The organism is Micromonospora profundi, assembly GCF_011927785.1.
In the GTDB taxonomy this organism is placed as follows: Bacteria; Actinomycetota; Actinomycetes; order Mycobacteriales; family Micromonosporaceae; genus Micromonospora; species Micromonospora profundi.
Genome location: NZ_JAATJK010000001.1, coordinates 3,562,033 through 3,619,703, shown reverse-complemented (window position 1 = coordinate 3,619,703; position 57,671 = coordinate 3,562,033). Strand labels below are relative to the sequence as shown.

Here is a 57,671-nt window from a genome sequence, read left to right as displayed (position 1 = left end):
GGGTTGCTCATTGTGAGGTCCTTGATGACGATCTCCTTCTTCGGGTGACCGCCACCGGCCTGCTGGGCGAACGCCCCGTCGTCGCCGGCCTTTGCCACGTCCTTGACGATGTCCATGCCGCCGGTGATGGTGCCCAGCACGGTGTACGCCGGGTCCAGCGGCGAGTCGCCGTAGACGATGAAGAACTGGCTGCCGGTGCTGCCCGGCTGGCCGGAGTTGGCCATCGCGATGACACCCTCCGGGTACGGCGGGCGCTTGTCGGTGGGCAGGTTCTCCTCGGCCTGGCGGTAGCTCGGGCCGCCGGTGCCGTCGGTGTCCCGCCAGCCCTTGCCGGTGGCGCTCGGGTCACCGCACTGAAGCACCTTGATGCCCTCGGTCACCAGGCGGTGGCACTTGCTGTTGTCGAAGAAGTTCTTCTCCGCCAGGTAGGTGAAGCTGCCCGCCGTGCACGGCGACAGCGACCTGTCGACCTTGGCGGTGATCGGACCCAGGTTGGTGTCGATCGTCATGGTCTGCACGCCGGTGGCGGACTGCTGGTTGCTGGGCAACCCGACGTCCTTGATCTGCGGGGACCGCTGGTCGGCGGGCAGCTCGGTGAACGCGCACTCGGCAGTGCCGGGCGCCGAGGCGGCCGTGTCGGTCTTGTCGTCGTCGCCGCCGAGGGTCATGGCCAGCCAGGCGGTGCCGGCGACCACGAGGACCAGGGCAGCCCCCGCACCGATGATCGCCTGGGTCTGCCGGCGCTTACGGGCCTTGCCCGCGCGCTCGGCCATCTCCTTCTCGAGCCGGGCGCGTGCCGCCGCGCGCTGCCGCTCTCTGGTGGACGTCACGCCTGGATCCTCCTGGCTGTCTGCTGCTTGGTGCCGCTCGGGTGGGTGGTGCTACCTGTCAACCCGCGCTCGGGCTGCTGGCCGGGGCGCTGGCGGGCGGTGCCGCGCCGGTGACCGGCTCACCGACGGTGAGGCTCTGGATCACCACGTCGGACTTGGGCCTGACCTTCGCCCCGGTCCCATTCTCCACGGTCGGCAGGGCACCGATCTTCTCCACCACGTCCAGCCCGCCGGTGACCTTGCCGATCACCGGGTACTTCGGGTCCGCTGTGGTGAAGTCCTTGAAGAAGATCAGGAACTGGCTGCCGTTGCTGCCCGGCGGGTTGGAGATCATCGCGACGGTCCCCTTGGGGTACGTCGGCGGCTGACCGGGCGCCGGGCTGGCCGACGGTGACGCCGACGGCACAGTCGGCAGGTCCTCGTCGTAGAAGGAGTAGCTCGGGCCGCCGAGACCGCTGCCGCTGGGGTCGCCGCAGCGAAGCGCGCCGTCGGCGGTGATCTCGTGGCACTGGGTGTTGTCGTAGAACGACCGGCTCGCCAAGTGGGCGATGCTCGCGGCGGCACACGGGGAAGTGGCCAGGTTGAGCTCGGCGGTGATCGGCCCGCCCTGGTTGGTGGTGACCGTCATCGCCCGGGTGCCCTCGGTGGGCAGACCCTTGGTCTCCGGTGTGCCGACGTCCTTGAGGTTGGTGTTGACCGCCGCGTCCTGCGGCGTCCAGACGCAGGTCTCCTCGACCGCGGCGTTCTGCTTCGGCTCCGAGTCGAACGCCCCGAGCGCCCAGGCCGAACCGGCCACGACCAGCGCGAGGACCAGGAAGACACCGACACCGGCCTGGATCTGTCGGCGGCGCCGCGTGGCGGCTGCCCGCCGGGCCAACTGCCGGTCGAGCTTGGCCCGCGCCAGTTTGCGCTGCCGGTCCCTGCTGGAAGCCACCAGTGCTCCCCTTTCCTCTGCCTGGTCGTCGCCGACGGCCGGGTGTCCCGGACCATCCGGCGTTTCGTGTGCCGCGCCACACGCCCGCCAGAGTGTACGGCTAGCGACTGGGAATGTGGTGTACGAGGTCCACCCCGTCCCGAGCAGCGCTTATCGGAGGCTGTCACTGTGCCCGCCGAGGCGCGAGGGGACGGACGCGGCGAACCCGCTCGCCGGGCCGGTTAGGCTGCTGGGCAGGACGACAGCTCGACGGAAGGACAGCGCCCGTGCTCGTGGCCGGCTTTCCCGCGGACGCCTTCGGCACCAACTGCTACGTGGTGGCGACCGCGCCGGGGGAGCAGTGTGTCGTGGTCGACCCCGGCATCGGGGTGCTCGACCAGCTCGACGCCCTCCTCGCCGAGCACCGCCTGCACCCGGCAGCAGTCCTGCTGACCCACGGGCACCTGGACCACACCTTCTCGGTCGCCCCGGTCTGCGGCGCCCGTGGCATCACCGCGTACGTGCACCCCGGCGACCGGGAGATGCTTGCCGACCCGGCCAAGGGTCTGTCGGCCGACCTGACCTCCCTCTTCGGCGGCCGGCTGAGCTACAGCGAGCCCGACGACGTGGCGGAGCTGACCGACGGCGCCACCCTCACCCTCGCCGGCCTGGAGATCGCCGTCGACCACGCACCGGGCCATACCGGCGGGTCGGTGCTGTTCCGGCTGCCCGGCGCGGGCTCGGGCTGGGAGGCTGACGAGATCTGCCTCTCCGGCGACGTGCTCTTCGCCGGGTCGATCGGCCGCACCGACCTGCCGGGCGGCAGCATGCCAGCCATGCTCGACAGCCTGCGCGACAAGATCCTCCCCTTGGCCGACGACACAGTCGTCCTGCCCGGGCACGGTCCCAGCACCACGATCGGCCGCGAGCGCGCCAGCAACCCGTACCTCATCGAGGTTGCGGGGTCGGTGCCCGCCGCGCCCACCCGGGGTCTTTGAGAAACGTCCGCGCCGGTCGCGGACCCACGACACCACCGCGCCGCGGGCGCGGAACCGCAAGGAGTACGCCCATGAGCAAGCCCACGCCCATCTCCGGCTTCCCGGAGTGGACCCCCGGCCAGCGGATGATCGAGCAGTTCGTGCTCGACAAGATCCGGGGCACGTTCGAGTTGTACGGGTTCGCGCCGCTGGAGACCCGCGCGGTGGAGCCGCTCGACCAGCTGCTGCGCAAGGGCGAGACCTCCAAAGAGGTGTACGTGATCCGGCGGTTGCACGCCGACGCCGAGGGCGGCGGCGGTGACGACCAGCTCGGCCTGCACTTCGACCTGACCGTGCCGTTCGCCAGGTACGTGCTGGAGAACGCCGGCAAGCTCGCCTTCCCGTTCCGCCGCTACCAGATCCAGAAGGTGTGGCGGGGGGAGCGCCCGCAGGAGGGGCGCTACCGGGAGTTCGTGCAGGCCGACATCGACATCGTGGACCGGGACTCACTCGCCCCGCACCACGAGGCGGAGATCCCGCTGGTGATCGGGGACGCGCTACGCTCGTTGCCGATCCCGCCGGTGACCATCCAGGTCAACAACCGCAAGGTCTGCGAGGGCTTCTACCGGGGGATCGGGCTGACCGACCCGGAGGCGGCGCTCCGTGCCGTCGACAAGCTCGACAAGATCGGCCCGGCGAAGGTGGCCGAACTGCTGGCCCAGAGCGCCGGTGCGAGCGAGGCGCAGGCCAAGGCGTGCCTGGCGCTTGCCGAGATCTCCGCGCCGGACGCGTCGTTCGCCGACGCCGTACGCGCCCTGGGCGTTACCGACCCGCTGCTCGACGAGGGCATCGAGGAGCTGGTGCGGGTCGTCGAGACCGCCGCCGAGCACTCGCCCGGCCTGTGCGTCGCCGACCTGCGCATCGCCCGGGGGCTCGACTATTACACCGGCACCGTCTACGAGACCCAACTGCGCGGCTACGAGCGGTTCGGCTCGATCTGCTCCGGCGGTCGGTACGACAGCCTGGCCACTCTCGGCGCCACCTCGTTCCCTGGCGTGGGGATCTCGATCGGGGTGACCCGGCTGCTCGGGCTGCTCTTCGGCGCGGGCGAGCTGTCGATCTCCCGTTCGGTGCCCACCTGTGTCCTGGTGGCGGTGACCGGCGAGGAGCAGCGTGCGGCAAGCAACCGGGTGGCCGAGGCGCTGCGGCGACGCGGGGTGCCGACCGAGGTGTCGCCCAGCGCGGCGAAGTTCGGCAAGCAGATCCGCTACGCCGAGCGGCGCGGCATCCCGTACGTCTGGTTCCCGGGCGTCGACGACGCGCCCGACGAGGTCAAGGACATTCGCTCAGGTGAGCAGGTAGCTGCCGACGCGGGGGAGTGGATGCCGCCCGTCGAGGACCGTACGGCGAGAGTCAACTGAGTCTCACCACTGGCGCGCAGAGCCGCGGGGACCTACGGTAGCGTAAGTTACGCCACCGTAGGGAGTTTCTCGTGACCATGAGCACCACGCTGAGCCAGACCGCACTCCTCGTCGAGCTGGAGCCGGTTGTCGCACGCAACCTGGACCGCCACCTCTCGCTGGCCAAGGAGTGGTTCCCGCACGAGTACGTGCCGTGGAGCGAGGGGCGCACCTTCGACGGGCCGCTCAATGGTGAGGCGTGGTCGCCGACCGACTCGACAATCCCGGACGTCGCCCGCACGGCGCTCATCGTCAACCTGCTGACCGAGGACAACCTGCCCTCGTACCACCACGAGATCGCCACCCTGTTCGGTCGCGACGGCGCGTGGGGCACCTGGGTGCACCGGTGGACCGCCGAGGAGGGCCGCCACGGCACCGCCATCCGCGACTACCTGACCGTCACCCGGGCCGTCGACCCGGTGGCGCTGGAGCGGGCCCGGATGACCCACATGGCCGCCGGCTACGTCAACGTGCACGACGACGAGGTGCTGCACTCCCTGGCGTACGTCTCGTTCCAGGAGCTGGCCACCCGCATCTCGCACCGCAACACGGGCAAGGCCACCGGCGACCCCGCCTGCGAGGCGCTGCTGGCCCGGGTGGCAGCCGACGAGAACCTGCACATGGTCTTCTACCGCAACCTGCTCGCCGCCGCGTTCGAGCTGGCCCCGAGCCAGGCCATGCGGGCCGTCGCGGACGTGGTGGCCGACTTCCAGATGCCCGGCAACGGCATCGACGGCTTCGCCCGCAAGTCGGTGGCGATCGCCCTGGCCGGCATCTACGACCTGCGCCAGCACCGCGACGAGGTGCTCCAGCCGGTGCTGCGGCAGTGGGACGTGTTCAACGTGACCGGCCTGAACGCCGACGGCGAAGCCGCCCGCGAGCAGCTCGCCGCCCAGCTCGACGAACTGGACCGCGCTGCGAGCCGCTTCGAAGAGAAGCGAGCAGCCCGAGCAGCCCGCCTAGCCCTCCGCTAAGCCCAACCCCCACCCCCACCCCCGCGATCTTGCACTTTGTGTCGCCGCGAATCGGTGCAATGCGCCTGTTTCGACGACCGAAAGTGCAAGATCGCGGGGGTGGGGGTGCGGGGCGCGGTGGGTTCAGGGGAGGGGGTAGATGAGGCAGCTGCTTGTGGCGTGGGCTATCAGGCGGGCGTCGGCGTCGGTGAGGCGCGCTTCGGCCAGGGCCGTGCGGCGGCCACGCTGGAGCACCGTGCCCTCGCAGCGCAGCGTGCCGCTGTCGACGGTGACCGGGCGGAGGAACTTGACGTTCAGGTCCAGCGACGTGTAGCCGACGCCGGCCGGCAGCGTGGTGTGCACGGCGCAGGCGGCGGCGGTGTCGAGCATTGTCGAGATGACGCCACCGTGGACGGTGCCCAGCGGGTTGTAGTGGAACTCCTGCGGGATCAACTCGATGGCGACCCGGCCCTCGTCGGCCTCCATCCGCCCCATGTCGATCAGGTCCATCACCGGCGGCCCGGCCAGCTCTCCGGCGATCATCGCGCGGAGCAGTTCGATGCCACTGCGCCGTCCGACCTGCGCGGCGTTGGCCGCCGGATCCGACCAGGTGAAGGTACGGCTGCGCGCCGGCTCCTGGGTCTGTGTCATGGACGCAGCCTCGCAGTCGATTGCTGAGTCTGTCAACAAGACCTAGCCTGGGCGGATGACGCCCGCGGCACTGGACTGGTCGGTGGAGAACTGCACCATCGCCCGCGCGATGGAGATCCTCGGTGAGCGGTGGACGCTCGTGGTGCTCCGGGAGGTGTTCAACGGCATCCGCCGCTTCGACGACATGCGGGTACGCACCGGGATCCCGCGTCAGGTGTTGACCAACCGGCTGGCCGTGCTCGTGGAGCGGGGCGTCCTGCGCCGCGAGCCGTACCAGGAGCCGGGCAGCCGGGTGCGCCACGAATACCGGCTGACCGAGATGGGTCTGGCTCTGTGGCCGGTGCTGGTCGCCGTGCTCGGGTGGGGCGACCGGTACCTCGCCGACCCGGAGGGCTCGCCCCTGCGGGTGGCACACCGCGACTGCGATGCCGAGGTTCGCGTCGAGCTGCGCTGTGCCGAGGGGCACGAGGTGACCGAACCCCGCGACGTGCTGCCCCGCCCTGGCCCGGGAGCGCGTCGCCGTACCCCCTGACGCCGGACCGCCGAGGCCGCGTTGCGGACGGCGTTGCCCGTGGGGGAGCGGTTGTGGCGGCAAACGCGCCCGGCGGCCGAGGGTGTCCGAAACGGATCCGGGGGACTTTCGGTGTGACGGTGCCTGCTCGCCAGAGTGTCAGTGGTGTTGCGGCGATGTGACCGGTGAGGGTCGACGAATTCGGGCGAAACCAAGTCTTGTCAATGATCTTAAGTATGTGAATACTTCAGTTCACTCGGCCGGTTTTCCCAGATCGGCTGGGTTGCCCTCGGGTCAGCCGCGCCCGGCGAGACCCGTACTCCCCCGCCCAGGAGGTTTGTTACATGCGACCCACGAGGTCCTCATTCCGTGTTGCGGCGACAGTCGCCGTGAGCGGAACCCTGGTCGTCGGCTCGCTCATCGGCGCCCCCGCCCAGGCCGCCCCCGCCGCCTCTGCCGACACCGCCGCCGCGCTCTCCGCCGAGCTTGGTGACCGCTCCGCCGGCTCGTACATCGACGCCAGCGGCAAGACCGTCGTCACCGTCACCGACGCCGCCGCGGCGCGCAAGGTGAGCAACGCCGGGGCGAGCGTCAAGTACGTGACCCGCGGGTCCGCCGAGCTCAACCGCGCCACGGCCGACCTGGAGCGTTCGGCGAAGATCCCGGGCACCGCCTGGTGGAGCGACCCGGTCACCAACCAGGTCGTCGTCTCGGTGGACAGCACGGTCACCGGCGCCAAGCTGGAGCGGGTCAAGGCCGCCGCGGCGCGCGCCAACGGCGCCGTGCGGGTCGAGGCCGAGGCCGGCGTGCTGAGCACCCGGATCTCCGGTGGTCAGGCCATCTACGCCGGTGGCGGCGGGCGCTGCTCGCTCGGCTTCAACGTGCGCAGCGGCAGCACCTACTACTTCCTGACCGCTGGGCACTGCACCAACATCTCGGCGAGCTGGTACTCCAACTCCGCCCAGACCTCGCTGCTCGGCAGCCGTACCGGCACCAGCTTCCCGGGCAACGACTACGGCATCGTGCGGCACAACAACTCCGCCAACGCCGCCGGCAACGTCTCGCTCTACAACGGCAGCTTCCGCGACATCACCGGCTCCGGCAACGCGTCGGTCGGCCAGTCGGTGCAGCGCTCCGGCAGCACCACCGGCCTGCGCAGTGGTTCGGTGACCGCGACCAACGCCACTGTGAACTACGCCGAGGGCTCGGTCTCCGGCCTGATCCGCACCAACGTCTGCGCCGAGCCGGGCGACAGCGGCGGCTCGCTGTTCGCCGGTGGCACCGCCCTGGGTCTGACCTCCGGTGGTAGCGGCAACTGCCGCACCGGCGGCACGACCTTCTTCCAGCCCGTCACCGAGGCCCTGAGCCGCTACGGCGTCAGCGTCTTCTGATCCTCGCACCGCAAGCGGGCCGCCGGAGCACTCCGGCGGCCCGCTCGCTCTCCCGGTCCGTGGCAGGTCAGGGCAGGTGGCAGGTCAGGGCAGCGGCCGGCGGCGGGTCAGCGCGGCGAGCACTGCGGCCAGCGGTACGACCGCCTCGGCGGCCGCCACGAGCCGTTCCGTCAGTCCGATCCAGGCGCCGTCGGTGAAGAACTCGACGGCGAACCAACCGAGCAGCCCCAGCAGGAGCGCCGTCACCGCGAACGCCGGCCAGCGGGCCGGTCCGCTCGGAGTCGCCATGTCCGGTTGATCCCCGGCTGTGGGTCGCGCCGTCCGCCAGGGCACGGCCAGGGCGGGCCACACGGCCAACGCCCCGAACGCCACACCGGCGGCGACGACGTGGGTGATCGACCCGTCCGGGCGCTGTGGAAAGACGACGAGCACCACTGTGGCAAGCCCGCCGAGCGCGAGCAGCCCACGGCCCGCCGGTGCGGCGGTGACCAGACCGAGCGCCGTCACCAGGTGGCAGAGCCCCAGGCCGGCCAGCCCGAGCGTCATGATCCAACGATGGTCCGCGCCGGTGGCGGCGAGCGCGCTGATGGTCTGCCGGACCGGGTCGAACCCGTCCGGTTGGGCGGCCTGCGCCACCGTCCAGCCTCCGACGAGGAACAGTGGCGCGCCACCGGCCGACAGCAGGACCCAGCGGGGCACGACAGACATCGCGTGATCGTAGCGGTGTGGCCGGCGGCGGAAACGTGCGCGCGGACGGCCGGATCTGCCAGCCCGAGCAGCACCCGACACCACCGCCGTGACGCCGCTGGCGGTCGGGGCCGGGCCGGCGGCTGGCCGGCTCGACAGAGGTCAGGCGCGGCTCACGGCAGCGGATCGGACCGCCGCGCGGTGGGGCCGGGCGGCGGGCGAAGCGGATCCGGGGTCACGACACCGGTCAGTGGCAGGGCCGGGCCGACGGTGGTGGTGCCAGCGGCGGCCCAGGTGAGATGCGCCCGCCGGGCCGACAGCACCGCAAGCAGTGGCCAGAGCGACACGGCCACGGCCGTGACCCGCTCGGCAAGCCCGGTCCGGGACCCGCTCGTCACCTCGAACGCGGACCAGCCGAAGAGCGCCAGCAGCACGACCGTCGCGCCGAGACCCACAGCTCGACGGAACGCCCACGGCGGCTGCGGCGCCGCCGGATGCGCGTTGTCCCGACCCCGTGGCAGCCGCAACGCCGACCCGGCCGGCCAGAGCGCCAGGGCCAGGACGGCAACTGTCGCCGCGATGCCATGGCTCAGAGAGCCACCGACCGTCGGTCGGGGAAAGGCGACAAGCGCGAGAGTGGCCACACCGCCGACGGCGAGCAGGAAGCGGCTGGGCAGGCCTGCCGCGTGCAGCACGGCGGCCACCGCCAGATAGCAGCAGCCGAGCAGCACCAGGGCGGTGACCATGATCCAGGCGTCGGTGGCGTCCTGCCCCGCCAACTCGCTGATGGTGTCCCGGACCGGGTCGTACCCGGCGGGCTGCCTGCTCTCCGCGACCGTCCAACCGGCCACCAGCAGCACGGGCGCGGCAGCCGCCGTGACGACGGCCCAGTTCGGTACGGCGCGCATTTCGCCACGTTAACCAATACGCCGGGCCGCCGAGCACGGTTCGCCCGTCCGCCCACCAGCGAATCCCCACGGGCTGCCGGGTGCCCCCGAAGGAGACCGGCCGCCCCTGACAGAATGCCGGTGAGGACTGTTCCACGATGAGGAGTTGCCAGCCGTGATCCGTACCCACAATGCCGGAAGCCTGCGCGCGACGGACGCCGGCTCGACGGTGACGCTGGCCGGGTGGGTGGCCCGCCGGCGCGACCACGGCGGCGTCATCTTCGTCGACCTGCGCGACGGCTCCGGCGTGGTCCAGGTGGTGTTCCGGGAAGAGGACGCGCACGCGCTGCGCAACGAGTTCTGCGTGAAGGTCACCGGCGAGGTGACCCGCCGCCCCGAGGGCAACGAGAACCCGGATCTGCCCACCGGCGAGATCGAGGTCACCGCCACCGAGCTGGAGGTGCTCTCCGAGGCCGCGCCGCTGCCGCTGCCCGTGGACGACCAGGTCGAGGCCGGCGACGACATCCGCCTCAAGTACCGCTACCTGGACCTGCGCCGCAGTGGCCCGGCGAACGCGCTGCGGCTGCGCTCGCGCGCCAGCCACCTCGCCCGGGGAGTGCTGCACGAGCGGGACTTCCTGGAGATCGAGACGCCGACGCTTACCCGCTCGACGCCCGAGGGCGCCCGTGACTTCCTGGTGCCGGTGCGGCTCCAGCCCGGCAGCTGGTACGCGCTGCCGCAGTCGCCGCAGCTGTTCAAGCAGCTGCTGATGGTCGGCGGCATGGAGCGGTACTACCAGATCGCCCGCTGCTACCGCGACGAGGACTTCCGCGCCGACCGGCAGCCGGAGTTCACCCAGCTCGACATCGAGATGTCCTTCGTGACCGAGGACGACGTCATCGACCTCGGCGAGGCGATCGTCTCGGCGCTCTGGAAGGACCTGGCCGGGCACGAGATCACCCGGCCGATTCCGCGGATCACCTGGCACGACGCGATGGCCCGGTACGGCTCCGACAAGCCGGACCTGCGCTACGGCGTCGAGCTGACCGAACTGACCGACTACCTGCGCGGCACGCAGTTCCGGGTGTTCGCCGGTGCGATCGACGCGGGCGGCTACGTCGGTGCGGTGGTCATGCCGGGCGGCGCGTCGCAGACCCGCAAGGAGCTTGACGGCTGGCAGGACTGGGCCAAGGCGCGCGGCGCCCGTGGCCTGGCGTACGTGGTGCTGGACGCCGAGACCGGCGAGGCGCGCGGGCCGGTGGCCAAGAACCTCTCCGCCGAGCACCTGGGCGGGCTCGCCGACGCCGTCGGTGCCAAGCCGGGCGACGCGGTGTTCTTCGCGGCCAGCGGCACCGCCCGCGAGGCGCAGGAGCTGCTGGGCGCCGCCCGCGTCGAGATCGCCAAGCGGGCCGGCCTGATCGACGAGAGCGCCTGGGCGTTCTGCTGGGTGGTCGACGCGCCGATGTTCGAGCGCACTGACGAGGGCGGTTGGACGGCCGTGCACCACCCGTTCACCTCGCCGAACGCCGAGTGGGTGGACCGGTTCGAGTCCGCGCCGGACCGCGCGTTGGCGTACGCGTACGACATCGTCTGCAACGGCAATGAGATCGGCGGCGGCTCGATCCGTATCCACCGGGGTGACGTGCAGAAGCGGGTCTTCGACCTGCTCGGCATCACGCCTGAGGAGGCGCAGGACAAGTTCGGCTTCCTGCTGGAGGCGTTCAAGTACGGCGCCCCGCCGCACGGCGGCATCGCCTTCGGCTGGGACCGGGTCTGCATGCTGCTGGCCGGCGCGGACTCCATCCGCGAGGTGATCGCGTTCCCGAAGACCCGGGGCGGCTTCGACCCGCTGACCGGCGCGCCGACGCCCATCACCGCCCAGCAGCGCACCGAGGCCGGCATCGACGCCAAGCCCAAGCCGGCCGCCACCGCCCACACCGGCACAGCCGGCCCCGCAGCCCCGGTAGCCGACCCGGTCTAGCCCTCACCGCCCCTCCCACCCTGCCCTGGTGATCTTGAGGTTGACGGGGGCGTGCTCCGGCGCGTCTTCCCGCTAACCTCATGATCACCAGGGCGGGCGGGGGAGGGGCTGGGATCGTGCGAGTGCTTGTTGTCGGGGGTAGTGGGTTTTTGGGGCGGGAGGTTTGTCGGCGGGCTGTTGCGGCCGGGCGGCAGGTCGTGGGGACCTTCCACTCTCAGGACATCGCGGTGCCGGGTGTCGCGGCGCACCGCCTGGACGTGACAGACCGGGCCGCCGTGCGCGCGCTTGTCGCGCAGGTGCGCCCCGACGCCGTGGTGAGCACCCCCTACCGGTACGACGACTGGACGGTCACCGCCGACGGGGCCGCCAACGTGGCCGTCGCCGCCGCCGAAGCCGGAGTTCGCCTGGTGCACATGTCCAGCGACGCACTGCACGCCGGCCGTCCGTCGCCGTACCTCGACGACGACGTGCCCACCCCGATCCACGCGTACGGTGCCGCGAAGGCCGCCGCCGAGACCGCCGTACGGGCTGTCGACCCCGGCGCGGCGCTCGTGCGTACCTCGCTGATCGTGGGGGAGGGCAGCAAGCAGATCCAGCTCTGCCGGGACGCCCTCGCCGGCCGGGCCACCCTGTTCACCGACGAGACCCGCTGCCCGGTCGACGTCACCGACCTGGCCGACGCCGTGCTGGAACTGGCCTGCTCGTCGTACGCCGGTCTGTTGAACGTGGCTGGCCCCGACGCGGTGAGCCGGGCCGAGCTGGGCCTGCTGGTGGCCGGGCGGTTCGGTCTGGACGCCGCCGCGCTGAAGACCACCACCGGCGCGGCGGCCGGCGTGGTCCGCCCCACCGAGGTACGCCTGGACTGCTCCCGCGCAACGGATCTGCTGCGTACGCGGCTGCGGGGAGTGCGCGAACTCCTGGCCCGCTGAGGCCCACCGTCAGTCATCCCGAGCCTCTGCACACTTCCTATGCATAAACGTTGTGCATAGGAAGTGTGCAGAGTTATTGTGCAAGCATGGAGACGCCTTCACCCGACCGTCCGGCTGAGCCGCGCCGCGTCCATCTGGACAGCCGGCAGGTCCGCACCCTGGCTCACCCGCTGCGGATGCGGCTGCTCGGCTCACTTCGCGTGGACGGTCCGGCGACCGCCACCGCCCTGGCCGAGAAGTTGGGCACCAACACCGGCGCCACGAGCTATCACCTGCGGCAGCTCGCCGAGGTGGGGTTGGTGACCGAGGACCCCGATCGGGGCACCAGCCGGCAGCGCTGGTGGCAGGCCGCGCACGACATCAGCAACTTCGAGCCCACCGACTTCGACGACGACCCGGACGCCCGCGCCGCCGTGCAGTGGATCCAGGCCGACCAGGTGCGGGTGATGGCCGAGCTGTACGAGAGGTGGACGGCCGTCGAGCACCACCAATCCCGGCCCTGGCGTGACGCCGCCGGCATGAGTGACCTGGTGCTGCCGCTCGACCCGGCCCGGTTGCGGGCCCTCAACGACGAGCTGTGGGAGGTGCTGATGCGCTACCGCGACGAGCCCGTGGCTGACGGCGGCGACGTCAAGCCCGTGCACGTGTTCCTGGCCGGCATCCCACGGCTGGACCAGCGCTGGTGAGCGCGCGGCCCGCACCGGTTCCGCGAGCCCCGCACCCGCCGACAGAGGAGGGCATCCGATGAGCGCGCTGACCGTACGTCAGGTCCGGCAGAGGTTCCTGCTCCTGCACGGGCTGCGGTGGCTGCCCAGCGGCCTGATCATCCCGGTGATGATCCTGTTGATGCAGGAGCGGGGCCTGTCGCTGTCCCAGATCGGGCTGGTCACCGTCGCCCAAGGGCTGGTCGTGTTGGCACTGGAGCTGCCCACCGGCGGCCTCGCCGACGCGCTCGGCCGTCGGCCGGTACTCCTGGTGGCCTGGACACTTGCTCTGGCCTCCCTGCTGATCTTCGCGGTCGCCGACACGTTCGCGGTCTTCGTGCTGGTCTGGGCCCTGCAGGGGGTCTTCCGTGCCCTCGACAGCGGCCCACTGGAGTCCTGGTACGTCGACGCCACCCTCGCCGCCGACCCGGAGGCGAAGTACGAGCCGGGCCTCGGCTACGCCGGCACCGTCATCGGCGTGACCATCTCCGCCGGCGCGCTGCTGGCAGGCGGCCTGATCGCGCTCGGCCCGATCGGGCCGGTCAGCGCGCTCACCGTCCCGGTGCTCGTCGCCGCGGCTTTCCAGGTGGTGGCCCTGGCCGCCCTTGTGACACTGCTGCGGGAGGTCCGCCCGGCCAAGGGCGCTGGGGCGTTGCGGGCCTCGATCGTCGAGGCGCCCCGGATGATCGGTCAGTCGTTCGGGCTGCTGCGCCGCTCCCGGGTGCTGCTGGCCCTCGTCGCGGTGGAACTGTTCTGGGGCTTCGGCATGGTCACCTTCGAGTCGCTGCTGCCGGTCCGGCTCGCCGAGGTGGTAGGGGATCCGGACCGGGCGGCGGCGCTGCTCGGACCGGCGAACTCGGCGGCCTGGCTGGCCAGTGCGGCTGGTGCCGCCCTCACCCCGCTGCTGCTGCGCTGGCTGGGCGCCGCGCCCAGTGCCGCCCTGCTGCGCATCCTGCAGGGTGCGACGGTGGTCGGGATGGGTCTGTTCGCAGGCCCGGTCGGGGTGCTCGTGGCCTACCTCGCCTGCTACAGCATCCACGGGGCGTCCAACCCGGTGCACATGGGGCTGCTGCACCGCCAGGTCGACGGGCCGTACCGGACCAGCGTGATCTCGCTGAACTCGATGATGGGCCAGCCCGGCTTCGCGGTCGGCGCGGTCGTGCTCACCGCGCTCGCCGACAGGGTCAGCGTCACCGCCGCGATGCTCGTCGGCGCGGTCGTGCTCGCCGTGGCCGCCCCGCTCTACCTGCCGGCCTGGCGGGCCGGTCGCCAGCCCGCCGACCCGCCGTCCGATCAAAGCGCGGTCTCGGCCGATCAGGGCGCGGTCCCCGTGCCCGCCGAGCCCTCACGCCGTCAGTGACAGCCGAACGCCTGCCGCTCCGGCCGTCCGGGAAGGATTCCCTCTCCGACGGCCGGAGCTACGCGCCCCGCCTCAGGCGAGGCGTACCGAGGTGAGGCCGACGGCATCCGTTGCCTCGGGTCATGCTCCGTCATGCGTCAGATGCTGCTCGCCCCACTTCGACAGGGGCTGAAGTGCGGCGATCAACTCTTCGCCCGCGGCGGTCAGGCTGTAGGTGATCTGCACCGGCGTGCTGGGGATTACCGTGCGCTCGATGAGGCCGCGGGCCTGGAGGTCTTTGAGTCGGACGGTGAGTTGAGGGTCGGAGATGCCGCTGACCAGGGCGCGGTACTCCTTGAATCGGCGAGCGCCGCGGACCGCTGCGATCAAGATCGGTCCGGTCCAGCGGGCCCCGATGACATCGATCGCGCGCAGGACGAGGTGGCACCTTTCCTCGTCGATCCGACCGTTGAGAGACTTGGTCACTTTCTCAGGGTAAGTAACTTGGGTCGGGTCGACAAACCTGTTGCGCGAACGGGCCGGCGTTGGTCACCGCACCGTCGCTGCCCAGGGTGGCGACTCCGGGTGCGACGGGGCGGTGCCTGCCTGGCCGACCGAACTACCTTCCGGTGTCAGGCATCCAACGGCCGGAGCCACTCGATTTCCACGTCCAGGTTCTTGAAGAACTGACCGTGGTAGGTCCGCAGGGAGGGATTCTGCATGTGGCGGAGCAGGTCCGCACCGCTTGACCACCGCTCGTAGAACGCATAGACGCCCGGCTGGCCGAGAGTGGCGTGAATCGCGTACTGCTCGCAACCTTCTTCCTCGCGTGCAGCGGACATCATCGCCGTGAACGCCTTCTGCATCTCGTCGTCGCTCTTGCCCGGCTTGAGTCGAGCCAGCGAGGAAATCGCGATCGGGCTGGTCGAGGCCAGTACCTCGGCCGGCACCAGGTCGTCGGGAAGAACATGCTCGTTGCTGGTCATTCCGGTGGTCCTTTCGTGTCTTCAGATCCTTCGGCCCGGGACCGAGGCGATCACCGAATCCGAGATGGTTCGGCAACGGGGCGAGTTGCCCCAGGCGCCAGAAAGCGGCTGCGTCGGCCGGCCAACTCCTCGGCCCTCAACGAGTTTCGAGCGGCCGCTTGATCCTCACAACATGACCCCAAGTTACTTACTTGACCCAAGTAACTTGGTATCTCCTACCGGGGAACCCTCGAACGCGGAACACCACACGAATCGGTGGAGATTGGCGACTCGACCGATTGGGTACATCACGCGCCGACCTACTGGGAACCCCCACCGGAGGACCGACATGCTCGCCATTCTCGCGGCCATCGTCTTTGGCTTCGCCCTGCTGCTCGACCTGCTCAACACCGACTTCGGCGCACCGGACCTGTTCAACTGGAACACCCTCGTGCTCATCGGTCTGCTCCTGCTCTCGCTCTACCTGGCCGGTGTGGGTAGCGGCCCGCGCGGCGGTGGCGGCGGTGGCGGCGGTCGCTGGTACCGGGGGCGTCGCCCCGGTCGCGGCTGACCGGAACCGACCATCGATGGCCCGGCCCGCGGCGCGATTCCGGCGTCGCGGGCACGGCCCGGTACTGTCTTCGTGATGGAGTCCGACGCCCTCTTCTCCCTCGGTGCGCCCACCGGGTCGCGCAGCGCGCCCGAGGGTCCCGCCGGTGTCGACGGCTTCACTCCGGTAGCAGACGATTCGCCCCTGCCCGTCCGGATGCGCCCGGCAACGCTCGACGAGCTGGTCGGCCAGGACCACCTGCTCGCCCCCGGCGCGCCGCTGCGGCAGCTCGTCTCCGGCGGCGCCCCGCTGTCGGTCATCCTCTGGGGACCGCCCGGCAGCGGCAAGACCACAATCGCGCACCTGGTCGCGGCGGCCACCGACCGCCGGTTCGTCGCCATGTCGGCGCTGTCCGCCGGGGTCAAGGACGTCCGCGCGGTCATCGAGGCGGCCCGCCGCCAGCGCCGCTCCGGCGGCCCGCAGACCGTCCTCTTCATCGACGAGGTGCACCGGTTCAGCAAGACCCAACAGGACTCGCTGCTTGCCGCCGTCGAGGACCGCACTGTCACGCTGCTCGCCGCCACCACCGAGAACCCGTACTTCTCGGTCATCTCCCCGCTGCTGTCCCGGTGCGTGCTGCTCACCCTGCAACCGCTCGACGACGACGCGGTACGCGGCCTGCTGCGCCGGGCGGTCACCGACGAGCGCGGCCTCGGTGGCACGCTCACCCTTGAGCCCGAGGCCGAGGATCACCTGGTCCGGCTCGCCTCCGGTGACGTCCGCAAGGCGCTGACCGCGCTGGAGGCGGCGGCGGCCTCCGCCGCGGCTCTCGGGACCGGGCGCATCGACCTCGCCACCGCCGAGCAGGCCGTCGACGTGGCGGCGGTGCGCTACGACCGCGACGGCGACGCCCACTACGACGTGGTAAGCGCGTTCATCAAGAGCATGCGCGGCTCGGATGTGGACGCCGCCGTGCACTGGTTGGCCCGCATGCTTGTCGCCGGTGAGGACGCCCGGTTCATCGCCCGCCGGCTTGTCATCTTCGCCAGCGAGGACGTCGGCATGGCCGATCCCACAGCGTTGAGCGTGGCCACCGCCGCCGCGCACGCCGTCGAGTACGTCGGGCTGCCCGAAGTGCAACTCAACCTGGCCCAGGCGGTGATCCACCTGGCCACCGCGCCCAAGTCGAACTCGGCCACCACGGCCATCGGTGCCGCCATCGCCGACGTACGGGCCGGCAAGGGTGGCCCGGTGCCGCGCGGACTGCGCGACGCCCACTACGCCGGCGCCCGAGGGCTCGGCCACGGCACCGGCTACCGCTACCCGCACGACGACCAGCGCGGCGTGGTCACCCAGCAGTACGTCCCGGACGACCTGGTGGGCACCGACTACTACCAGCCCAGCCCGCACGGGGCGGAGCGGTCGGTGGCGACCCGGTTGCCGCTGCTGCGCCGGATCGTGCGCGGCCTGCCGACGCCACCCGCCCGACCGGAGGCACCGGCAGCCGGGGCACCCGTAACGGCGAACGCCCCATCGGCGCTTGCCGGTGAGAACGGTCGCCCGACCATGGGTACGGGCGGTCCCAGCACGACGCAGGACAGCGGCACTGACGCCGCAGGAGAGGGTCAACAGTGAGATCGCGTGGTGCGGATCGCCCGGACGAGGGCCCGGACGAGCGGCGTGATCCCCGCGCCAAGGGCCGCCGCTGGGGTCGTGGCCGAGCCGAGGCCGAGCCGGAGGAGCCGGTAGCCGGCGAGGAGTTCGGCTGGATCGACGACCTGCGCTCGGCCAAGCAGCAACGCACCGAGTTGGGCCCGGACGGCGCGCCGGCCGAACATGTTCCGCCACGCGCGGGCGCGCCCGCGCCGCCGGACGCGCCGCCCGCTCCACGCCGCGGTGACCCGGACGGCCCCGGGGCACGCCGCCCGACTGACGGCCCCTGGCCGGGTGAGCCGCCGCAGGCTCGTCGCCCGGACGAGCGGCCACCCGCCGACCGCCCTCGCGCCGCAGGTCCCGGTGCCCCGGCCGAGCGTCCCCGTGTCGCGGGTCCAGGCGCCCCGGCGCAGGGCCAGCCGATGCCGCGTGGCGCACAGCCGGTTCCCGGTGCCGGTCCCCGAGTTGGCGGACCTCCACCATCCGCAGCCCGCCCGACCGGCGGCGACCCGGCCGGTCCACCCGGGCCGCTGCCGCCGGCAGGGGCTCCCACCGGCACGGCCCGGCCGCGTCCGGCGTCGGCGCCGCCCGGCCCGCCTGTCGGCCCATCGAGCGCCGGTGCCCCAACCGGTCGCCGTCCGGACGCTGCCGTGCCGGCTGGCCGGGCGGAGACGATGCCGCCACCGCGCCGACCCGACGCCGTACCACCGAGCCGTCGGCCGGGCCCCGAACCCGCCGCGCCCGGCCGTCCACTGACCACCGACGGTCCGCCCTCCGGCCGGCGTACGACCGGACCGGTGCCCGATCCGGCGCGGGCCGCCGGTGGTCCGCCCCGGATCGACGGGCCGCCGCCCGGTGTCGTGCAACAGGCCGCCGACGGTCCACGACCCGACCCCGCGATCGACGGTGACCCGCGTGCGGCCCGGCGTCGTCCCGGCCCGGCGGACCCGGGGGCACCGCAGCCGCCCGGTCCTCCCCGCCCGGCCACCGGCCGCCGCCGCGCCGCCGACGAGCAGGAGGCCGTGGTGCCCCGCTCGGGCAACGCGCCACCGGTGCCGTCCGCGTCCAGCGCGCCGCCCGCGTCCGCCGTTCAGCCTGGCGGCGTGCAGTCCGGCACCCGGCAGCCCGGTGGTGTGCCGCGCGGTGCCGCGCAGCCGGGCACTGCGCAGCATGGCGCCCGGCAGCCCGGTGTCCGCCAACCCGGCCCGGCACAGTCCGGCCCCGGCACTGTGCAGCCGGGTCCCGGACCGGCGCAGCCCGGCCCCGGCCAGCGCGGTCCGGCGCAGCCCGGCCCACGGCAGCCTGGTCCGACGCAGCCAGGCCCCGGGCAGCCCCGTCCGACGCAGTCCGGCCCTGTGCAGCCCGGTCCGGCACAACCTGGTGCCGGTCCGGCGTCGACCGGTGCCGCGCCGGTTGGCCCCGCTCGCGGGGGGACCGCACCCACCGATGGCGCCGGCCGCCGCCGGGCGACCACCGACGAGCAGGGCCGACGTCCTCCGGTCGGCGGTGAGCCCCGGGCGGACCGCCCGGAACGTCCGGCGGACTGGCTCCGTCAGGCCGGCCGGCTGCCACACACCGATCCCGGCCTGCCGGTGGTCAACCGGCGTGGCGGCGGTGCGCCTGCCCCGGCCGGCAACCGGCCCACCGAGCGCCGTCCGGCGCCGTCCGCAGACGATCTGACGGGCCGCTCCACGGGTCCGCTCGCCGTGCCGGACCCAGCCGCGGAACGCACCGGCGGTCAGCGGCCCGTCGGGCCACCACCTGACCCGGGTGCGCCCGCTCCCACTGGTCGCGTCGCCCGGCCCGGCGTCGACGGACCCCCCGCTGCCCGTCCCGGCGACGACCCGTACGCCAATCCCGGTGGCGCGCCCGCACGGGGTGGTGCCCGCGCCGCCGCGCCCGGCGGCAGGGCACGGGTCGACCCCGGCGGCGCTCCGGCCGCCGGTCGCCGTGGTCCCGACGGCCCACCTCGCCCCGGAATCGACGCGCTCGACCGAGGTGCCGCGCACCCGGATGGTCCAGGCCGTGGCGCTGTGCCCCCGGGTGCTGGTCCGGACGGCCTGCCGCGCTCCCGTCCCGATGGTCCGGCTCGCGGTGCTGCCCGTCCGCCCGTCGGCGACGCCCGGCCCGGTGGCGAGCCCGTTGCCGGTCCCGGGTCGCCGGTGGCGGCGCGCGGTGGCGCTCCGGTCCGTCCGGCGGACCGCGCCGCCGGTCGTGCCCTGCCGCCGCACCGCGAGGCCGGCCGTCCCGAACCCAGCGGCGTCGCCCCCGTGCCGCCGCCCGGCCGCCCCGGCGAGCCCGTCGGCGTGGCCCGAGCGGCCGCCGCGGTGCCCGCCGTGGCCGGGTCGGCCGACCGCCCCGCCTCCGAACCGGCAGGCGGGCAGCCCTTGCGTACGGCCGGTCCGGACACACCCGACGACGACGAAGGCGCCCCGGGCGCGCGGTCGGAGTTGCGCCGGCAATTGCGCGAGCGGCGTCGGCTGCGGGCGGCGGTGCTGGTGCTGGTCAGCGTCGTGCTGCTCGGCGCGGTGCCGCTGTTCTTCGGCGTCCGTACGCTGAGCCGGGACCCGGTCTTCGACAACCTGGACCAGCTCAACGTCCCCGCGTGGGCCGCCACGAAGACTGTCGACGACGTCAGCGGCAGCCGCTGGTGCCTGCTCGACTGCCGGCTCCGTGAGCGCACCGTCACCTCCGAGAAGTCGCCCGAGGAGACGGCGAAGGTGTACGAGGACGCGCTTCGTCAGGACGGCTGGCAGCCGTGGAAGGTGAGTCGCTGCCCCGAGCAGGAGACGAAGGGCACCTACACGTGCTGGCGTCAGGACGAGTTGACCCTCGACCTGTGGGTGCGCCAGCCGACGTGTGTGCCACCGCCTGTCGACGGGGAGCCGGCGGTCGTGCCGTCGCCGGAGGAATCGGCCGCTGCGGGGGAGTGTGCCGGTTCGTTGGTGTCGGTGAAGGTACGCAACGCCATCGACGACGAACGGACCAGACCGCAGCCCGCCACCGACCCGTCACTGACCGGCGAGGATCCGTTCCCGACGGTCAGCGGGGATCCGCTCAGCGACCTGACACCCTCACCGTCCTGAGCCGGTCTCCATCACGGACGGTAGGGTCTGGGGCTGACGGGCCCGCCCGCGACCGCTGACCGGCGACGGCTCGGTGGTTCGGCGTGGGCACCGTGGCGGTGCGTTCCGGGGACGTCGGATCCTGCGGAACTCTGTATGAGGAGGACAGGCGTGAGCGACATGGGAGAGGTCGCGGCGCTGATCGCGGCGAGCGCGTTCGCGGTGCTGGTGCTCATCCTGACGCTGCCGATCCTGCGGCTGCGGCACACGGTGGACGCCACCACCCGAATGATCAACGACCTCAACGATCGGACCGCACCTTTGCTCGGCGACGTGAACACCACGGTGAAGAACGTCAACACCGCGCTGGAGCAGGTGCAGACGTCGCTCGACGGTGTGAACCTGCAACTGGCCAAGGTCGACACCATGACCAGCCACGCGCAGAACGTCACCGCCAACGTCGCCAACCTGGCCACGGTGGTCTCCGCCGCGGCCGCGAACCCGCTGGTGAAGGTGGCCGCGTTCGGTTACAGCGTGCGCAAGGCCGCCGCTGGCCGCCGGCATGCCGAGACCGAGCGCGAGGTACGCGACACCATCAAGCAGCAGCGGCGGGCCGCGCGGCGCGGTAACCGCTGAGCAGCCGGCCAGCAGGAGGTAGCGAGACATGAGGCGGTTGTTCTGGCTCGGCATCGGTGTGGCCGTCGGCGTGATCGTGGTCCGCAAGGCGACCCGGACGGTGCAGGCGTACACCCCGGCGGGCATCGCCAGCACGTTGTCGGAATCCGCTGGCGGCCTGGTCGAGTCGCTGCGTAGCTTCGTGGAGGACGTCCGGATCGGGATGGCCGAGCGTGAGCAGGAGATCCATGCCGCGTTCGCTCGGGGCGAGGCGTTCGACGACCAGTACGCCGAGCTGCGGGAGGACCCGCGGATCGGCGATCGAGAAATCTTTCCGGAGGAACACCAGCGATGAAGACGGCGGAGATCAAGCGGCGGTACCTCGCGCATTTCGAGGCGAACGGCCACGCCGTGGTGCCGTCCGCTCCGCTGCCCGCCATCAGCGATCCGAACCTGCTGTTCGTCAACGCCGGTATGGTGCAGTTCGTCCCCTACTTCCTGGGTCAGCAGACCGCGCCGTACCGGCGGGCGGTGAGCGTGCAGAAGTGCATCCGTACCCCGGACATCGACGAGGTCGGCAAGACCAGCCGGCACGGCACGTTCTTCCAGATGAACGGCAACTTCTCGTTCGGTGACTACTTCAAGGACGGCGCGATTCCCCTCGCGTGGGACCTGGTGACCAAGTCGCAGGCCGACGGCGGGTTCGGTCTGGACCCGGAGCGGATCTGGCCGACGGTCTACCTCGACGACGACGAGGCGTACGACATCTGGCGTTCGGTGGGTGTGCCCGCGGCGCGGATCGTCCGCCGGGGCAAGGCGGACAACTTCTGGTCGATGGGGATTCCCGGGCCGTGCGGTCCGTGCTCCGAGCTGTTCTACGACAGGGGCCCGGAGTACGGCCGCGAGGGCGGCCCGGCGGTCGACGAGGACCGCTACATGGAGTTCTGGAACCTCGTCTTCATGCAGTTCGAGCGGGGGCCGGGCACCACCAAGGACGACTATCCGATCCTCGGTGACCTGCCGGCGAAGAACATCGACACCGGCATGGGCCTGGAGCGGATGGCCTCGATCCTGCAGGGTGTGGACAACCTGTACGAGATCGACGAGGTCCGGCCGATCCTGGACCGGGCTGCCGAGCTGACCGGCAAGCGGTACGGCGCGCACTCCGGGCACGTGGCGAGCGAGTCGCACCCCGACGACGTACGGCTGCGGGTGGTCGCCGACCACGTGCGGACCGCGCTGATGCTGATCGGTGACGGCGTGACGCCGAGCAACGAGGGTCGCGGCTACGTGCTGCGGCGGATCATGCGCCGGGCGATCCGGTCGATTCGGCTGCTGGGCTGGCAGGACCGGGCGCTGCCCGAGTTGCTGCCGGTGGCGCGGGACTGCATGGCGCCGTCGTACCCCGAGCTGGCGACCGACTTCGACCGCATCGCGCAGTACGCGTACGCGGAGGAGGACGCCTTCCTGTCGACGCTGCGTGCGGGCACCACGATCCTGGACACGGCGATCGCCGAGACCCGCACGGCGGGCGGCACGGCGCTGTCCGGTGCGAAGGCGTTCCAGTTGCACGACACGTACGGCTTCCCGATCGACCTGACGCTGGAGATCGCTGCGGAGCAGGGCCTCAAGGTCGACGACGAGGGTTTCCGCCGGTTGATGGCCGACCAGCGGACCCGGGCGAAGGCGGACGCGCAGGCGCGCAAGACCGGCCACACCGACGTGTCGGCGTACCGGTCGGTGCTCGACTCGGGTGGCCCGGTGACGTTCACCGGCTACAGCGAGGTGGCGCGCGAGTCGCGGGTGCGGGCGCTGCTCGGCGGGGCCGGCCCGGTTCAGGCGGCGGCCGAGGGCGAGACCATCGAGTTGGTCCTCGACACGACCCCGTTCTACGCCGAGGGCGGTGGCCAGCAGCCCGACCACGGCATGATCACCGTCGGCGACGGTCAGGTCGAGGTGCTCGACGTGCAGCAGCCGGTGCCCGGCCTGATCGTGCACCGTGCCCGGGTGATCCGGGGTGAGGTGCGCGCGGGCGACACCGGCTACGCCGAGATCGACACCACCCGGCGGCGGGCGATCTCCCGGTCGCACACCGCCACCCACCTGGTGCACCAGACCATGCGTAACTTCCTCGGCGAGTCGGCCACCCAGGCGGGTTCGTTGAACGCGCCCGGCCGGCTGCGGTTCGACTTCAATACCCCGACCGGGGTGTCGCCGACAGTGCTGCGGGACGTGGAGCAGCAGGTGAACGAGGTGCTGCTGGCCGACCTGGAGGTGCACGCCTTCATCACGTCGCTGGACGAGGCGCGGCGGATCGGGGCGATGGCGCTCTTCGGGGAGAAGTACGGCGAGGAGGTGCGGGTCGTCGAGGTCGGCGACTACGCCCGGGAGCTGTGCGGCGGCACGCACGTGGCGCGCTCGGCCCAGCTCGGCCTCGTGAAAATCCTCTCCGAGTCGTCGATCGGTTCGGGTGTGCGCCGCGTCGAGGCGCTCGTCGGCATGGACGCGTTCGGCTTCCTGGCCCGCGAGCACCTGCTGGTGTCCCGGCTGGCCGAGCTGTACCGGGTGCCCAACGACCAGGTCGCCGACCGGGTGGAGCAGACGGTCACCCAGCTCCGGGACGCCGAGAAGGAGCTGGAGAAGCTGCGCGCCCAGCTGGTGCTGGGTGGGGCGGGAGCGCTCGCCGCGCAGGCGAAGGACGTGCGTGGGGTGGCGTACGTGGGCACCGAGGCGCCCGAGGGCGCGGCCGGTAACGACGTGCGGACCCTGGCGCAGGAGATCCGCGGCAAGATCGACCCGGCGCGGCCGGCGGTGGTAGCGGTGGCGGCCCGGGCGAACGGCAAGGCGTCGCTGGTGGTGGCTGTCAACGCGGCGGCCCGCAGCCGTGGCCTGGCGGCGTCGGCCCTGGTGAAGGCGGCGTTCTCCGGGCGTGGTGGGGGCAGCCCCGATCTGGCCCAGGGCGGCGGCCTGCCCGCGGCCGAGGCGCCGAATCTGCTACTCACCGTCGAGAAGGCGATCACCGAGGCGTGATATCACGATCAGTGTCGACCAGGGCGGACCGTTTGGTCCGCCCTGGCTCGTCTGCCCCTCAGGTGACAGTCGGTGAGTGAGCGCATGCGTGGTGTACGGATCGGCGTGGACGTCGGTCAGGTGCGGGTGGGGATCTCCCGCTCGGATCCGGACGGCATCCTCGCCACGCCGCTTGTCACTCTGGCCCGTGACCTCACGGCGGCGCCGGATGCGGTGCCGAGTGACATTGCCCAGGTGGCGGCTCTGGTGGCCGAGCACGAGGCCGTCGAGGTTGTCGTCGGCCTTCCGGTCAATCTCGCCGGCAAGCACGGCCCGGCGGCGGTCGGAGTGAAGGCGTACGCTGACCGACTGGTCGATGTGATAGCGCCCGTCCCGGTAACGCTCACTGACGAGAGGATGTCGACCGTGGTCGCTTCTCGTAGGCTGGCCGAGCGTGGCGTTCGGGGCAAGCGTCAACGTGCGGTTGTCGACCAGGCGGCCGCGGTGGAGATCCTGCAGAGCTGGCTGGACGCGCAGCGGAGGCGGACGTAATGATCGACGATCTGGACCTTGGGTTCGACGAGCCGGAGCGGGGCGAGAAGGGCCGGCACCGGCGCGGCTTCCGCAAGCGCAAGGGCGGCTCCGGCGGGGGCCGGGGCAAGACGTTCCTGGCTCTGCTGATGGCCCTGGTCCTGCTGGGCACCATCGGTGGTGGGGCTTTCTACGGTTTCGACCGGATCCAGAACTACTTCGTCACGCCCGACTACGACGGCGCCGGGGCCGGCGAGGTCACCGTCGAGATCAAGAACGGCGCGCTGCTTGCCGACATGGCCGACGCTCTGGTCGCCGCCGACGTGGTGAAGAGCCGCAAGGCGTTCGTCGAGGCCGCCGAGGCCAACTCGCGCAGCAAGAACATCCAGCCGGGCACGTACAAGCTGCGCAAGCAGATGAGCGGCGAGAGCGCCGTCACCGCGATGCTCGACCTGAAGAACAAGATCGTCAACGGGTTGACAATCCCCGAGGGGCGTACCGCCAAGAACATCTACAAGCTGCTCTCCGAGAAGACCAAGATCCCGGTCAAGGAGTTCGAGGCCGCCGCGAAGGACCCGGAGGCGCTCGGCGTACCGGACTGGTGGTTCACGCGCGACGACGGCAAGAAGGTAGTGAAGTCTGTCGAGGGCTTCCTCTTCCCGGACACGTACGAGATTCCGCCGAAGGCCACCGCGGAGAGCATCCTCAAGCTGATGGTGGACAACTTCCTCTCGGTGACCGGCGAGATGAAGTTCGCCGACCGGGTGCAGAAGGAACGCAAGGTCAGCCCGTACGAGGCTCTGATCGTGGCGTCGCTGGCCCAGGCCGAGGCCGGCAACAAGGACGACCTCGGCAAGGTGGCCCGGGTGGCCTACAACCGGGTGTACGGCGAGTTCCCCTGCAACTGCCTGGAAATGGACGTCACCGTCAACTACTACCTGGAGTCGGTCGGCCGGGCGACCAAGTCGTCCAAGCAGATGACGGCGGCGGAGTTGGACGACCCGAAGAACCCGTACAACCGCAAGCTGCGGGGCATGATCCCCACCCCGATCAACAACCCCGGTAAGGAAGCCCTGGAAGGGGCGATGGACACGCCGGTCGGCAAGTGGCTCTACTTCGTGGCCATCGACAAGCAGGGTCACTCCGCCTTCGCCGAGACCTACCCGGAGCACCAGCGCAACGAGGCCAAGGCCCGCGAGGCCGGCATCATCTGATGGCACTGGTTCGGCGTGCGGCGGTGTTGGGGAAGCCGATCGCGCACTCGCTCTCCCCGGTGATCCACAACGCCGGCTACGCCGCCGCGGGGCTGACCGGCTGGTCGTACACCCGGATCGAGTGCGCGGCGGCGGAGCTGCCGGCCCTGGTCACCGGCCTGGGCCCGGAGTGGGCCGGGCTGTCGGTGACCATGCCGGGCAAGGAGGCGGCGCTCGCCGTGGCCGACGCCGCGTCGCCTGTCGCCGCCGCCGTCGGCGCGGCGAACACGTTGGTACGCCGTCCGGACGGCTCCTGGTACGCGGACAACACCGACGTGGGCGGCATGGTGCACGTGCTCACCGACGCCGGGGTACGCGCCGGTGCGGCGATGACAGTGCTCGGCGCGGGTGGAACGGCCCGCGCCGCGCTCGCCGCCGCAGCGCGGCTGGCCTGTTCCTCGGTGACGGTGGTGGCCCGCCGCCCCGAGGCGGTCGACGAGCTGCGTCCCGTGGCGGACGCGCTCGGGGTCGCGCTGAGCGCCGGGGCCTGGGTGGACGCGCCCCGCCACCTCACCGCCGACGTCGTGGTGTCCACTGTGCCGGCGGGCGTCGCCGATCCGTTGGCCGAAACGGTGACCTGGTCGCCGGGCGCGGTGTTCTTCGACGCGGTGTACGACCCGTGGCCGACACCGCTGGCCGCCTCCGCGCTAGCGGCAGGCCTGCGGGTGGTGTCCGGTCTGGACCTGCTGCTGGCCCAGGCGCTCGGGCAGTTCGAGCAGTTCACAGGTGTCCCGGCCCCGGTCGAGGCGATGCGGGAGGCCCTGCGGCAGGCAACCGGGCGACTTCCTTAGCTGACTCTTAAGACGCGCTTACGGGAAACTGTCCTGCGCGCGACATTCCCTGGTCGTGGATACGCTGCACCCGGTTACCACAGCAGACACAGGGAGTTTTCCTTGACCAGGCACGGACTGCACCGCATCACCCGGTTCCGCTCCGGGCCCCGGCGCAAGGCGATCGCCCTCGGCGTGGTCGGGGGTGCCGTGGTGGCGGGCCTCGTGGCGACAATGATGCCGCTGCTGGCCAGCGACGAGCTGTCGATTCGCGCGACGGCGGACACCACTGCGACCGCTGTCACGCAGGACGGCGACAACGCCGTCAAGTCGACCCTCGCCACCTGTCCGGTGCGCTGCGACGGCAACCCGCGGGGCGGCCGGGAGGCTGTCGTCGAGTTCGCTGTGACAAACGTGCCGGCCGCCGCTGTCAACGTGCGGGCGACGCTGCGGATGCACACCTGGCAGCAGTTCGCCGCCACGGTGACGGCGCACGCCTCGACGTTGAGCGCCCGCGAGGCGCGGCCGACTCCGACGTCGGCCGGCACCGCGCTGTCCACCGTGACCGGGGTCGCCAAGGGCGTCAACGAGTGGGATGTGTCCACGCTGGTCACCGGCAACGGCACCTGGACGGTGTCGCTCGCCCAGACCGGCCTGGACACCCGCATCTACTGGGCGTCGGTGGAGAACCGCAACCCGGACCTGCGGCCCAGCCTGACGATCACCTATGACATCGGCACCGCGCCCTCGTCCGCGCCGACCACCCGCCCCGCCCCGGCGCCGTCGCCGAGCGCACCGCCGACCACCACCGCGCCCAAGCCGTCGCCGACAGTCGCGCCGACCCGGACGCCGACCGCTACGGCGAGCGCGGAACTCCCGTCCGGCAAGTGCGGGTCGGTGTCGGACAAGCTCGTACCGTCCTGCGGCGCCTGGTGGGGCATGTACTCACCCGCCGGTGCGTCCGGCGGCTGGGACCACGGCAAGGCGATCACCGACGTGGAGGCGCAGGTCGGCCGCAAGTTCGACATCGTGCACCGCTACCACGACTTCTCCAACGCCGGCAGCAACGGTGCCTTCCCCGACGCGTACGAGCAGCAGCAGATGCGCGAGGGCCGGCTGATGTTCTTCGCCTGGGAGTCCCGCAACTTCTCCGCCGGCACGACGCTGAAGTGGGCCGACGTCTACAGCGGTCGGCAGGACGCGACGATCGACGCGGTCGCCGGCCGCATCCGGGCCGCCAAGGTGCCCGTGTTCATGGGGTTCGACCACGAGCCGGAGGACGAGCCGGAGAAGGGCAGCGACGCCGAGTTCGTCAGGGCCTGGCGGTACGTGCACGAGCGCTTCGCCAAGGCGGGTGCCGACAACGCGGTCTGGGTCTGGACGATGATGGGCTGGTCCGGGCACTACTCCCGGTACGCGGGTCTCTACCCCGGTGACCGCTACGTCGACTGGGTGGCCTACGACCCGTACAACTTCCACGTCTGCAACAACAGCACTGTGTGGAAGAGCCCGAGCACCACAGTGAGCGGCTTCTACCGCTGGCTGGACGAGAACGGGATCGGTGCCGGCAAGCCGCGGATGCTCGCCGAGTTCGGCACGAACTTCAACTCCGCCGACCCGGGCGCCAAGCAGCGCTGGTTCCAGGACTTCCCGGCCGCGCTCAAGGCACACCCGAAGATCAAGGCTGCCATCTACTTCAATTCGCCGGGCATGACCACCCGTACGGCGACCTGCGACATGACGATGAACCACAACGCCTCTGCGCTGGCCGGCTTCTCGCAGGCCGGCAAGGACCCGTACCTGCGGCAGCCCACCGGAGGGAGCCGCTGAAGATCATAAAGGGGCCTGACAGCACGCCGTTTACCGAGGTCGGACGTCCGATCCTCCGGTGTCTGTCGGTTTGCAGATTCATGCACCGCCCAATCGGCGGATGCGCCTGACAGGGTGGACGAGGCACGCTACCTCGGGTTCTCATCCATCTTGGAGGCGCAGCGTGCCTAAAATTCCGCCCTTGTGGCGTTTGTCAGGAAGACGTCGTACCCGGGCGGGGGTTGTCGTGCTGGCGGTCGTCGCCGCGACACTCAGCGTGCCCACGGCGTCCTCGGCGGCGGTGGTCCCGGTCCCCGAGACCGCGACCCTCGTGTCCACGAACCCCGCCGACCAGACCCCACATGCCCGCGACGGTGAGGCGCGCGCGTTCGCGCAGGTCGGCAACACCGTCTTCGTCGGCGGCAGCTTCACCCAGATCCGGCAGACCGCCACGTCCGCCTGGGTCACCCAGCGTTACCTCTTCGCGTACGACCGCACCACCGGCACGATCTCCACGAGCTTCCTGCCGGTGCTCGACGGCGCTGTCAACACGCTCATCGCAGGCCCCGGCGGCACGCTCATCGCCGGCGGCGCGTTCAAGAACGTCAACGGGGTCTCCCGGCGCAACCTGGTCGCCCTCGACCCGAGCACCGGCGCGATCATCGACAGCTGGGTCGGGCGCTCCGACGGCGGCAACGTCCGTGACATGGCGCTGAACGGCAACTGGCTCTACGTGGCCGGTGCGTTCAACTGGCTCAACGGCACCGCCCACGCCGGCCTCGCCCGGCTCAACGCGACCACCGGCGCCATCGACCCGACCTTCAACATCAACGCCACTGTCGGGCGGCACGGCACCAACTCGTACGTGTGGGCGATCGATGTCGCGCCGGACGGCAACACGCTTGTCGTCGGCGGCAACTTCACGCTGGTCAACGACCTGCCGCGTAACCAGATGGCGCTTGTCGACGTCTCCGGCACCCCGTCGGTGCTCGACTGGAGCACCGAGAAGTTCGTCGCGCCGTGCGCGGACCCGGCGACCTTCGTGCACTACGTGCAGGACGTGCGGTTTGGCGAGGACGGCAGCTGGTTCGTGGTCGGCACCAACGGCGGCTCCGGCTGGCCGAACGCGTACTGCGACGCGCTGGTCCGCTTCGAGACCGCCGCCCGGGGCAGCGGGCAGCTCGCCACCTGGGCCGACTTCACCGGCAACGACACCATCACCTCGGTCGAGGTTGCCGACAACGTCATCTACCTGGGCGGGCACTTCCGCTGGTTGAACAACCCGAACGCCAGTGACCGGGCCGGCAACGGCGCTGTCGACCGGCTCGGCATCGCGGCGGTCACCCCGGCCACCGGTATGCCGGTGAACTGGAACCCGCGCCGCAGCGGCAGCTCCTCGATGCCGGCGGGCACCTCCAACTGGGGTTCCTCGGTGCCGGTGCTGTGGCGGGGGCCGGACGGTCTCCACTTCGGCCACAACTCCGACGGGATGGGCAACGAGTACCACGGCCGGCTCGGCGTGTTCCCGCTCGCTGGCGGGCGTACCTTCACGCCGAAGAACCCGCCGACGGCGACGACCGGCAACCTCTACGTTGGCACCGCCCCGGGCACGCTGGCGAAGGTGCCGTTCGACGGCACCACGCTGGGTACCGCTGCCACGGTCAGCCAGCCCAACTACACGGGTGCCGGCGCGACCTGGCGGGTGTCCGACCGGATCTACTGGTCGCACACCGTCTCGGGCACGCCCACGGGCAGCCGGATCGACATCTCGATGTTCAACGGCGGCGCGATCGGCGCGCCGTGGGAGGCGTCCGGCTACAACGACTGGTTCAACGCGGCAGCGCTGACCGGTGCGTTCTTCCTCGACGGGCGGTTGTACTACACCCGTACCGGCGCCAACAACCTCTACTACCGCTACTTCGAGATCGACGGCAACTACCTGGGCGCCACCGAGTTCACTCTGCCGACCTCAGGCGTCACGTGGTCGACGGTGCGGGGCATGGCGTGGGTCGGTGGCAAGATCGTCTATGGTGCGACCGACGGCACGCTGCGCAGTGTGCCGTTCGACCCGACGGCCGCGCCGGCCGCTGTGGTCGACGGTACGACGGCGACGGTGATCGCTCCCGCGACCACCGAATTGTCCTGGTCTACCCCGTCGACGTTCTTCTCTGTGCAGTAGCGGTTAACGGTTCGTAACGGAACATCGGTAGATTGTTCACGTTGGGCCGGCGGCGGCACCCCCGCCGCCGGCCCCGCGACATGGGGGAGGGTCGTTGGTCGGCGCCGCTGGCATCCGCGCGAAGAGCGCGGTGCGCCTGGTCTTCGCGGTCAAACGCCTGTGGTATCGGCTCCGCTACCGTCGGCTGACACTCGGCCGCGACGTGGAGATCCGAGGCCGGATCCGGCTGCGTCGCGGCGTACGCGTGACCATCGGCGACCGGACCCGCATCAACAAGCTGGTCCGCTTCGCCGGCCCCGGCGAGGTGCGCGTCGGCACCGACTGTCTGCTCAACGCCACCTGGATCGGCACCTGGACGTCGGTGACAGTGGGGGACCGCTGCCTGCTCTCCGATTGTGAACTTCTCGACAACGACTTCCACAACCTGCCGCCCGAGCTGCGCCACGCGCCGCCCGGCGCGGCCACGCGCGCCCCGATCGTAATCGAGGAGAATGTCTGGATCGGCGCGCACGCCCTGGTGATGAAGGGTGTCCGCGTCGGGCGGGACAGCGTCGTGGGCGCGGCGACGGTGGTCCGCACTGATGTGCCACCCCGCGTCGTCGTCATCGGCAATCCCCAACAGACGGTGAAGAAGTTCCATGACTGACGCCGCACCCGCCTCCTGGTCGACCGACGGCCCGCCCACGAACGCCGCCCGTTCGGTCACACTGACCGACCTGCTGCGGGTGCCGATGCACCGGATCCGCCTGGTGCTCGCTGTCGCACTTGTCGGCCTGCTCGCCGCGCTCGGCTTCGTGCTGCTGGTGCCGGCGGCCGTCACCGCGAACGCGGTGGTGGCGGTCCGGCCCGTGGTCACCGACGCGTTCACCCCCAGCGGTGCGAACGCCGACCGCGCGGTCAACATGAACGTGGAGAGCCGCATCGCCACCGGCACCGAGGTGGTCCAACGCCTCGCCAGCGCCATCGGCGGCGACCCCCGCGAGATCCGCGACGCACTCGAGGTCGAGGTCCCCACCGGCGGGCAGATCCTGCGCTTCAGCTACTCGTCGCCGGACGCGCAGCGGGCGGTGCGGGGCGCCAACCTCGCCGCACAGGCGTACCTCGACGTGCGACGCGCCATGTACGAGCAGCAGCGCGCCGAGATGCTGCGCTCCTACGACGCCAGCATCACAAAGGTCGCCGCCCAGCAGACCGCCGTGCAGAAGCGCGTGAGCGCCGCCAAGGACTCCGCCGCCAGCGACGCCGCACTCGCCGAACTGGCCGGGATCAACAACCAGCTCACCCAGCTCAACTCCTCCCGGACCGAGATCGCGGCCGTCGACGTCAACCCCGGCTGGGTCACGCAGACCGCCGAGCGGGCGCTTGCCACCTCCGCCGGAAACCGGCTGCTCTTCCTGGTCGCCGGCCTGTTCGGCGGCGCGCTGCTCGGCATCGTGCTGTCCTACGCCTGGGAGGCGACCGACCGGCGGGTCCGCTCGGTCGCCGACGGCCGGGACGCCACAGGCCTGCCGCTGCTCGGCACGGTCCGCCGGCCGGGCTTCCGGGGCAGTCCCCGAGCCGCCGACGCGGACATCCGGTACGTGGCGATGGCCGTCGCCGAGCGGGTCCGCCAACCTGCCCGGGTGGCGCTCGTGACCGCCCGCGAGGACGCCACAGCGCTCACCGCCGGGCTCGCCGTCGCGCTCGCCGTCGACGGTCGGGAGGTCTTCGTCGCCGACGACAGCGGGCGGACCGACCGCCTGCGCGCCGCCGTACTCGCCGACCGGGGGCGGCTGCCCATCGACCCGTCCCGGCCGCACGTGCCCAAGCCCCGTCCGGCTGGCAGCACACCCGCCGCTGCCGCCACCCCGGCGACCCCCGCCCCCCGACGACCCTCCCCGCACCCGCCCGGCGCACGCCCGTCCACCGACCCGGACGCCACCCTGACGCTGCCCCGCGTCACCTCGGCCCTTACCGACAGCAGCCGGCCGGCCACACCGGACGAGGTTTCCGTGGGCGTGGGCACCGTCCGGTTCGGCACCTGGCGGCAGGGCGCCGACCACGGGCTCGTGCTGTACAACGCCCCACCGGGGGAGTCCGACGAACGCGGCGTCGCTGTCGCCCGGCAGGGCAACGCGGTGGTGGTCGTCGAGCGGGACCGCACCCGGCAGAGCGACCTGCGACGACTTGTGGAGCGGCTGCGCGCCGCCGGCGTCACCCCGCTGGGCTTCGTGCTCACGCGCAACGGCCGGGCCTGACGGGTGTCGGTCACCCGCGCCCCGGCGACCGTGCCGCCGCCCGGAGGCGCCCCCTCCGCAGGCGCGCCCATCCCGCCGACCCCGCCCCCCGCCCAGCTGCCGCTGTGGCCGCTTGCCGTGATGTTCGGCCTGGTACCGCTCTGGTGGCTGCTCGGGGCGTTCTACCTCGGCTGGCCGTTGCTGGGCGCGCTGCTGCTCGCGCTGCTGTTCACCCGGGGACGGGTGCCGCTGCCGCCGGCCGCCGGCATCTGGCTGCTGTTCCTCGCCATCGTGGTGGTGAGCGCCACCCAACTGACGTCACCGGCCTCGCTGTTGACGTTCACCCTGCGGCTCGCCTTCTATCTGACCGCGCTCGTGGTCGGCGTCTACGTCTACGCCGCCGCCCGGGAACGCGCCGACCTGGTGCCGGTGCTCATCCCGCTCTGTGCGTTCTGGTTCGCGCTCGTGGTGCTGGGCTGGCTGGGGGTGCTGGTGCCCCGGCTGGAGATGACCACCCCGCTGGAAGTGCTGCTGCCCGGCGGGGTCGCCGGCACCCCGTTCATCCAGGACATGGTGCACCTCACCACAGCCGAATACAGCGTTCGCTCGCTCAACCCGATCTACCGACCGGCCGCGCCGTTCGCGTACACCAACAACTACGGCAGCGCGTACGCCATGACCCTGCCCTGCGTGGTGGCGTTCACCATGCTGTGCCGGCGGGGAGTGCTGCGGTGGGCGCTGCTGGTGTCGCTGCCGCTGTCGCTCGCGCCGGCGTTCCTCACCCTCAACCGGGCCATGTTCCTCAGCCTCGGCGCCGGGCTGGCGGTGCTCGGGGTGCGGGCCAGCCTGCGCGGCAACGTCCGGGTCGCCGCGTCCATCGTCGGCGTGGTGGTGATCGGCGCGCTCACCACGCTTGTCATCCCGATCACCGACCTGATCAGCCAGCGGGTCGACTCCAGCGACACCAACACCGACAGGCTCTCGCTCTACAGCGAGGTGATCCGCCGCGTGCAGGAGTCGCCGTGGCTGGGCTACGGCGCTCCGGTGAACGTCGACACCGTCTCCGCCGCCGCGCCGATCGGCACCCAGGGGCAGTTGTGGATGGTGCTGTTCAGTCACGGCGTACCCGCGCTGATCTGTTTCCTGGCCTGGTTCGTCGCCGCCGCGGTGATCTGCGCGCGGGCGACCTCGCCGGCCGGTCAGTGGCTGGCCGCGGTGCCAGTGGTCTGCCTGGTGCAGATCCCGTTCTACGGCATGGCAAACCAGAATCTGGCAGTCGCGTTCTTCGCTGTCGCCTTCGCGATGGCGCTCGCCGAACGGGAACGGCTCACCCGGTCGGACGGGTCGCAACCGCAGGCCGCCCGGCGTACGGCGGTGCCGGCATGACCGCCGCCACCCGGGGCGCGGCCGGCACCGACACCAGCAACCCGTCCGACGCCGGTGCGGCGGAGACCCGGCGCAGCGCGCGTAGCGGCGTGGCCGGGCTGCTCGGCGCCGCGACAAGCGGACTGTTCGGCTTCGTACTGGCAGTGGTCATCACCCGGGCGTACGGCACGGCAGGCTCGGGTGCGTTCTTCGCGGCGATCGGTGTCGTCACAGTGGCCACCGCGGTCTGCACGCTCGGTGCCGAGACCGGCCTCATGTGGGCCCTGCCCCGGCGTCGGATCGGCCGCCAGGGGGACGCCGCCCGGATGCTCCCGGTGGCGCTGCTCCCGCCGCTGCTGGTCGGACTCCTGGTCGCCGTTGTCGGTGTGCTTGCCGCCGACGCGCTCGCACCCCGGCTGCTCCAGGGCTCCGGCGACGACGGCCGGGCGCTGCTCACCGTCACCTTCGCGGCGGTGCCGGTGGTGGTGGCGATGACCCTGCTGCTGGCCACCCTGCGCTGCGTGCGACCCATCCGCGCGTACGTCGGAGTGCAGTTCCTGCTGCTGCCGGTGGCCCGCCCGGCGCTGGTGGGCGCCGCCGCGCTGGCCGGCGGCGGCCTGCTCGCGGGCATGACCGGCTGGCTGGTGCCGGCGGCGCTGGCGCTGCTGGTCTGCCTCACCCTGGTGGCCGGCCCGCTCGGGCTGGGTCGGGGCGCGGCGTTGCGGTCCAACCGCGCCGACTGGTCGACGTTCTGGCGCTTCGCGCTGCCCCGGGCCGCCTCGGCGGCCATCGACGCGGGCAGCATGTGGGTGGGCGTGCTGCTGACCTCGGTGCTGGCCGGGCCGGCGGACGCCGGCGTGTTCGGCGCGGTCGGCAGGTACGTGCTGGCCGGTCAACTGGCCATGCAGGGGCTCCGGGTGGCAGTGTCGCCGCAGTTGTCCCGGCTGCTCGGGCGGGGCGAGCGGGCCGCCGCGGCGGCCGTGCACCGGCAGTTGACCATCTGGGGTCTGGTGCTGTCCTGGCCGGTGTACCTGCTGCTGGCGGTGTTCGCGCTGGCCTTCCTGCAACTGTTCGGCCCGGAGTTCACCGCCGGGGTGCCGGCGATGACGGTGCTCGCGCTGGCGATGCTCGTGAACACGGGCGTGGGCAACGTGCAGAGCCTGCTGCTGATGGGTGGGCGCAGCGGGCTGCACCTGGTGTCCACCCTGGCCGGGCTGACAATGACCGTCACGTTGGGGTTCCTGCTGATCCCGGGGCACGGTGCGACAGGCGCGGCTCTGGCCTGGGCCGCCGGCATCGCCACCGAGAACCTCAGCGCGGCCGGCTTCGCCCGGTCGGTGGTCCGGGAACCGCTGTTCGACGGTGCGACGCTGCGCGCGGCGGCGGCCACTGTCGCCGGCGTGGGCCTGGCGTCCGGCGTCGGCGTGCTGGTCGGCGGGCGCGGCCTGCCCGGCGTCGCGGTGGCGTTGGGAGTTCTGCTCGCCGGCTGCGTCGGCTTGTTGACGTTGCCCCGGGTGCGCGCCGGCATTCGAGTGACCATGAGGCAGATCCGTGGGCGGGACGACGCGGCCACTGCCGCCGGGGCGACCCCGGCATCGACGAAAGGTAGGTGAGGTCCGTCGTGGCGTCCATCCGTGACCGGGTCAAGCAGTTGGTACCGACCCAGGTGACCACCCGGGTGAAGGAATCCCTCGTCGACTACGGGGTCCGCACCAGCGACCGACGGCCCCTGCCGGACTTCCTCATCATCGGCACCAAGCGGGGCGGCACCACCTCCCTGTGGAACTACCTCATCCAGCACCCCCTCGTGCCCCGGCTCTTTCCCGCGTGGAACACGAAGTCGGCGCACTACTTCGAGGAGCACTGGGGTCGCGGCGAGGCGTGGTACAGGTCGCACTTCCCCACCGAGCGACACCGCGAGGCGCTCCAGCGGCGGCACGGCGGGCCGGTCCGCGTCGGCGAGGCGGCCCCGCTGTACATGTTCCACCCGCTCGCCGCGCAGCGGGTGGCCGCGCTCATGCCGACGGTGAAGCTGATCGTGCTCCTGCGGGACCCGGTGGAGCGGGCGTACTCGCACTGGAAGGAACGCCGCACCCACGGCATCGAGCCGCTGGACTTCGCCGCCGCGCTGGCCGCCGAGCCGGAGCGGACGGCGGGGGAGCGGGAGCGGCTGATCGCCGAGCCGGAGTCGTTCAGCGAGGCGTACGACTGGTACACGTACCGGGCCCGGGGGCGCTACCTGGAGCACCTGGAGCCGTGGCTGGAGCGCTTCGACAGGTCGCAGATCCTCTTCCTGCCCAGCGAGGACCTGTACCGCGACGCCCGCGCCACCTACGGGCGCACACTCGACTTCCTCGGCCTGCCGCCACACGACCTGCCGGACTTCAAGGTCTACAACGACAGGCGGTCCGCACCGTTGGATCCCGCGGTACGCGCCGAGCTGACCGAGTACTACCGGCCGTACAACGACGCGCTGCGCGAGCGGCTCGGGTTGGACCTCGACTGGGCGGACCGGGCGGCGTGACCACGGAGGTCGCCTCGGACACGGATCCCCGATCCCGGTCCGACGGGCTGGGCTGGGTCAGTCGTGCGGTGTTCCCGGACGACAGGGTCGGCCTGACCGTGGGCGGTGGCCTGCCGGCCGGTCATCGGGCCGTGGCCCGGTACGCGGTGGTGCCGTCGGTGGCCCGGGCACGGTTCCTGGTGCCGCTTGGCGCTCCCCGGGCCGGTGCGGCGTCGCTGCTGGCGTACAACGCGTTGCGTCCGCCGAAGGTGCGTGCGTTGCGGGCGGCGATCGGCGGGCTGGCCCGGTTCGGCGGCGCGGGCCTTTCGCCCTTTCCGACGCTCACCGTCTCGGTGCCGGCGGGCGTGCCGGCGGTCGACCTGCTGCTGACCGAGCGGCTCGCCGCTGATCTCGGCGGTACGCCATTGCTGGCAGCCTTCGGTGTCCGTCCACCGGACCCGAACGGCAAGCCCACCCTGCAACTGTTCGACGCCGACGGTCGCCCGCGTGGCTACGCGAAGATCGGCTGGAACGACGCCACCCGGGCGCTTGTCACCGCCGAGGCGGCGGCGTTGCGGGACCTGCGCGGGGTGACCGGCGTCGCCGACCACCCGACGCCTCCGGGGCTGCTCGCCGAGACGGTGTGGGGCGACCACGTGGTCGCTGTGGTGGAGCCGTTGCCGCCCGCGGTGCGCGGCGTACCTGTCGACGACCCGCCGCGGATCGCGGCCCTGCTCGCGGTGGCCCGCCGGGGCGCTCCGGCGGAGGCGCCCCGACCGTTGGCCTCCTCGACGTTCCTCACCCGGCTGACAGAGCTTGCCGACCGCGCGGCCGTGGCCGAGCCGGCCGGCGCGCGGGCGGTCGCCGCAGTCGCCGCGCTGGCTCGCCGGCACCGTGACACCGCAGTGGAGTTCGGGCACTGGCACGGCGACTGGGTGCCGTGGAACCTGGGCCTGCACGCCGGACGGCTGGTCGCGTGGGACTGGGAGCACAGCGGCCCGGACGTGCCGCTCGGCTTCGACCTGGCGCACGACGCGTTCCAGCGTTCGCTGGTGCTGCGGGGGGAGCCGGCCGCCGTGGCCGCTGCCGCCGTGGACGAGCATCTGGACCGGCACGGTGAGCGGCTGGGCCTGAACCCGGCGCAGCGCCGGCTGGTGGCCGACGCGTATCTGGTGGAGATGTGGCTGCGGACGTGGCGGTTGGCCGACGCCGGAGCGGGTTGGAACGGCGCGCTGCATCCCGCACTGTTGGACGTCATCGAGAAACGACATACCTCCTGAACTGGGAAAACCTCTACGACAGGAATGTGTCGTAGGGTGACGACGAACTAGCAGGTCGTGATGTATGTCGATTGGTCCAGGACGGACGGTGTACCCGGACACCTCGGGTGGAGATCGTCACCTCGGCCGGTCGCGCTATTCAACGGCCGACGAACCTGTGATCTGCTTCTGGCTGGTCTAAACCTGAATTCCAAGCGAACTTGTGGGGAGTCGCGTGGACGCGAACAACGACGGCGGCGAGCCGCCGGTGCTGCTGCTGGTGGGATCCAGCGGCGGGCACCTGGCGCAACTGCTCGCCCTTCGGCCCTGGTACGAACAGTGGCGGCGCTGCTGGGTCACCTTCGACACCCCGGAGGCGGTGTCGCTGCTGGCCGGCGAGGACCTGGTGCCCGCGCACCATCCGACCACCCGCAACGTGCCGAACCTGCTGCGCAACGCGCTGCTGGCCTGGCGGGTGCTACGCGGTAGGCGGGTCGCCGCCGTGGTCACCACCGGCGCCGGGGTGGCGGTGCCGTTCGTGGTGCTGGCCCGCCTGCGCCGCATCCCGACGGTCTACATCGAGGTGTACGACCGCATCGACACGCCGACGCTGACGGCCCGGCTCTGCCGCCCGTTCCTGTCCGCGATGCTCGTGCAGTGGGATGAGCAGCGCCGGCAGTACCCGGAAGCCACAGTCGTCGGGACACTTCTGTGAACGGGGAGGCCGGCACCGCACCGCGCCCGTACGCGGCAGGCACCTCGGAGCCGGCCCGGCTGCCCCGCCAGCGCGACACCAGGCCGACCGCGCAGACCCGACTGCTCGTCGCGGTCGGCACCGACAAGCACCGCTTCGACCGGCTCGTCGACTGGCTGGCCCAGTGGCACGCCAAGGTCGATCGGCCGGTCACGCTTACCGTGCAGCACGGGCACACCGAGGCGCCGCAGCTGCCCGGTGCGGTGCCGTTCCTCGGCCACGACGACCTGCAACGGGCGATGGCCGACGCCGACCTGGTGGTCTGCCACGGCGGCCCGGCGACGATCCTGGAGGCCCGCAGGCACGGCCACCTGCCCATCGTGGTGCCCCGCGACCCAGTGCACGGCGAGCACGTCGACGACCACCAGCAGCTCTTCGCCCGCAGGCTCGGTGCGGCCGGCCTGGTGGCGCTCTGCGAGACCCGGGAGGCGCTGCACGACGCGCTCGACGCCGGACACGCCGACCCGTCCCGCTACGCGGTGGCCGCCGACCCGGACGCGCACGAGGCGCGCCGGGCGGCGGTGGCCAGGGTCGGACAGATCGTGGAGGACCTGGTGGCCCGGTCGACCCGGCGCCGCCCCCGCTGGCGGACCTGGCCGCGTTCCGGCCGGGGTACGGAGGAGATTCGATGACCCGGCAGCCGACAGTGAGCGTCGTGGTGCCCACCCGGGACCGGCCCGAGCTGCTGCGCGCCGCGTTGGCGGCGATCCTCGCCCAGGAGTACGCGGGCGGCATCGAAGCGGTGGTCGTGTTCGACCAGTCCACGCCCGACGAGTCGCTGACCGATCTGGCCGGGTTGACCGGTCCGGACCGTACGGTGCGGGTGATCCGCAACCAGCGCACACCGGGCCTCGCCGGCGCCCGCAACAGCGGCACCCTCGCTGCCGAGGGTGAGCTTGTCGCGTTCTGCGACGACGACGACGAGTGGCTGCCGGGCAAGTTGGCCGCCCAGGTCGAGGCGTTGACCGCCGACCCGGCCGCCGAGTTCGTGTGCTGCGGCATCCGGGTCACCTACGACGGGCACACCGTCGACCGGGTGCTCGACAAGGACCGGATCACCCTTGACGACCTGCTGCGGGACCGGATGACGGAGCTGCACCCGTCGACCTTCCTGATCCGCGCGGCAGCGCTGCGCGACGGGTTCGGCCTTGTCGACGAGGAAATTCCGGGCAGCTACGCCGAGGACTACGAGTTCCTGTTGCGGGCCGCCCGCAGCGCGCCGCTGCTCAACCTGCGTACCCCGTCGGTGCTCGTGCGGTGGCACAAGCGCTCGTACTTCGCCCAGCGCTGGGACACGATCTCCGAGGCGTTGCAGTGGCTGCTGCACCGCTACCCGGAGTTCGCCGGCCAGCCGGCCGGCGAGGCGCGGGTCACCGGACAGATCGCCTTCGCCCGGGCCGCGTCCGGCGACCGCCGGGGCGCGCTGCGCTGGGCGCGGCGAACCCTGCGCCGCAACCCCCGCGAGCCGCGCGCCTACCTGGCGCTCGCGGTCGCCGGTCGGGTGGTGCGGGCCGACGCGGTGCTGCGCACCCTGCACAAGCGCGGCCGAGGAATCTGAGCCGCCGTCGGCGGCGGCCCGGGCTTCACCGGGTCACTGCCGACGGCGGTCCCGCCGTGTGTCGCCGTCCGTAGGGCGGGACGCGGCGGGCAGCGCATCGGGCCGGCGGCCGGGCGTGACAGACTGACCGCTGTGTTGCGCTGGTTGACTGCAGGTGAATCGCACGGTCCCGCCCTCGTCGCGTTGATGGAGGGGGTGCCGGCCGGTATCGAGGTGAGCACCACCGAGATCGCCGGTGAGCTGGCCCGTCGGCGGCTGGGCTACGGCCGGGGCGCCCGGATGTCGTTCGAGCAGGACGAGGTCGAGGTGCTCGGCGGGCTGCGGCACGGCGTCACACTGGGCAGCCCGGTGGCGATCCGGGTGGGCAACTCCGAGTGGCCGAAGTGGCGCACGGTGATGGCCGCCGACCCTGTCGACCCCGACGAGCTGGCCCGGCAGGCCCGCAACGCCCCGCTGACCCGTCCCCGGCCCGGCCACGCCGACCTGGCCGGCATGCAGAAGTACGGCCACAGCGACGCCCGTCCCATCCTGGAGCGCGCCAGCGCCCGGGAGACCGCCGCCCGGGTCGCCGTCGGCACTGTCGCCAAGGCGCTGATCCGGCAGGCACTCGGCGTCGAGATCGTCTCGCACGTCATCGAGCTTGGTCCGATCGCCGCGAAGCCCGGGCTGCGCCCGAGCCCCCAGGACGCCGCCCGCATCGACGCCGACCCGCTGCGCTGCCTCGACCCGGAGGCCAGCGCCCTGATGGTCGCCGAGGTCGACGCCGCGAAGAAGGCCGCCGACACCCTCGGTGGCGTGGTCGAGGTGCTGGCGTACGGCGTGCCGCCAGGGCTGGGCAGCCACGTGCAGTGGGACCGCAAGCTCGACGCCCGGCTGGCCACCGCGCTCATGTCCATCCAGGCGATCAAGGGCGTGGAGATCGGCGACGGGTGGCAGCAGGCCCGCTCCCGTGGCTCCGAGGCGCACGACGAGATCATCCCGTCGGCCACCGGTGTCCGCCGGGTCACCGACCGGGCCGGCGGTCTGGAGGGCGGCATCACCACCGGTGAGCCGCTGCGCGTCCGCGCCGCCATGAAGCCGATCTCCTCGCTGAACCGCGCGCTGGCCACCGTGGACGTCGCCACCGGCGAGCCGGCGACCGCCATCAACCAGCGTTCGGACGTCTGCGCGGTGCCCGCCGCGGCGGTCGTCGCCGAGGCGATGGTGGCCCTGGTGCTCGCCGAAGCTGCCACCGAGAAGTTCGGCGGCGACTCGGTCGCCGAGATCCGCCGCAACCTCGCCAGCTACCTCGACGCGCTGGTCATCCGCTGATGGCGCCGGTCGTCGTGCTGGTCGGGGCACCCGGCTGCGGCAAGACCACTGTCGGGCAGGCCCTCGCCGCCGTACTCGGTGTGGAGTTCCGCGACACCGACACCGACATCGAGCAGATGGCCGGCAAGCCCATCCCGGAGATCTTCATCGACGAGGGCGAGGACCACTTCCGTGCCCTGGAGCGGGCCGCCGTCGCCGCCGCGTTGGCGGCCAGCCCTGGTGTGCTCGCCCTGGGCGGCGGCGCGGTGCTGGCCGAGGAGACCCGTGCCGCCCTGATCGGGCATCGGGTGGTGCACCTGTCGGTCGAGCTGCCCGACGCCGTGAAGCGGGTCGGGCTCGGCGCGGGCCGGCCACTGTTGGCGATCAACCCGCGCGCCACCCTCAAGCACCTGATGGACCAGCGCCGTCCGCTCTACGCCGAGGTGGCCACCGAGACGGTCGTCACCGACGGGCGCACCCCGGCGGAGATCGCCGCCGAGATCGCCGCGCTGCTGCCTCGCTGACCCGTCGGTCGGCGACTCGCCGACCGACGCCGCGCTGACCGGTCAGCCGGTGACCCGCGCCGTTCAGTCGCGGGCGGCGCTGTCGAGCACGTCGGCCAGGGCCTTCGGCTCGCTGAGCATCGGCCAGTGCCCGGTGGGCACCTCGAACAGCCGACCCCCGGCCAGCCCGGTGAAGAACGGGTGCCCCTGGTCGATCATGTCGCGGACAACTGTGAGCGGGAAGGTGCTGGCGACCAGGGCGGTCGGCACAGCTCGGCCGCCGGTGCGGCGGACCGGGTCGGTGGCGGTGCGCAGCGGCTGCGGAGTGGCGCGGGCGCGCAGCAGGGCCAACGTCGGCTCGTCAAGCCCAGCGAGGTTGGTCGGGTCGGCCGCCGGATCCCAGGCCGGCGGCGGCAGCAGGTGCCCGGCGCCGATGAGGGCCCGCAGTCGCTGCTGCTCCTCCGGCGGCACCGTGTCGAACTGCGACGTGCCGTCCGGCAGCGGCCCACTCTCCACGTAGACCACCCGGGCGATGCGGTCCGGGATGCGGTCCGCCGCCTGGGCGACCGGCATCCCGCCGCCGGAGTGGCCGACAAGCACCACGTCGCGAAGCGCCTCGACCTCGATCAGCCGGACGATGTCGGTGGTGTGCGTGTCCAGGGTGACGTCCGGCCCGGCGAGGTGGTCACGCTCGGCCAGCCCGGTGAGCGTCATCGGGTAGACCTCGTGCCCCTGCGCGCGCAGCGCCCCGGTCACGTCCCGCCACGCCCAGGCACCCAGCCAGAACCCCGGCACCAGCACGAACGTCGCCATTGTCGCTCCTCAACTCGGTTGTCGAGCCGACCCTACGACCGCGCACCGACAGTTCTGCCCGGTTTCACGCAGTGGGCGCCGCCGTCTCCCGCCGCCGCCGCGCCACGCGCTGGACTAGGCTGCCGGCGATGGACGACGTGACCCGGATCCCGGTCGGCGGCGAGCGGCCGTACGACGTGCTTGTCGGCCGCGACCTGCTGGACGCCCTGCCCGGCCTGCTGCCCGGCGCGACCCGGGCGGCGGTACTGCACACGCCCCCGCTCAAGACCCTCGCCGACGCGCTCGGCGAACGGTTGCGCGCGGCCGGGATCGAGCCGCTGCCGATCGAGGTGCCCGACGCCGAGTCGGGCAAGCAGATCGACGTGGCCGCCGCCTGCTGGGACCGGCTGGGCGCGGCCGGTTTCACCCGTACCGACGCGGTGGTCGGGGTGGGCGGCGGCGCGGCGACCGACCTGGCCGGCTTCGTCGCGGCCTGCTGGCTGCGCGGTGTGCGCTGGGTGCCGGTGGCGACCTCGCTGCTGGGCATGGTGGACGCCGCGGTGGGCGGCAAGACCGGAATCAACACCGCCGCCGGCAAGAACCTGGTGGGCGCGTTCCACCCGCCGGTCGGGGTGCTGGCCGACCTTGCCACCCTGGACAGCCTTCCCGCCGTCGACCTGGCGGCCGGGCTGGCCGAGGTGGTCAAGTGCGGCTTCATCGCCGATCCGGTGATCCTCGACCTGGTCGAGCGCGACCCGGCCGCGGCCACCGACCCGCGCGGGCCGGTGGCCCGGGAGCTGATCGAGCGGGCCATCCGGGTCAAGGCCGACGTGGTCGCTGGCGACCTGCGCGAGTCCGGCCTGCGGGAGGTCCTCAACTACGGGCACACCCTCGCGCACGCCATCGAGCAGAACGAGGGCTACCGCTGGCGGCACGGCCATGCCGTATCCGTCGGCCTGGTGTACGCCGCCGCGCTGGCCCGCCTCGCCGGTCGCCTGGACGCGCCGACCGCCGACCGGCACCGCCGCACCCTTGTCGCGCTCGGCCTGCCGGTGAGCTACCCGGCCGACGCCTGGCCACGACTGCTGGCCACGATGCGGGTGGACAAGAAGGCCCGGGGCAGCAAGCTGCGTTTCGTGGTGCTGGACGGGCTGGCCCGCCCCGCGATGCTTGAGGGGCCGGACGACGCGCTGCTCGAAGCGGCCTACCGCGAGGTGTGCGCGTCTTGAAGGTCTATGTGTTGAACGGGCCGAACCTGGGCAGGCTTGGCACCCGGGAGCCGGCGGTCTACGGCTCGACCAGCTACGCCGATCTGGTGGCGCTCTGCGAGGCGACCGGCCGGGAGTTGGGGCTGGACGTGACGGTCCGGCAGACCGACGCCGAGCACGAGCTGCTGGGCTGGCTGCACGCCGCCGCCGACGAGAGCGCGGCGGTGGTGCTCAACCCGGCCGCCTGGTCGCACTACTCGTACGCGGTGCGCGACGCCTGCGCGATGCTGCGCGGGCCGCTGGTTGAGGTGCACCTGTCGAACATCCACGCCCGCGAGGAGTTCCGGCACCATTCGGTGGTCTCCGCGGTGGCCACCGGGGTGATCTGCGGTCTCGGTATCGACGGCTACCGGCTCGCCCTGCATCACCTCGCCACCCGTACCGCCTGACCTGCCGCTCAGGTGGTCCGGAGCGAAGCCGGCTGACCCACGCCGACCGGCGCTTCCGCAGCCCTGGTCCACCGGCGCCTTCCGCCGCCCTCGTCGCGTCGGCTTACCTACTGTGACACCGCTACTGGATGGAGGGCGTCACCGTCGGTTGCCGCATCCCGGCCGCGTGCAGGCGGCCGCCCTCCTCGTCGCCTCCTTTGCTCTGCTTCAACCCACGCGACACCGACCTTGAGCTGCGCATACCCGGCACCGGTGTCGGTCGGCCCTGCCTGTCGCGTCTTACGGAGGGTGACTGTTGCGTGGGTTGAAGCAGAGCAAAGGGGCCAGGAAGGATGGGACGGCCGTGACCCGCAAATGACGTTCCGTCACCGTCGTCGGGATGCCGGCCGCGCGGCGGGACGGTCGGCCGACCACGGCGGGTAACGCGCCGCAGCGCAGCTTGTAGACTTGCCAGGTCTGTCCGCCAATTGATGATCAAGGCAGGAAATGGCCTCTACCAACGACCTCAAGAACGGCCTGGTACTCAACCTTGACGGCGAGCTCTGGTCCGTCGTCGAGTTCCAGCACGTCAAGCCCGGTAAGGGTGGTGCCTTCGTGCGCACCACGCTGAAGAACGTGCTGTCCGGGAAGGTGGTCGACAAGACCTTCAACGCGGGCACCAAGGTCGAGACCGCGACCGTGGACAAGCGCACGATGCAGTACCTGTACGCCGACGGCGAAGACTACGTCTTCATGGATCTGGAGACCTTCGACCAGATCACCGTTCCCGGCGGCACCGTCGGGGAGGCAGCCAACTACCTGTTGCCCGAGGCGGAGGCGACAGTCGCCACCCACGAAGGTGTGCCGCTCTACATCGAGCTGCCCACCAGTGTCGTGCTCGAGGTCACGTACACCGAGCCGGGTCTGCAGGGCGACCGGTCGACCGGCGGCAACAAGCCGGCGACCGTCGAGACCGGCGCCACAGTGCCGGTCCCGCTGTTCATCACCACCGGTGAGAAGATCAAGGTCGACACCCGCGACGGCCGTTACCTCGGCCGCGCCTGATGGCTGAGGGTCCCAAGCAGCAGATGCCGGCGCGCCGCAAGGCGCGCAAGCGGGCGCTGGATGTCCTCTACGAGGCCGACCTGCGGGACAGGCCGCCCGTGGAGGTGCTGGCCGGCTACCTTCAGCGCATCGAACAGCCCCGCCCGGAGCATATGGGTTACGCGGTGGGCCTGATCGAGGGGGTCGCCGAACACCTCAACCGGATCGACGAGCTGATCGCCAGCTATGCCGAGGGCTGGACCCTGGACCGGATGCCGGTGGTCGACCGCAACCTGGCCCGGGTCGCCGTCTACGAGTTGCTCTACGTCGACGAGATCGACGACGCGGTGGCGATCAGCGAGGCTGTGGAGTTGGCCCGGCAGATGTCGACCGACGATTCGCCGCGCTTCCTCAACGGTCTGCTCGGCCGTATCGCCGAGTACGCCACCCGCTGAGGTCAGGCACCACCGAAAAGGCCCGTGCCATCCGGCACGGGCCTTTTCGGGTGGAGCGACAGCTCAGGAGGCGAAGAACGCCCGCGGGTCGGCGACCAGCACACCGTGCTCGGTGAGCCGCTCGATCAGCCCGGACGGCGAGGCGTCGTAGACGATCGCGAGCGCGCGCAGGTCGTCGGCGCGGATGGAGAGCACCCGACCGTTGTAGTCGCCACGCTGCTGCTGGATGGCGCGGGCGTAGCGGGCGACGTAGGCCAGGTCCTCGGAGGCCTCGTCGTAGAGCCGCTCCAGGTCCAGAACGATCTTGCTGGTGGGCTCGTGACGGACACCACTGCCGTCGGGCAGCAGCTCCGAGACGGGGACACGGTAGAACTCGGCCAGCTCGGCCAGACGGGAAACCGTCACGGCGCGGTCGCCACGCTCGTACGAGCCGACCACCACGGCCTTCCACCGCCCGTTCGACTTCTCCTCCACACCCTGCAGGGACAGGCCCTGCTGCTGGCGGATGGAGCGCAGGCGGGCGCCCAGAGATTTGGCGTATTCAGAGGGCATTCGGACACTCCCAGTGCTGCTCGGGGTTCTCCCGTCGATCGCTACGGAGCGTGACGGTACGGGGAATGCGACACGTGGTCAAGTGGTCGCGACCCTACCGTTGAGGGCCACCGGGGGAGTTATCCCCATTCGTCGGCCTGATCCGGTGGTCAGCAGCCGCCGTCCATCGGCCGGGTGACCACTGGTAACGTGGCGTGAAGCCCCGGTCCGGGTCTGTACGCGGTCCGACCGGAGTTGCCCGACATCCTTTAACGACCCGTCCCGTGAGGCGGGGAAGGAGGTCTGCCGTGGCGTACCCACCGGCTGCCCGCTCGTCACCACCACGACAACCCTCGGTGAAGGTCATCCTCGACAGCGCCGACGTGCAGCGCGTGGTCGACCGCATCTCGCACCAGATCCTGGAGAAGACCCAGGGCGCCGCCGACACCGTGCTGTTGGGGATTCCCACCCGTGGCGCGCCCCTCGCGCGACGGCTCGCGGCCCGCATCAGCACCTTCGAGGCCGTCGACATCCCGGTGGGTGTGCTCGACATCACGCTCTACCGTGACGACCTGCGGCGCCACGCCACCCGCGCGGTCGGCCCCACCCAGGTGCCCACCGGCGGCATCGACGGCAAGCGGGTCATCCTCGTCGACGACGTGTTGTTCTCCGGCCGCACTGTCCGGGCCGCGCTCGACGCGCTCAACGACGTGGGCCGCCCGGCGTCGGTGCAGCTCGCGGTCCTTGTCGACCGGGGCCACCGGGAGCTGCCGATCCGCGCCGACTACGTCGGCAAGAACATCCCGACCTCGCTCGCCGAGAGCGTGAAGGTCACGCTCGCCGAGACCGACGGTGTCGACGAGGTCAAGTTGTACGGAGGGGCAACCGCATGATCAAGCACCTGCTCTCCGGCGCGGACCTGGACGCCGACACCGCCACCGAGATCCTGGACACCGCCGCCGAGATGGCCACTGTCGCCGGCCGCGAGATCAAGAAGCTGCCCGCGCTGCGCGGCCGTACTGTCGTGAACCTCTTCTACGAGGACTCCACACGTACCCGGATCTCGTTCGAGGCGGCGGCGAAGCGGCTCAGCGCCGACGTGATCAACTTTTCCGCGAAGGGTTCCAGCGTCGCCAAGGGCGAGAGCCTGAAGGACACCGCGCTGACCCTGCAGGCGATGGGCGCTGACGCGGTGGTCGTGCGGCACCCCGCCTCCGGCGCCCCGCACCGCCTCGCCAACTGGGTGGACGGCTCGGTGGTCAACGCCGGCGACGGCACCCACGAGCACCCCACCCAGGCGTTGCTCGACGCGTACACGATGCGGGCCCGGCTGGGTCGGCTCGCCGGCCTGTCGGTCGCCGTGGTCGGAGACGTGCTGCACTCCCGGGTCGCCCGCTCGAACGTCCTGCTGCTGTCGACCCTCGGCGCGAAGGTGACCCTCGTCGGCCCGCCGACGCTCATCCCGGTCGACATCGCCGGCGCCCTCGCACCCGGCACCGACGTCTCCTACGACCTCGACTCGGTGCTGCCCGACGTCGACGTGGTGATGATGCTGCGGGTGCAGCGGGAGCGGATGAAGGACTCCTACTTCCCGTCCGCCCGCGAGTACGCCCGCCGCTACGGGCTGGACGGGCCCCGCATGCGCCGGCTGCCGGAGCACGCCATCGTCATGCACCCGATGAACCGGGGGATGGAGATCACCCCCGAGGTGGCCGACTCACCCCGCTCCACGATCGTCGAACAGGTCACCAACGGGGTTTCCGTGCGGATGGCCGTCCTGTACCTGCTGCTCGGAGGGAACAACCGGTGACCGCGTACCTCATCACCAGCGTGAGCGTCGTCGGCGCCGCGCCGACGGACCTGCTGATCCGCGACGGCGTCGTCGCCGAGGTCGGTGCGGGGCTGTCCGCGCCGGACGCGACGGTCATCGACGGAACCGGGCTGGTCGCCCTGCCCGGCCTTGTCGACCTGCACACCCACCTGCGCGAACCGGGTCGGGAGGACGCCGAGACCGTCGAGTCCGGCTCCCGGGCGGCGGCGCTGGGCGGCTACACGGCGGTCTGCGCGATGGCCAACACCTCTCCGGTGGCCGACACCGCGGGTGTGGTCGAGCAGGTGTGGCGGCTCGGCCGGGAGGCCGGGCTGGTCGACGTGCAGCCCGTCGGCGCGGTCACCGTCGGGCTGGCCGGCGAGCGCCTCGCCGAGCTGGGCGCGATGGCCGACTCGGCGGCCCAGGTGCGGATGTTCTCCGACGACGGGCACTGCGTGGCCGACCCGCTGCTGATGCGCCGGGCACTGGAGTACGTCAAGGCGTTCGACGGGATCATCGCCCAGCACGCCGAGGAGCCCCGGCTCACCGAGGGCGCCCAGATGCACGAGGGTGAGGTCTCCACCCGGCTCGGGCTGATCGGCTGGCCGGCGGTCGCCGAGGAGGCGATCATCGCCCGGGACGTGCTGCTCGCCGAGCACGTGGGCAGCCGCCTGCACGTCTGCCACGTCTCCACCGCCGGCAGCGTCGAGGTGCTGCGTCAGGCCAAGGCCCGTGGGGTACGCGTCACCGCCGAGGTCACCCCGCACCACCTACTGCTCACCGACGAGCGCGCGGAGAGCTACGACCCCGTCTTCAAGGTCAACCCGCCGCTGCGGACGTCCGCGGACGTCACCGCGTTGCGCGCCGCGCTCGCCGACGGCGTCATCGACATCATCGCCACCGACCACGCCCCGCACGCCGTGGAGGACAAGGAGTGCGAGTGGGCGTACGCCCGGCCGGGGATGCTCGGTCTGGAGACCGCCCTGTCCATCGCGCTCGACGTGCTCGGCCCCGAGTGGGACCTGATCGCCGAGCGGATGTCCCGCACGCCTGCCCGGATCGCCGGGCTGACCGGGCACGGCGTCGACCCGGCGCCCGGTGCGCCGGCCAACCTGACCCTTGTCGACCCGGCCGTCCGCCGCACCATCGAGCCGGCGGAGCTGGCCAGTCGCAGTCGCAACACCCCGTACGCCCGCATGACGCTGCCAGGTCGCATCGTGGCGACCTTCCTGCGCGGCGAGCCGACGGTTCTGGACGGAAAGGCTGTCAAGTGAGCAAGCGCAGACCCGCGATTCTCGTACTCGAGGACGGGCGCATCTTCCACGGCGAGGCGTACGGCAGTGTCGGGGAGACCTTCGGCGAGGCCGTCTTCAACACCGGCATGACCGGCTACCAGGAGACCCTCACCGACCCGTCGTACCACCGCCAGGTCGTCGTGCAGACCGCGCCGCACATCGGCAACACCGGCGTCAACGGCGAGGACGACGAGTCCGACCGGATCTGGGTGGCCGGGTACGTGGTGCGCGACCCGGCCCGCATCGGTTCGAACTGGCGGGCCACCGGCAGTCTGGAGGACCGGCTCGCCACCGAGGGCGTGGTGGGCATCAGCGGGGTGGACACCCGGGCGCTGACCCGGCACCTGCGCGACCGGGGCGCCATGCGGGTGGGCATCTCCAGCATCGACACGGACCCGCAGAGCCTGCTGGCCAGGGTCCTCGCGTCACCGCAGATGGTCGGCGCGGACCTCAGCGCCGAGGTGACCACCGCCAAGCCGTACGTCGTCGAGGCCGTCGGCGAGCGGCGGTTCACCGTCGCGGCGCTGGACCTGGGCATCAAGCGCAACGTGCCGCGGCGGCTCGCCGAGCGGGGGGTGACCACCCACGTGCTGCCCGCCTCGTCGAGCATCGAGGACCTGCTCGCCACCGGCGCGGACGCGGTGTTCTTCTCGCCCGGCCCGGGTGACCCGGCGACCGCCGACGGGCCGGTGGCGCTGGCCCGGGAGGTGCTGACCCGCCGCATCCCGCTGTTCGGCATCTGCTTCGGCAGCCAGATCCTCGGGCGGGCGTTGGGCTTCGGCACCTACAAGCTGGGCTACGGCCACCGCGGCATTAACCAGCCGGTGCTCGACCGGGTCACCGGCAAGGTCGAGGTGACAAGCCACAACCACGGCTTCGCGGTGCAGGTGCCGGGCGCCGGGCAGGGGGCGGTGGTCCCCGACCAGGTGATCCAGACCGAGTTCGGTGGCGTTCAGGTGTCCCATGTCTGCCTCAATGACAACGTGGTCGAGGGGCTGCGGGCCGTGGACGTACCGGCGTTCACCGTGCAGTACCACCCGGAGGCGGCGGCCGGTCCGCACGACGCGGACTACCTCTTCGACCGTTTCGCCGAGCTGATCGAGGGCCGGCAGACCAGTGCAGACCCGACCCACAGCGAGGGGCGCAGCAATGCCTAAGCGGAGCGATCTCAAGCACATCCTGGTGATCGGCTCCGGGCCGATCGTCATCGGGCAGGCCTGCGAGTTCGACTACTCCGGCACCCAGGCGTGCCGGGTGCTGCGCAGTGAGGGGATCCGGGTCAGCCTGGTCAACTCCAACCCGGCGACGATCATGACCGACCCGGAGTTCGCCGACGCCACGTACGTCGAGCCGATCACCCCGGAGTTCGTGGAACTGGTCATCGCCAAGGAACGCCCGGACGCGATCCTGGCGACCCTCGGTGGGCAGACCGCGCTGAACACCGCCGTCGCCCTGCACGAGAACGGCGTCCTGGAGAAGTACGGCGTCGAGTTGATCGGCGCGAACATCGACGCCATCAACCGGGGCGAGGACCGCCAGTTGTTCAAGGAGATCGTCGCCAAGGCCGGTGTCCGGCTCGGCGTCGAGGACCCGGCCGCGCTGGTGCCCCGCTCCCGGGTCTGCCACTCGATGGAAGAGGTCGAGGAGACCGTCGCCGATCTGGGGCTGCCTGTGGTGATCCGGCCGTCGTTCACAATGGGCGGTCTGGGTTCGGGCATGGCACACACCCCGGAGGACCTGGCCCGCATCGCCGGTGACGGTCTGGCCGCCAGCCCGGTGCACGAGGTGCTCATCGAGGAGAGCGTGCTCGGCTGGAAGGAGTACGAGCTCGAACTGATGCGCGACCGGCACGACAACGTGGTGGTGGTCTGCTCGATCGAGAACATCGACCCGATGGGCGTGCACACCGGAGACAGCGTCACAGTGGCACCGGCCATGACGCTCACCGACCGGGAGTACCAGCGTCTGCGTGACCTGGGCATCGCGGTCCTGCGCGAGGTCGGTGTGGACACCGGCGGCTGCAACATCCAGTTCGCGGTCAACCCTGTCGACGGCCGCATCGTCGTGATCGAGATGAACCCGCGGGTGTCCCGGTCGTCGGCGCTGGCGTCGAAGGCGACAGGCTTCCCGATCGCCAAGATCGCCGCGAAGCTGGCCATCGGCTACACCCTCGACGAGATCCCCAACGACATCACGTTGAAGACCCCGGCGGCGTTCGAGCCGACCCTGGACTACGTGGTGGTGAAGATCCCCCGGTTCGCGTTCGAGAAGTTCCCAGGCGCGGACCCGGAGCTGACCACCACCATGAAGTCGGTGGGCGAGGCGATGAGCCTGGGCCGCAACTTCTCCGAGGCGCTCAACAAGGCGATGCGCTCGATGGAGACCAAATCATCTGGTTTCTGGACGCAGCCCGACCCGGCCGGCGTCACGCTCGCCGACACCCTGGCCGCGCTGCGCATCCCGCACGACGGCCGGCTGTACACCGTCGAGCGCGCACTGCGCCTCGGCGCGTCGATCGCCGAGGTCAGCGCCGCATCCGGTGGCATCGACCCGTGGTTCCTGGACCAGATCGTCGCCCTGATCGAGCTGCGGGCCGAGATCGTGGACGCCCCGGTGCTCGACGCCGACCTGCTGCGCCGCGCCAAGCGGGCCGGCCTGTCCGACCGGCAGCTCGCCGCGCTGCGCCCGGAGCTGGCCGCCGAGGACGGCGTCCGCACCCTGCGGCACCGCCTCGACGTACGCCCGGTCTACAAGACTGTGGACACCTGCGCGGCCGAGTTCGAGGCGACCACGCCGTACCACTACTCGACGTACGACTCGGAGACCGAGGTCGTGCCGTCGGACCGGCCGAAGGTGCTGATCCTGGGCTCCGGCCCGAACCGGATCGGACAGGGCATCGAGTTCGACTACTCGTGCGTGCACGCCGTGCAGGCGCTGCGGTCGGCCGGCTACGAGACCGTCATGGTCAACTGCAACCCGGAGACGGTCTCCACCGACTACGACACCGCCGACCGGCTCTACTTCGAGCCGCTGACCTTCGAGGACGTCCTGGAGGTCTGGCACGCCGAGGACTCCTCGGGTCGCGCGGCTGGCGGGCCGGGCGTGGTCGGTGTGGTCGTGCAGCTCGGCGGGCAGACGCCGCTGGGGTTGGCGCAGCGACTCAAGAACGCCGGTGTGCCGATCGTCGGCACCTCCCCGGAGTCGATCCACCTTGCCGAGGAGCGGGGCGCGTTCGGTGCGGTGCTGGCCCGCGCCGGGCTGCGCGCGCCGGCGCACGGCATGGCCACCTCCTACGACGAGGCCAAGGCGATCGCCGACGAGATCGGCTACCCGGTGCTGGTCCGGCCGTCGTACGTGCTGGGCGGTCGCGGCATGGAGATCGTCTACGACGACCCGACGCTGCGTGACTACATCGGCCGGGCCACCGACATCTCCCCGAACCACCCGGTGCTGGTCGACAGGTTCCTCGACGACGCCATCGAGATCGACGTGGACGCGCTGTGCGACGCCGACGGCGAGGTCTACATCGGTGGGGTGATGGAGCACATCGAGGAGGCCGGCATCCACTCCGGCGACTCGTCGTGCGCGCTGCCGCCGATCACCCTCGCCGGGTCGCACCTGGCCGAGGTCCGCCGCTACACCGAGGCCATCGCCCGTGGCGTCGGCGTCCGTGGCCTGCTCAACGTGCAGTACGCGCTCAAGGACGACGTGCTCTACGTCCTGGAGGCCAACCCGCGCGCCTCGCGGACCGTTCCGTTCGTCTCGAAGGCGACGGCCGTGCCGCTGGCCAAGGCGGCGGCACGGATCGCGCTCGGCGCGAGCATCGCCGAGCTGCGGGCCGAGGGACTGTTGCCGGCGACCGGGGACGGCGGCACGATGTCCGCCGACGCGCCGGTAGCGGTCAAGGAGGCGGTGCTGCCGTTCAAGCGCTTCCGGACCCGCGCCGGCAAGGGCATCGACTCGCTGCTCGGGCCGGAGATGAAGTCCACCGGCGAGGTGATGGGCATCGACACCAACTTCGGGCATGCCTTCGCCAAGAGCCAGTCGGCCGCGTACGGCTCGCTGCCGACCGCCGGGAAGATCTTCGTCTCGGTGGCCAACCGGGACAAGCGCGGCATGATCTTCCCGATCAAGCGGCTTGCCGATCTGGGCTTCGAGATCGTGGCGACCACCGGCACCGCCGAGGTGCTGCGCCGGCACGGCATCGCCTGCGAGCAGGTCCGCAAGCACTACGAGGCCGGCGAGAGCGACGACGCGGTGTCACTGATCCTCGGCGGTCACGTGGCGCTGGTGATCAACACGCCGCAGGGCTCGGGTGCCAGCGCCCGTTCCGACGGCTACGAGATCCGCAGCGCCGCCGTCACCGGGGACATCCCCTGCATCACCACGGTCCCCGGCGCTGCCGCAGCGGTGATGGGCATCGAGGCGCGGATCCGGGGCGACATGCAGGTACGCCCCCTGCAGGACCTGCACGCCACCCTGCGGGCCGCCCAGTGACAGTGTTCGAGCGGGCGGTACGGCCCTGGCTGTTCCGGCTCGGCGGTGGCGACGCGGAGGCCGCGCACGAGTGGACACTGCGGCGGCTGGCCGCGCTGTCCCGGCGGCCCGCCGCGCTCGCCGCCCTGCGCACCCGGTACGCGGTGAGCGCGCCGCGCACGGTCTTCGGAGTCCGGTTCCCGAACCCGGTCGGGCTGGCCGCCGGCATGGACAAGGACGGCGCGGCGCTGGCGGCGTGGCCGGCGCTCGGCTTCGGCTTCGTCGAGGTGGGCACTGTCACCGCACACGCGCAACCGGGCAACCCCCGGCCGCGCCTGTTCCGGCTGCCGGCCAGCGAGGCGGTGGTCAACCGGATGGGCTTCAACAACGCCGGTGCCGCCGCGCTGGCCGCCCGGCTGGCCGCGCTGCCGCGCCCGATCGGTGTGCCCTTGGGCATCTCGCTCGGCAAGTCCAAGGTGACCCCGCTCGACGAGGCTGTCGAGGACTACCTCACCTCGTACCGTGCGCTGCGCGGGCACGGCGACTACTTCGCCGTGAACGTCTCCTCACCGAACACACCGGGCCTGCGCTCGTTGCAGGACCGTACGCACCTGGATGCGCTGCTCGCGGCCCTGGTGGGGGAGAAGCCGGTCCTGGTCAAGATCGCCCCTGATCTGACCGAGGCGGCCATCGCCGAACTGCTGGAGGTCTGCCTGGCCCGGGGCGCGGCAGGGGTGATCGCCACCAACACCACGCTCGGCCGTGACGGGCTTGCCCCGACGGACGCGCAGCGCGGTGCGGAGACCGGCGGACTGTCCGGCCGTCCGCTGACCGGTCGGGCCCGGGAGGTGGTCGCCTTCGTCCACCGGGAGACCGGTGGCCGGCTGCCGATCATCGGGGTCGGCGGAGTGCTGGACCCGGACGACGCCGCTCGCATGTTCGACGCCGGCGCCGCCCTGGTGCAGCTCTACACAGGCTTCATCTACCGGGGACCCGCCCTGGTCCGGGCCGTCGCCCGCGCGAAGGCCACCACGGGAGCACCTGACCCGGTCGCCGGCCGGTGACCGCAGGGGCGGTCGAGCCGACTGCGGCCTCCGTGTCGGGTGGCGTGGTCGTGGGTCGTGCCGCTCCGGTTTGCGTGTCGGGTGGCGTGATCGTGCGTCGTGCCGCTCCGGCCGCCGACCTGTCCTCGCGTCCTTTGCTCTGCTTCACCCGACGCACCACCCGTTGTCCGGATACCGGACGCTGGCCGTTGCGTGGGTTGAAGCAGAGCAAAGGACGCGCACAAGTGGTCCGGCGCGGCCGCGCCGTGCCTGCCGTCCGGGCGGTGCCCGGCCTCCGCGCCGCGTCGATGGACCGGGTCGCGTCGACGGACCGGGCCGCGTCGACGGACCGGGTCGCGTCGGACCGGGCCGGCCGGTGGTGGCGGCCCGTCTGCGGTGACCGGCCCGTCCAGCTGTGGAAGGAGTGCGCGTGACGCCCGAGGAGATCCTGGCCGCCGACCGGGCGCACGTCTGGCACCCGTACACGGCGCTGCCATCGGCTAACCAGCCGTACGTGGTGAGCAGCGCCGAGGGAGTGCGGTTGCGTCTGGCCGACGGGCGGGAACTGGTGGACGGGATGTCGTCCTGGTGGGCGGCGATCCACGGCTACCGGCACCCGGTGCTGGACGCGGCGGTGACCGACCAGCTCGGCCGGATGAGCCACGTGATGTTCGGCGGCCTCACCCACGAGCCGGCGGTCCAGCTCGCCCGGACCCTTGTCGAGCTGGCCCCGGAAGGTCTGGAGCACGTGTTCCTGGCCGACTCCGGCTCGGTGAGCGTCGAAGTGGCGATGAAGATGTGCCTGCAGTACCAGCGGGCGATCGGCAGGCCGCAGCGGCGCCGGCTCGCGACGTGGCGAGGCGGCTACCACGGTGACACCTTCCACCCGATGAGCGTCTGCGACCCCGAAGGTGGGATGCATCACCTCTGGGGCGACGTGCTGCCCCGGCAGGTCTTCGCCCCGGTGCCGCCGGGCGGGTTCGCCGATCCGCCGGACGAGGCGTACGTGGCCGCGTTGGTCGACGCCGTCGAACGGCACGCCGACGAACTGGCCGCGGTGATCGTGGAGCCGGTGGTGCAGGGCGCCGGCGGGATGCGCTTCCACCATCCCGGGTACCTGCGGGTGCTGCGCGAGGTGACCCAGGCCCACGGCGCGCTGCTGATCTTCGACGAGATCGCCACCGGGTTCGGCCGTACGGGCACGATGTTCGCCGCCGAGCACGCCGGAGTGTCCCCGGACGTGATGTGCGTGGGCAAGGCGCTCACCGGCGGCTACCTGACGTTGGCCGCGACCCTGTGCACCCCGGAGATCGCCCGGGGCATCTCCGCCGCGGGTGTCCTGGCGCACGGGCCCACCTTCATGGGCAACCCGCTGGCCTGTGCCGTCGCCAACGCCTCCCTCGGGCTGCTGCGGGCGGGGGACTGGGCGGGACAGGTCGCCAGGGTCGGCGCGGGCCTGCGCGCCGGTCTGGAGCCCCTGCGCGGCACGCCCGGCGTGACCGACGTACGGGTGCTCGGCGCGATCGGGGTGGTCCAGCTCGATCACGAGGTGGACCTCGGGGCGGCCACCGCGGCGGCCATCGACCGAGGCGTGTGGCTACGACCCTTCCGCGACCTGATCTACACGATGCCGCCGTACGTCACCGACGACGCCGACCTGGCCCGCATCGCGGCCGGGGTGGCGGCGGCGGTGGCGGCCGGCTGAGAGGGCCCGTTCACCGGGTCGACGGTGTGACCCGGGCGGGGCTGCCGCCCGGACGAGGAGAGGAGAACACTCCCATGGAGACCTTCGGCACCCGGCTGCACCGGGCGATCACCGAGCGGGGGCCGCTCTGTGTGGGCATCGATCCGCATCCCGGTCTGCTGGCCCGTTGGGGTCTCGCCGACGACGTTGACGGTCTTGACCGGTTCACCCGGACCGTCGTTGACGCCCTCGGTGACCGGGTTGCGGTGGTCAAGCCTCAGTCGGCCTTTTTCGAGCGGTTCGGGTCCCGCGGTGTGGCGATCCTTGAGTCAACTATCCGACAGTTACGGGAAGCCGGTTCGCTCGTTTTGCTGGACGTCAAGCGTGGCGACATCGGCTCAACGGTCAGCGCGTACGCCTCCGCGTACCTCGATCCATCCAGCCCTTTGTATGTCGACGCCGTCACCGCGAGCCCCTACCTGGGAGTAGGTTCGCTGGCCCCGATGTTCGAACTCGCTGCCCAGCACGGCGGCGGTGTCTTCGTGCTCGCCCTCACCTCGAACCCCGAGGGCGCCGCCGTCCAGCGTGCCCGTACGGCCGACGGGCGCACCGTCGCGCAGACCGTGATTGACGAGATTTCCCAGCTCAACAGGGGTGCAGACCCCCTCGGGAGCTTCGGTCTGGTGGTCGGCGCGACCATCGGAGACACCGGTCATGACCTCTCCGGCGTGGGTGGTCCGCTGCTCGCGCCGGGGCTCGGAGCACAGGGTGCAGGGGCCGCGGACCTACGCACAGTGTTCGGTTCCAGCCTTCCCGCAGTGCTCCCGTCGTACTCCCGGGAGGTG

The 57,671-nt window shown here is 71.8% G+C and carries 54 protein-coding genes (2 of these 54 only partly in view); 44 read left to right on the top strand and 10 right to left on the bottom strand.

Annotation, left to right across the window (positions count from 1 at the left end):
• Both F4558_RS15840 and F4558_RS15835 read right to left on the bottom strand, forming a co-directional pair.
• A protein-coding gene (locus F4558_RS15840; RefSeq protein ID WP_053657677.1) for a peptidylprolyl isomerase crosses the window boundary here: on the bottom strand, nt 1-830 show its 5' portion. Its footprint begins 10 nt before the window's first position; only the first 830 of its 840 coding nucleotides appear in the window; the start codon lies at nt 828-830; its stop codon lies off the left edge, out of view.
• A 58-nt stretch (nt 831-888) separates the two neighbouring features.
• A complete protein-coding gene (locus F4558_RS15835) occupies nt 889-1,764 on the bottom strand; it encodes a peptidylprolyl isomerase (protein WP_053657676.1) in 876 nt (291 codons plus the stop codon).
• A gap of 266 nt (nt 1,765-2,030) precedes the next feature.
• On the opposite strand from F4558_RS15835, the gene F4558_RS15830 reads away from it, so the two are divergent.
• The 3 genes from F4558_RS15830 (at nt 2,031) to F4558_RS15820 (ending at nt 5,154) form a co-directional block, all read left to right on the top strand.
• Nucleotides 2,031-2,741, top strand: a complete 711-nt coding sequence (locus F4558_RS15830; protein ID WP_053657674.1) for an MBL fold metallo-hydrolase — start codon at nt 2,031-2,033, stop codon at nt 2,739-2,741.
• Nucleotides 2,742-2,812: 71 nt separating this feature from the next.
• A complete protein-coding gene (gene hisS, locus F4558_RS15825) occupies nt 2,813-4,141 on the top strand; it encodes a histidine--tRNA ligase (protein ID WP_167944925.1) in 1,329 nt (442 codons plus the stop codon).
• A gap of 77 nt (nt 4,142-4,218) precedes the next feature.
• Nucleotides 4,219-5,154, top strand: coding sequence for an acyl-ACP desaturase (locus tag F4558_RS15820; protein WP_053657670.1), 936 nt, complete (start codon nt 4,219-4,221; stop codon nt 5,152-5,154).
• Between the two features lie 123 nt (nt 5,155-5,277).
• Here F4558_RS15820 and F4558_RS15815 read toward each other — a convergent pair whose 3' ends face one another.
• Nucleotides 5,278-5,784, bottom strand: a complete 507-nt coding sequence (locus F4558_RS15815) for a PaaI family thioesterase (protein ID WP_053658532.1) — start codon at nt 5,782-5,784, stop codon at nt 5,278-5,280.
• 55 nt (nt 5,785-5,839) lie between these two features.
• Between F4558_RS15815 and F4558_RS15810 the strand changes: the two genes are divergently transcribed.
• Complete coding sequence (locus F4558_RS15810) at nt 5,840-6,316, top strand: winged helix-turn-helix transcriptional regulator (RefSeq protein ID WP_053658534.1); 477 nt, start codon at nt 5,840-5,842, stop codon at nt 6,314-6,316.
• Between the two features lie 323 nt (nt 6,317-6,639).
• Entirely contained in the window at nt 6,640-7,686 is a 1,047-nt protein-coding gene (locus F4558_RS15805; RefSeq protein ID WP_053658538.1) for a S1 family peptidase, read from the top strand.
• An 84-nt stretch (nt 7,687-7,770) separates the two neighbouring features.
• Here F4558_RS15805 and F4558_RS15800 read toward each other — a convergent pair whose 3' ends face one another.
• Nucleotides 7,771-8,394 (bottom strand): DUF998 domain-containing protein, encoded by a 624-nt coding sequence (locus F4558_RS15800; RefSeq protein ID WP_167944923.1) that lies wholly within the window; start codon nt 8,392-8,394, stop codon nt 7,771-7,773.
• 152 nt (nt 8,395-8,546) lie between these two features.
• On the bottom strand, nt 8,547-9,281 hold the full coding sequence (locus F4558_RS15795) for a DUF998 domain-containing protein (RefSeq protein ID WP_053658542.1): 735 nt from the start codon (nt 9,279-9,281) through the stop codon (nt 8,547-8,549).
• A gap of 154 nt (nt 9,282-9,435) precedes the next feature.
• Between F4558_RS15795 and aspS the strand changes: the two genes are divergently transcribed.
• The 4 genes from aspS (at nt 9,436) to F4558_RS15775 (ending at nt 14,234) form a co-directional block, all read left to right on the top strand.
• Nucleotides 9,436-11,241 (top strand): aspartate--tRNA ligase, encoded by a 1,806-nt coding sequence (aspS, locus tag F4558_RS15790; protein WP_053658543.1) that lies wholly within the window; start codon nt 9,436-9,438, stop codon nt 11,239-11,241.
• A gap of 116 nt (nt 11,242-11,357) precedes the next feature.
• Entirely contained in the window at nt 11,358-12,170 is an 813-nt protein-coding gene (locus F4558_RS15785) for a sugar nucleotide-binding protein (protein WP_053658545.1), read from the top strand.
• 86 nt (nt 12,171-12,256) lie between these two features.
• Entirely contained in the window at nt 12,257-12,856 is a 600-nt protein-coding gene (locus tag F4558_RS15780; protein ID WP_053658547.1) for a helix-turn-helix domain-containing protein, read from the top strand.
• A 58-nt stretch (nt 12,857-12,914) separates the two neighbouring features.
• The gene (locus F4558_RS15775; RefSeq protein WP_167944922.1) at nt 12,915-14,234 is read left to right on the top strand and encodes an MFS transporter; all 1,320 of its coding nucleotides are present in this window, start codon (nt 12,915-12,917) and stop codon (nt 14,232-14,234) included.
• A gap of 120 nt (nt 14,235-14,354) precedes the next feature.
• On the opposite strand, the gene F4558_RS15770 is transcribed toward F4558_RS15775, so the two are convergent.
• Together F4558_RS15770 and F4558_RS15765 are read right to left on the bottom strand one after the other, a co-directional pair.
• Nucleotides 14,355-14,699 carry a winged helix-turn-helix transcriptional regulator gene (locus tag F4558_RS15770; RefSeq protein ID WP_053658552.1) on the bottom strand — a complete coding sequence of 115 codons (345 nt, stop codon included), beginning with the start codon at nt 14,697-14,699 and terminating at the stop codon, nt 14,355-14,357.
• Between the two features lie 146 nt (nt 14,700-14,845).
• Nucleotides 14,846-15,199 carry a putative quinol monooxygenase gene (locus F4558_RS15765; protein ID WP_053658554.1) on the bottom strand — a complete coding sequence of 118 codons (354 nt, stop codon included), beginning with the start codon at nt 15,197-15,199 and terminating at the stop codon, nt 14,846-14,848.
• A 328-nt stretch (nt 15,200-15,527) separates the two neighbouring features.
• Between F4558_RS15765 and F4558_RS15760 the strand changes: the two genes are divergently transcribed.
• Both F4558_RS15760 and F4558_RS15755 read left to right on the top strand, forming a co-directional pair.
• Nucleotides 15,528-15,749, top strand: coding sequence for a hypothetical protein (locus F4558_RS15760; RefSeq protein WP_053658556.1), 222 nt, complete (start codon nt 15,528-15,530; stop codon nt 15,747-15,749).
• 75 nt (nt 15,750-15,824) lie between these two features.
• A complete protein-coding gene (locus tag F4558_RS15755) occupies nt 15,825-17,363 on the top strand; it encodes a replication-associated recombination protein A (RefSeq protein ID WP_167944920.1) in 1,539 nt (512 codons plus the stop codon).
• Here F4558_RS15755 and F4558_RS15750 read toward each other — a convergent pair.
• A complete protein-coding gene (locus F4558_RS15750) occupies nt 17,354-19,390 on the bottom strand; it encodes a pentapeptide repeat-containing protein (protein ID WP_167944918.1) in 2,037 nt (678 codons plus the stop codon). The genes F4558_RS15755 and F4558_RS15750 overlap by 10 nt on opposite strands.
• 378 nt (nt 19,391-19,768) lie before the next feature.
• On the opposite strand from F4558_RS15750, the gene F4558_RS15745 reads away from it, so the two are divergent.
• The 20 genes from F4558_RS15745 to F4558_RS15650 all read left to right on the top strand — a co-directional run bounded on the left by F4558_RS15745 (nt 19,769) and on the right by F4558_RS15650 (nt 42,081).
• Entirely contained in the window at nt 19,769-20,467 is a 699-nt protein-coding gene (locus F4558_RS15745; protein ID WP_053658581.1) for a hypothetical protein, read from the top strand.
• Between the two features lie 159 nt (nt 20,468-20,626).
• A complete protein-coding gene (locus F4558_RS15740; RefSeq protein ID WP_231640146.1) occupies nt 20,627-21,082 on the top strand; it encodes a DUF948 domain-containing protein in 456 nt (151 codons plus the stop codon).
• Between the two features lie 28 nt (nt 21,083-21,110).
• Nucleotides 21,111-21,416, top strand: a complete 306-nt coding sequence (locus tag F4558_RS15735; RefSeq protein ID WP_167944916.1) for a hypothetical protein — start codon at nt 21,111-21,113, stop codon at nt 21,414-21,416.
• Nucleotides 21,413-24,091 (top strand): alanine--tRNA ligase, encoded by a 2,679-nt coding sequence (gene alaS, locus F4558_RS15730; RefSeq protein ID WP_167944914.1) that lies wholly within the window; start codon nt 21,413-21,415, stop codon nt 24,089-24,091. The genes F4558_RS15735 and alaS overlap by 4 nt, the downstream gene beginning before the upstream one ends.
• Before the next feature lie 72 nt (nt 24,092-24,163).
• A complete protein-coding gene (gene ruvX, locus F4558_RS15725) occupies nt 24,164-24,622 on the top strand; it encodes a Holliday junction resolvase RuvX (RefSeq protein WP_053658567.1) in 459 nt (152 codons plus the stop codon).
• Nucleotides 24,622-25,815, top strand: coding sequence for an endolytic transglycosylase MltG (gene mltG, locus F4558_RS15720; protein WP_167944912.1), 1,194 nt, complete (start codon nt 24,622-24,624; stop codon nt 25,813-25,815). Before ruvX ends, mltG begins: the two co-directional genes overlap by 1 nt.
• On the top strand, nt 25,815-26,645 hold the full coding sequence (locus tag F4558_RS15715) for a shikimate dehydrogenase (protein WP_167944910.1): 831 nt from the start codon (nt 25,815-25,817) through the stop codon (nt 26,643-26,645). Before mltG ends, F4558_RS15715 begins: the two co-directional genes overlap by 1 nt.
• Nucleotides 26,646-26,747: 102 nt before the next feature.
• Nucleotides 26,748-28,454 (top strand): glycosyl hydrolase, encoded by a 1,707-nt coding sequence (locus tag F4558_RS15710; RefSeq protein ID WP_167944908.1) that lies wholly within the window; start codon nt 26,748-26,750, stop codon nt 28,452-28,454.
• Nucleotides 28,455-28,644: 190 nt separating this feature from the next.
• Nucleotides 28,645-30,612 carry a WD40 repeat domain-containing protein gene (locus F4558_RS15705; RefSeq protein WP_376767524.1) on the top strand — a complete coding sequence of 656 codons (1,968 nt, stop codon included), beginning with the start codon at nt 28,645-28,647 and terminating at the stop codon, nt 30,610-30,612.
• 94 nt (nt 30,613-30,706) lie between these two features.
• Complete coding sequence (locus tag F4558_RS15700; protein WP_053658577.1) at nt 30,707-31,258, top strand: acyltransferase; 552 nt, start codon at nt 30,707-30,709, stop codon at nt 31,256-31,258.
• Nucleotides 31,251-32,849, top strand: coding sequence for a lipopolysaccharide biosynthesis protein (locus F4558_RS15695; protein ID WP_167944904.1), 1,599 nt, complete (start codon nt 31,251-31,253; stop codon nt 32,847-32,849). The genes F4558_RS15700 and F4558_RS15695 overlap by 8 nt, the downstream gene beginning before the upstream one ends.
• Before the next feature lie 30 nt (nt 32,850-32,879).
• Complete coding sequence (locus tag F4558_RS15690) at nt 32,880-34,214, top strand: O-antigen ligase family protein (protein ID WP_053655517.1); 1,335 nt, start codon at nt 32,880-32,882, stop codon at nt 34,212-34,214.
• Nucleotides 34,211-35,806, top strand: coding sequence for a lipopolysaccharide biosynthesis protein (locus F4558_RS15685; RefSeq protein WP_167944902.1), 1,596 nt, complete (start codon nt 34,211-34,213; stop codon nt 35,804-35,806). The genes F4558_RS15690 and F4558_RS15685 overlap by 4 nt, the downstream gene beginning before the upstream one ends.
• Before the next feature lie 8 nt (nt 35,807-35,814).
• Complete coding sequence (locus F4558_RS15680) at nt 35,815-36,717, top strand: sulfotransferase domain-containing protein (protein WP_053655427.1); 903 nt, start codon at nt 35,815-35,817, stop codon at nt 36,715-36,717.
• Nucleotides 36,714-37,976 (top strand): hypothetical protein, encoded by a 1,263-nt coding sequence (locus F4558_RS15675; RefSeq protein ID WP_053655429.1) that lies wholly within the window; start codon nt 36,714-36,716, stop codon nt 37,974-37,976. Before F4558_RS15680 ends, F4558_RS15675 begins: the two co-directional genes overlap by 4 nt.
• A 214-nt stretch (nt 37,977-38,190) precedes the next feature.
• The gene (locus F4558_RS15670) at nt 38,191-38,670 is read left to right on the top strand and encodes a glycosyltransferase family 28 protein (RefSeq protein WP_053655431.1); all 480 of its coding nucleotides are present in this window, start codon (nt 38,191-38,193) and stop codon (nt 38,668-38,670) included.
• Complete coding sequence (locus tag F4558_RS15665) at nt 38,667-39,341, top strand: glycosyltransferase (protein WP_167944900.1); 675 nt, start codon at nt 38,667-38,669, stop codon at nt 39,339-39,341. Before F4558_RS15670 ends, F4558_RS15665 begins: the two co-directional genes overlap by 4 nt.
• A complete protein-coding gene (locus F4558_RS15660; protein ID WP_053655435.1) occupies nt 39,338-40,267 on the top strand; it encodes a glycosyltransferase family 2 protein in 930 nt (309 codons plus the stop codon). The genes F4558_RS15665 and F4558_RS15660 overlap by 4 nt, the downstream gene beginning before the upstream one ends.
• Before the next feature lie 132 nt (nt 40,268-40,399).
• On the top strand, nt 40,400-41,578 hold the full coding sequence (gene aroC / locus F4558_RS15655) for a chorismate synthase (protein WP_167944898.1): 1,179 nt from the start codon (nt 40,400-40,402) through the stop codon (nt 41,576-41,578).
• Entirely contained in the window at nt 41,578-42,081 is a 504-nt protein-coding gene (locus F4558_RS15650) for a shikimate kinase (protein WP_053655438.1), read from the top strand. The genes aroC and F4558_RS15650 overlap by 1 nt, the downstream gene beginning before the upstream one ends.
• 63 nt (nt 42,082-42,144) lie before the next feature.
• Here the strand turns inward: F4558_RS15650 and F4558_RS15645 are convergent, their stop codons facing one another.
• Entirely contained in the window at nt 42,145-42,873 is a 729-nt protein-coding gene (locus tag F4558_RS15645) for an alpha/beta fold hydrolase (protein WP_167944891.1), read from the bottom strand.
• A gap of 128 nt (nt 42,874-43,001) precedes the next feature.
• On the opposite strand from F4558_RS15645, the gene aroB reads away from it, so the two are divergent.
• The 4 genes from aroB (at nt 43,002) to nusB (ending at nt 45,987) form a co-directional block, all read left to right on the top strand.
• Nucleotides 43,002-44,081 (top strand): 3-dehydroquinate synthase, encoded by a 1,080-nt coding sequence (aroB, locus tag F4558_RS15640; RefSeq protein ID WP_167944889.1) that lies wholly within the window; start codon nt 43,002-43,004, stop codon nt 44,079-44,081.
• The gene (gene aroQ, locus F4558_RS15635; protein WP_053655518.1) at nt 44,078-44,509 is read left to right on the top strand and encodes a type II 3-dehydroquinate dehydratase; all 432 of its coding nucleotides are present in this window, start codon (nt 44,078-44,080) and stop codon (nt 44,507-44,509) included. Before aroB ends, aroQ begins: the two co-directional genes overlap by 4 nt.
• Before the next feature lie 486 nt (nt 44,510-44,995).
• On the top strand, nt 44,996-45,553 hold the full coding sequence (efp, locus tag F4558_RS15630; RefSeq protein ID WP_053655444.1) for an elongation factor P: 558 nt from the start codon (nt 44,996-44,998) through the stop codon (nt 45,551-45,553).
• Nucleotides 45,554-45,576: 23 nt separating this feature from the next.
• Nucleotides 45,577-45,987 (top strand): transcription antitermination factor NusB, encoded by a 411-nt coding sequence (gene nusB / locus F4558_RS15625; RefSeq protein WP_209274267.1) that lies wholly within the window; start codon nt 45,577-45,579, stop codon nt 45,985-45,987.
• A 63-nt stretch (nt 45,988-46,050) separates the two neighbouring features.
• Here nusB and bldD read toward each other — a convergent pair whose 3' ends face one another.
• The gene (gene bldD, locus F4558_RS15620) at nt 46,051-46,539 is read right to left on the bottom strand and encodes a transcriptional regulator BldD (RefSeq protein ID WP_007458348.1); all 489 of its coding nucleotides are present in this window, start codon (nt 46,537-46,539) and stop codon (nt 46,051-46,053) included.
• A gap of 287 nt (nt 46,540-46,826) precedes the next feature.
• Here bldD and pyrR point away from each other — a divergent pair, with 287 nt between their 5' ends.
• The 9 genes from pyrR to pyrF form a co-directional block, all read left to right on the top strand.
• A complete protein-coding gene (gene pyrR, locus F4558_RS15615; RefSeq protein WP_053655448.1) occupies nt 46,827-47,411 on the top strand; it encodes a bifunctional pyr operon transcriptional regulator/uracil phosphoribosyltransferase PyrR in 585 nt (194 codons plus the stop codon).
• Nucleotides 47,408-48,328: an aspartate carbamoyltransferase catalytic subunit gene (locus tag F4558_RS15610; RefSeq protein WP_053655450.1), complete on the top strand. Its 921-nt coding sequence runs from the start codon at nt 47,408-47,410 to the stop codon at nt 48,326-48,328. Before pyrR ends, F4558_RS15610 begins: the two co-directional genes overlap by 4 nt.
• The gene (locus tag F4558_RS15605; RefSeq protein ID WP_167944886.1) at nt 48,325-49,602 is read left to right on the top strand and encodes a dihydroorotase; all 1,278 of its coding nucleotides are present in this window, start codon (nt 48,325-48,327) and stop codon (nt 49,600-49,602) included. The genes F4558_RS15610 and F4558_RS15605 overlap by 4 nt, the downstream gene beginning before the upstream one ends.
• Complete coding sequence (gene carA / locus F4558_RS15600) at nt 49,599-50,780, top strand: glutamine-hydrolyzing carbamoyl-phosphate synthase small subunit (RefSeq protein WP_053655454.1); 1,182 nt, start codon at nt 49,599-49,601, stop codon at nt 50,778-50,780. The genes F4558_RS15605 and carA overlap by 4 nt, the downstream gene beginning before the upstream one ends.
• Nucleotides 50,773-54,120 carry a carbamoyl-phosphate synthase large subunit gene (gene carB, locus F4558_RS15595; protein ID WP_053655456.1) on the top strand — a complete coding sequence of 1,116 codons (3,348 nt, stop codon included), beginning with the start codon at nt 50,773-50,775 and terminating at the stop codon, nt 54,118-54,120. Before carA ends, carB begins: the two co-directional genes overlap by 8 nt.
• Nucleotides 54,117-55,163: a quinone-dependent dihydroorotate dehydrogenase gene (locus tag F4558_RS15590; protein ID WP_053655458.1), complete on the top strand. Its 1,047-nt coding sequence runs from the start codon at nt 54,117-54,119 to the stop codon at nt 55,161-55,163. Before carB ends, F4558_RS15590 begins: the two co-directional genes overlap by 4 nt.
• A gap of 224 nt (nt 55,164-55,387) precedes the next feature.
• On the top strand, nt 55,388-55,576 hold the full coding sequence (locus tag F4558_RS15585; protein ID WP_167944884.1) for a hypothetical protein: 189 nt from the start codon (nt 55,388-55,390) through the stop codon (nt 55,574-55,576).
• Nucleotides 55,573-56,847, top strand: a complete 1,275-nt coding sequence (locus F4558_RS15580; RefSeq protein ID WP_167944882.1) for an adenosylmethionine--8-amino-7-oxononanoate transaminase — start codon at nt 55,573-55,575, stop codon at nt 56,845-56,847. Before F4558_RS15585 ends, F4558_RS15580 begins: the two co-directional genes overlap by 4 nt.
• Nucleotides 56,848-56,921: 74 nt before the next feature.
• A protein-coding gene (pyrF, locus tag F4558_RS15575; RefSeq protein ID WP_053655461.1) for an orotidine-5'-phosphate decarboxylase crosses the window boundary here: on the top strand, nt 56,922-57,671 show its 5' portion. 87 nt of this gene lie beyond the right edge of the window; 750 of the gene's 837 nt are visible here — the first part of the coding sequence; its start codon is at nt 56,922-56,924; the stop codon falls past the right edge of the window.

Coding starts and splice junctions, on each gene's coding strand:
- hisS (WP_167944925.1), top strand. CDS start 2,813: ATGAGCAAGCCCACGCCCATCTCCGGCTTCCCGGAGTGGACCCCCGGC.
- F4558_RS15820 (WP_053657670.1), top strand. CDS start 4,219: ATGAGCACCACGCTGAGCCAGACCGCACTCCTCGTCGAGCTGGAGCCG.
- F4558_RS15815 (WP_053658532.1), bottom strand. CDS start 5,784: ATGACACAGACCCAGGAGCCGGCGCGCAGCCGTACCTTCACCTGGTCG.
- F4558_RS15810 (WP_053658534.1), top strand. CDS start 5,840: ATGACGCCCGCGGCACTGGACTGGTCGGTGGAGAACTGCACCATCGCC.
- F4558_RS15805 (WP_053658538.1), top strand. CDS start 6,640: ATGCGACCCACGAGGTCCTCATTCCGTGTTGCGGCGACAGTCGCCGTG.
- F4558_RS15800 (WP_167944923.1), bottom strand. CDS start 8,394: ATGTCTGTCGTGCCCCGCTGGGTCCTGCTGTCGGCCGGTGGCGCGCCA.
- F4558_RS15795 (WP_053658542.1), bottom strand. CDS start 9,281: ATGCGCGCCGTACCGAACTGGGCCGTCGTCACGGCGGCTGCCGCGCCC.
- F4558_RS15780 (WP_053658547.1), top strand. CDS start 12,257: ATGGAGACGCCTTCACCCGACCGTCCGGCTGAGCCGCGCCGCGTCCAT.
- F4558_RS15775 (WP_167944922.1), top strand. CDS start 12,915: ATGAGCGCGCTGACCGTACGTCAGGTCCGGCAGAGGTTCCTGCTCCTG.
- F4558_RS15765 (WP_053658554.1), bottom strand. CDS start 15,199: ATGACCAGCAACGAGCATGTTCTTCCCGACGACCTGGTGCCGGCCGAG.
- F4558_RS15760 (WP_053658556.1), top strand. CDS start 15,528: ATGCTCGCCATTCTCGCGGCCATCGTCTTTGGCTTCGCCCTGCTGCTC.
- F4558_RS15755 (WP_167944920.1), top strand. CDS start 15,825: ATGGAGTCCGACGCCCTCTTCTCCCTCGGTGCGCCCACCGGGTCGCGC.
- F4558_RS15740 (WP_231640146.1), top strand. CDS start 20,627: ATGGGAGAGGTCGCGGCGCTGATCGCGGCGAGCGCGTTCGCGGTGCTG.
- F4558_RS15735 (WP_167944916.1), top strand. CDS start 21,111: ATGAGGCGGTTGTTCTGGCTCGGCATCGGTGTGGCCGTCGGCGTGATC.
- alaS (WP_167944914.1), top strand. CDS start 21,413: ATGAAGACGGCGGAGATCAAGCGGCGGTACCTCGCGCATTTCGAGGCG.
- mltG (WP_167944912.1), top strand. CDS start 24,622: ATGATCGACGATCTGGACCTTGGGTTCGACGAGCCGGAGCGGGGCGAG.
- F4558_RS15715 (WP_167944910.1), top strand. CDS start 25,815: ATGGCACTGGTTCGGCGTGCGGCGGTGTTGGGGAAGCCGATCGCGCAC.
- F4558_RS15695 (WP_167944904.1), top strand. CDS start 31,251: ATGACTGACGCCGCACCCGCCTCCTGGTCGACCGACGGCCCGCCCACG.
- F4558_RS15685 (WP_167944902.1), top strand. CDS start 34,211: ATGACCGCCGCCACCCGGGGCGCGGCCGGCACCGACACCAGCAACCCG.
- F4558_RS15660 (WP_053655435.1), top strand. CDS start 39,338: ATGACCCGGCAGCCGACAGTGAGCGTCGTGGTGCCCACCCGGGACCGG.
- F4558_RS15650 (WP_053655438.1), top strand. CDS start 41,578: ATGGCGCCGGTCGTCGTGCTGGTCGGGGCACCCGGCTGCGGCAAGACC.
- F4558_RS15645 (WP_167944891.1), bottom strand. CDS start 42,873: ATGGCGACGTTCGTGCTGGTGCCGGGGTTCTGGCTGGGTGCCTGGGCG.
- aroB (WP_167944889.1), top strand. CDS start 43,002: ATGGACGACGTGACCCGGATCCCGGTCGGCGGCGAGCGGCCGTACGAC.
- efp (WP_053655444.1), top strand. CDS start 44,996: ATGGCCTCTACCAACGACCTCAAGAACGGCCTGGTACTCAACCTTGAC.
- nusB (WP_209274267.1), top strand. CDS start 45,577: ATGCCGGCGCGCCGCAAGGCGCGCAAGCGGGCGCTGGATGTCCTCTAC.
- bldD (WP_007458348.1), bottom strand. CDS start 46,539: ATGCCCTCTGAATACGCCAAATCTCTGGGCGCCCGCCTGCGCTCCATC.
- F4558_RS15610 (WP_053655450.1), top strand. CDS start 47,408: ATGATCAAGCACCTGCTCTCCGGCGCGGACCTGGACGCCGACACCGCC.
- carB (WP_053655456.1), top strand. CDS start 50,773: ATGCCTAAGCGGAGCGATCTCAAGCACATCCTGGTGATCGGCTCCGGG.